This window comes from Pseudomonas sp. NPDC089547 (assembly GCF_050280665.1).
In the GTDB taxonomy this organism is placed as follows: Bacteria; Pseudomonadota; Gammaproteobacteria; order Pseudomonadales; family Pseudomonadaceae; genus Aquipseudomonas.
Genome location: NZ_JBNNVS010000019.1, coordinates 1 through 57,187 on the forward strand (window position 1 = coordinate 1; position 57,187 = coordinate 57,187).

General features: G+C 63.8%; 47 protein-coding genes and 1 pseudogene (1 of these 48 cut by a window edge). 32 read left to right on the top strand and 16 right to left on the bottom strand.

Going from position 1 to position 57,187, the window contains the following annotated elements; all coding sequences use genetic code 11:
* Window positions 1-510: 510 nt before the first annotated feature.
* Together ACQKPZ_RS14950 and ACQKPZ_RS14955 are read right to left on the bottom strand one after the other, a co-directional pair.
* Window positions 511-2,004 carry a CoA-acylating methylmalonate-semialdehyde dehydrogenase gene (locus ACQKPZ_RS14950; RefSeq protein WP_427539321.1) on the bottom strand — a complete coding sequence of 498 codons (1,494 nt, stop codon included), beginning with the start codon at window positions 2,002-2,004 and terminating at the stop codon, window positions 511-513.
* Window positions 2,005-2,077: 73 nt separating this feature from the next.
* Window positions 2,078-3,424 carry an aspartate aminotransferase family protein gene (locus ACQKPZ_RS14955; RefSeq protein ID WP_427539324.1) on the bottom strand — a complete coding sequence of 449 codons (1,347 nt, stop codon included), beginning with the start codon at window positions 3,422-3,424 and terminating at the stop codon, window positions 2,078-2,080.
* A gap of 118 nt (window positions 3,425-3,542) precedes the next feature.
* Between ACQKPZ_RS14955 and ACQKPZ_RS14960 the strand changes: the two genes are divergently transcribed.
* The 5 genes from ACQKPZ_RS14960 to ACQKPZ_RS14980 all read left to right on the top strand — a co-directional run bounded on the left by ACQKPZ_RS14960 (window position 3,543) and on the right by ACQKPZ_RS14980 (window position 7,898).
* On the top strand, window positions 3,543-4,460 hold the full coding sequence (locus ACQKPZ_RS14960) for a LysR family transcriptional regulator (RefSeq protein WP_391130821.1): 918 nt from the start codon (window positions 3,543-3,545) through the stop codon (window positions 4,458-4,460).
* 90 nt (window positions 4,461-4,550) lie between these two features.
* Window positions 4,551-5,213: a TetR/AcrR family transcriptional regulator gene (locus ACQKPZ_RS14965; protein ID WP_043198725.1), complete on the top strand. Its 663-nt coding sequence runs from the start codon at window positions 4,551-4,553 to the stop codon at window positions 5,211-5,213.
* 9 nt (window positions 5,214-5,222) lie between these two features.
* On the top strand, window positions 5,223-5,807 hold the full coding sequence (locus ACQKPZ_RS14970; protein WP_012270359.1) for an IMPACT family protein: 585 nt from the start codon (window positions 5,223-5,225) through the stop codon (window positions 5,805-5,807).
* Window positions 5,808-6,177: 370 nt separating this feature from the next.
* On the top strand, window positions 6,178-6,864 hold the full coding sequence (locus tag ACQKPZ_RS14975) for an SDR family oxidoreductase (RefSeq protein ID WP_427539327.1): 687 nt from the start codon (window positions 6,178-6,180) through the stop codon (window positions 6,862-6,864).
* An 86-nt stretch (window positions 6,865-6,950) separates the two neighbouring features.
* Entirely contained in the window at window positions 6,951-7,898 is a 948-nt protein-coding gene (locus ACQKPZ_RS14980; RefSeq protein ID WP_427539330.1) for an adenosine deaminase, read from the top strand.
* Window positions 7,899-7,917: 19 nt separating this feature from the next.
* Here the strand turns inward: ACQKPZ_RS14980 and ACQKPZ_RS14985 are convergent, their stop codons facing one another.
* Window positions 7,918-8,631, bottom strand: coding sequence for a transcriptional regulator (locus tag ACQKPZ_RS14985; RefSeq protein WP_391130836.1), 714 nt, complete (start codon window positions 8,629-8,631; stop codon window positions 7,918-7,920).
* Window positions 8,632-9,087: 456 nt separating this feature from the next.
* On the opposite strand from ACQKPZ_RS14985, the gene ACQKPZ_RS14990 reads away from it, so the two are divergent.
* Window positions 9,088-9,285 (top strand): hypothetical protein, encoded by a 198-nt coding sequence (locus ACQKPZ_RS14990; protein WP_080640992.1) that lies wholly within the window; start codon window positions 9,088-9,090, stop codon window positions 9,283-9,285.
* On the opposite strand, the gene ACQKPZ_RS14995 is transcribed toward ACQKPZ_RS14990, so the two are convergent.
* Together ACQKPZ_RS14995 and ACQKPZ_RS15000 are read right to left on the bottom strand one after the other, a co-directional pair.
* The gene (locus tag ACQKPZ_RS14995; protein WP_391130840.1) at window positions 9,236-10,417 is read right to left on the bottom strand and encodes a multidrug effflux MFS transporter; all 1,182 of its coding nucleotides are present in this window, start codon (window positions 10,415-10,417) and stop codon (window positions 9,236-9,238) included. The two genes, ACQKPZ_RS14990 and ACQKPZ_RS14995, sit on opposite strands and share 50 nt — an antisense overlap.
* A gap of 91 nt (window positions 10,418-10,508) precedes the next feature.
* Window positions 10,509-10,706, bottom strand: a complete 198-nt coding sequence (locus ACQKPZ_RS15000) for a heavy-metal-associated domain-containing protein (protein WP_012270354.1) — start codon at window positions 10,704-10,706, stop codon at window positions 10,509-10,511.
* 144 nt (window positions 10,707-10,850) lie between these two features.
* On the opposite strand from ACQKPZ_RS15000, the gene ACQKPZ_RS15005 reads away from it, so the two are divergent.
* The 5 genes and pseudogenes from ACQKPZ_RS15005 (at window position 10,851) to ACQKPZ_RS15025 (ending at window position 16,206) form a co-directional block, all read left to right on the top strand.
* A complete protein-coding gene (locus ACQKPZ_RS15005; RefSeq protein WP_391130844.1) occupies window positions 10,851-11,237 on the top strand; it encodes a hypothetical protein in 387 nt (128 codons plus the stop codon).
* Between the two features lie 52 nt (window positions 11,238-11,289).
* Window positions 11,290-13,689: a heavy metal translocating P-type ATPase gene (locus ACQKPZ_RS15010; protein ID WP_427539333.1), complete on the top strand. Its 2,400-nt coding sequence runs from the start codon at window positions 11,290-11,292 to the stop codon at window positions 13,687-13,689.
* Window positions 13,686-14,096 carry a Cu(I)-responsive transcriptional regulator gene (gene cueR / locus ACQKPZ_RS15015; protein WP_391130849.1) on the top strand — a complete coding sequence of 137 codons (411 nt, stop codon included), beginning with the start codon at window positions 13,686-13,688 and terminating at the stop codon, window positions 14,094-14,096. The genes ACQKPZ_RS15010 and cueR overlap by 4 nt, the downstream gene beginning before the upstream one ends.
* Window positions 14,097-14,418: 322 nt before the next feature.
* Window positions 14,419-15,348: pseudogene (locus ACQKPZ_RS15020) on the top strand (cache domain-containing sensor histidine kinase); the annotation flags it as partial.
* A gap of 129 nt (window positions 15,349-15,477) precedes the next feature.
* Window positions 15,478-16,206, top strand: a complete 729-nt coding sequence (locus ACQKPZ_RS15025) for a methyl-accepting chemotaxis protein (RefSeq protein WP_400741417.1) — start codon at window positions 15,478-15,480, stop codon at window positions 16,204-16,206.
* 65 nt (window positions 16,207-16,271) lie between these two features.
* On the opposite strand, the gene ACQKPZ_RS15030 is transcribed toward ACQKPZ_RS15025, so the two are convergent.
* Together ACQKPZ_RS15030 and ACQKPZ_RS15035 are read right to left on the bottom strand one after the other, a co-directional pair.
* Window positions 16,272-17,051 carry an AraC family transcriptional regulator gene (locus ACQKPZ_RS15030; protein WP_427539336.1) on the bottom strand — a complete coding sequence of 260 codons (780 nt, stop codon included), beginning with the start codon at window positions 17,049-17,051 and terminating at the stop codon, window positions 16,272-16,274.
* Window positions 17,052-17,259: 208 nt separating this feature from the next.
* Window positions 17,260-18,537, bottom strand: coding sequence for an acetyl-CoA C-acetyltransferase (locus ACQKPZ_RS15035; RefSeq protein WP_427539339.1), 1,278 nt, complete (start codon window positions 18,535-18,537; stop codon window positions 17,260-17,262).
* A 118-nt stretch (window positions 18,538-18,655) separates the two neighbouring features.
* Here ACQKPZ_RS15035 and ACQKPZ_RS15040 point away from each other — a divergent pair, with 118 nt between their 5' ends.
* From ACQKPZ_RS15040 to ACQKPZ_RS15075, 8 genes are all read left to right on the top strand, one after another.
* Window positions 18,656-20,008 carry a 3-oxoacyl-ACP reductase gene (locus ACQKPZ_RS15040; protein WP_427539342.1) on the top strand — a complete coding sequence of 451 codons (1,353 nt, stop codon included), beginning with the start codon at window positions 18,656-18,658 and terminating at the stop codon, window positions 20,006-20,008.
* A gap of 2 nt (window positions 20,009-20,010) precedes the next feature.
* Window positions 20,011-20,862, top strand: coding sequence for a MaoC family dehydratase (locus ACQKPZ_RS15045; RefSeq protein WP_427539345.1), 852 nt, complete (start codon window positions 20,011-20,013; stop codon window positions 20,860-20,862).
* A gap of 192 nt (window positions 20,863-21,054) precedes the next feature.
* Complete coding sequence (locus tag ACQKPZ_RS15050) at window positions 21,055-21,360, top strand: MazG-like family protein (protein ID WP_427539348.1); 306 nt, start codon at window positions 21,055-21,057, stop codon at window positions 21,358-21,360.
* A complete protein-coding gene (locus ACQKPZ_RS15055; protein ID WP_427539351.1) occupies window positions 21,357-22,106 on the top strand; it encodes a methyltransferase in 750 nt (249 codons plus the stop codon). Before ACQKPZ_RS15050 ends, ACQKPZ_RS15055 begins: the two co-directional genes overlap by 4 nt.
* Before the next feature lie 22 nt (window positions 22,107-22,128).
* The gene (locus ACQKPZ_RS15060; protein WP_427539354.1) at window positions 22,129-22,764 is read left to right on the top strand and encodes a DUF4136 domain-containing protein; all 636 of its coding nucleotides are present in this window, start codon (window positions 22,129-22,131) and stop codon (window positions 22,762-22,764) included.
* 19 nt (window positions 22,765-22,783) lie between these two features.
* The gene (locus tag ACQKPZ_RS15065; protein WP_391130871.1) at window positions 22,784-23,353 is read left to right on the top strand and encodes a DUF4136 domain-containing protein; all 570 of its coding nucleotides are present in this window, start codon (window positions 22,784-22,786) and stop codon (window positions 23,351-23,353) included.
* 269 nt (window positions 23,354-23,622) lie between these two features.
* Window positions 23,623-24,093, top strand: coding sequence for an A24 family peptidase (locus tag ACQKPZ_RS15070; RefSeq protein ID WP_391130874.1), 471 nt, complete (start codon window positions 23,623-23,625; stop codon window positions 24,091-24,093).
* A gap of 119 nt (window positions 24,094-24,212) precedes the next feature.
* On the top strand, window positions 24,213-24,986 hold the full coding sequence (locus tag ACQKPZ_RS15075) for a response regulator (protein WP_427539357.1): 774 nt from the start codon (window positions 24,213-24,215) through the stop codon (window positions 24,984-24,986).
* 120 nt (window positions 24,987-25,106) lie between these two features.
* Here the strand turns inward: ACQKPZ_RS15075 and ACQKPZ_RS15080 are convergent, their stop codons facing one another.
* Window positions 25,107-26,762 (bottom strand): ShlB/FhaC/HecB family hemolysin secretion/activation protein, encoded by a 1,656-nt coding sequence (locus ACQKPZ_RS15080; RefSeq protein WP_427539360.1) that lies wholly within the window; start codon window positions 26,760-26,762, stop codon window positions 25,107-25,109.
* A gap of 92 nt (window positions 26,763-26,854) precedes the next feature.
* Window positions 26,855-29,197, bottom strand: a complete 2,343-nt coding sequence (gene pbpC, locus ACQKPZ_RS15085; RefSeq protein ID WP_427539363.1) for a peptidoglycan glycosyltransferase PbpC — start codon at window positions 29,195-29,197, stop codon at window positions 26,855-26,857.
* A gap of 77 nt (window positions 29,198-29,274) precedes the next feature.
* Between pbpC and ACQKPZ_RS15090 the strand changes: the two genes are divergently transcribed.
* The gene (locus tag ACQKPZ_RS15090; RefSeq protein WP_012270337.1) at window positions 29,275-29,568 is read left to right on the top strand and encodes a hypothetical protein; all 294 of its coding nucleotides are present in this window, start codon (window positions 29,275-29,277) and stop codon (window positions 29,566-29,568) included.
* 159 nt (window positions 29,569-29,727) lie between these two features.
* On the opposite strand, the gene ACQKPZ_RS15095 is transcribed toward ACQKPZ_RS15090, so the two are convergent.
* Entirely contained in the window at window positions 29,728-34,629 is a 4,902-nt protein-coding gene (locus ACQKPZ_RS15095; RefSeq protein WP_427539366.1) for an alpha-2-macroglobulin family protein, read from the bottom strand.
* Between the two features lie 236 nt (window positions 34,630-34,865).
* On the opposite strand from ACQKPZ_RS15095, the gene ACQKPZ_RS15100 reads away from it, so the two are divergent.
* Window positions 34,866-36,203 carry an MATE family efflux transporter gene (locus ACQKPZ_RS15100; RefSeq protein WP_427539369.1) on the top strand — a complete coding sequence of 446 codons (1,338 nt, stop codon included), beginning with the start codon at window positions 34,866-34,868 and terminating at the stop codon, window positions 36,201-36,203.
* Between the two features lie 90 nt (window positions 36,204-36,293).
* Here ACQKPZ_RS15100 and ACQKPZ_RS15105 read toward each other — a convergent pair whose 3' ends face one another.
* The 5 genes from ACQKPZ_RS15105 to ACQKPZ_RS15125 form a co-directional block, all read right to left on the bottom strand.
* On the bottom strand, window positions 36,294-36,749 hold the full coding sequence (locus tag ACQKPZ_RS15105) for an REP-associated tyrosine transposase (protein ID WP_427539372.1): 456 nt from the start codon (window positions 36,747-36,749) through the stop codon (window positions 36,294-36,296).
* Window positions 36,750-36,931: 182 nt separating this feature from the next.
* The gene (speA, locus tag ACQKPZ_RS15110; RefSeq protein WP_391130890.1) at window positions 36,932-38,845 is read right to left on the bottom strand and encodes an arginine decarboxylase; all 1,914 of its coding nucleotides are present in this window, start codon (window positions 38,843-38,845) and stop codon (window positions 36,932-36,934) included.
* A gap of 151 nt (window positions 38,846-38,996) precedes the next feature.
* Window positions 38,997-39,368, bottom strand: a complete 372-nt coding sequence (locus tag ACQKPZ_RS15115) for a translation initiation factor Sui1 (protein WP_391130893.1) — start codon at window positions 39,366-39,368, stop codon at window positions 38,997-38,999.
* A gap of 328 nt (window positions 39,369-39,696) precedes the next feature.
* Window positions 39,697-40,233 carry an NUDIX hydrolase gene (locus ACQKPZ_RS15120; RefSeq protein ID WP_427539375.1) on the bottom strand — a complete coding sequence of 179 codons (537 nt, stop codon included), beginning with the start codon at window positions 40,231-40,233 and terminating at the stop codon, window positions 39,697-39,699.
* Between the two features lie 2 nt (window positions 40,234-40,235).
* The gene (locus tag ACQKPZ_RS15125) at window positions 40,236-41,303 is read right to left on the bottom strand and encodes a DUF2333 family protein (protein WP_391130898.1); all 1,068 of its coding nucleotides are present in this window, start codon (window positions 41,301-41,303) and stop codon (window positions 40,236-40,238) included.
* Window positions 41,304-41,551: 248 nt separating this feature from the next.
* Here ACQKPZ_RS15125 and ACQKPZ_RS15130 point away from each other — a divergent pair, with 248 nt between their 5' ends.
* The 6 genes from ACQKPZ_RS15130 (at window position 41,552) to accC (ending at window position 49,620) form a co-directional block, all read left to right on the top strand.
* Window positions 41,552-42,910: a diguanylate cyclase gene (locus tag ACQKPZ_RS15130; protein WP_427539378.1), complete on the top strand. Its 1,359-nt coding sequence runs from the start codon at window positions 41,552-41,554 to the stop codon at window positions 42,908-42,910.
* A 1,349-nt stretch (window positions 42,911-44,259) separates the two neighbouring features.
* Entirely contained in the window at window positions 44,260-45,039 is a 780-nt protein-coding gene (locus tag ACQKPZ_RS15135; RefSeq protein WP_391131148.1) for a methyl-accepting chemotaxis protein, read from the top strand.
* Window positions 45,040-45,277: 238 nt separating this feature from the next.
* Window positions 45,278-47,050 (top strand): protein-disulfide reductase DsbD, encoded by a 1,773-nt coding sequence (locus ACQKPZ_RS15140; RefSeq protein WP_427539381.1) that lies wholly within the window; start codon window positions 45,278-45,280, stop codon window positions 47,048-47,050.
* 179 nt (window positions 47,051-47,229) lie between these two features.
* A complete protein-coding gene (gene aroQ / locus ACQKPZ_RS15145; protein ID WP_003255330.1) occupies window positions 47,230-47,685 on the top strand; it encodes a type II 3-dehydroquinate dehydratase in 456 nt (151 codons plus the stop codon).
* 97 nt (window positions 47,686-47,782) lie between these two features.
* A complete protein-coding gene (gene accB / locus ACQKPZ_RS15150; RefSeq protein ID WP_391130908.1) occupies window positions 47,783-48,247 on the top strand; it encodes an acetyl-CoA carboxylase biotin carboxyl carrier protein in 465 nt (154 codons plus the stop codon).
* 17 nt (window positions 48,248-48,264) lie between these two features.
* A complete protein-coding gene (gene accC, locus ACQKPZ_RS15155; RefSeq protein ID WP_427539384.1) occupies window positions 48,265-49,620 on the top strand; it encodes an acetyl-CoA carboxylase biotin carboxylase subunit in 1,356 nt (451 codons plus the stop codon).
* A 210-nt stretch (window positions 49,621-49,830) separates the two neighbouring features.
* On the opposite strand, the gene ACQKPZ_RS15160 is transcribed toward accC, so the two are convergent.
* The gene (locus ACQKPZ_RS15160; RefSeq protein ID WP_427539387.1) at window positions 49,831-51,684 is read right to left on the bottom strand and encodes a sigma-54-dependent Fis family transcriptional regulator; all 1,854 of its coding nucleotides are present in this window, start codon (window positions 51,682-51,684) and stop codon (window positions 49,831-49,833) included.
* Between the two features lie 284 nt (window positions 51,685-51,968).
* Between ACQKPZ_RS15160 and ACQKPZ_RS15165 the strand changes: the two genes are divergently transcribed.
* The 5 genes in view from ACQKPZ_RS15165 to ACQKPZ_RS15185 are tightly spaced (at most 52 nt apart) and all read left to right on the top strand, a layout consistent with a single transcriptional unit that may run on beyond the window.
* Entirely contained in the window at window positions 51,969-53,024 is a 1,056-nt protein-coding gene (locus ACQKPZ_RS15165) for an ATP-NAD kinase family protein (RefSeq protein ID WP_427539390.1), read from the top strand.
* Window positions 53,025-53,046: 22 nt separating this feature from the next.
* Window positions 53,047-54,024 carry a thiamine pyrophosphate-dependent dehydrogenase E1 component subunit alpha gene (locus tag ACQKPZ_RS15170; RefSeq protein ID WP_427539392.1) on the top strand — a complete coding sequence of 326 codons (978 nt, stop codon included), beginning with the start codon at window positions 53,047-53,049 and terminating at the stop codon, window positions 54,022-54,024.
* Window positions 54,025-54,057: 33 nt separating this feature from the next.
* A complete protein-coding gene (locus tag ACQKPZ_RS15175) occupies window positions 54,058-55,080 on the top strand; it encodes an alpha-ketoacid dehydrogenase subunit beta (RefSeq protein WP_427539395.1) in 1,023 nt (340 codons plus the stop codon).
* Entirely contained in the window at window positions 55,077-56,183 is a 1,107-nt protein-coding gene (locus ACQKPZ_RS15180; protein ID WP_427539398.1) for an acetoin dehydrogenase dihydrolipoyllysine-residue acetyltransferase subunit, read from the top strand. The genes ACQKPZ_RS15175 and ACQKPZ_RS15180 overlap by 4 nt, the downstream gene beginning before the upstream one ends.
* 52 nt (window positions 56,184-56,235) lie before the next feature.
* On the top strand, window positions 56,236-57,187 hold the 5' portion of the coding sequence (locus ACQKPZ_RS15185; protein ID WP_427539521.1) for a 2,3-butanediol dehydrogenase. The gene runs 113 nt beyond the window's last position; 952 of the gene's 1,065 nt are visible here — the first part of the coding sequence; the start codon lies at window positions 56,236-56,238; the stop codon falls past the right edge of the window.

Consider the following 57,187-nt stretch of genomic DNA (forward strand, 5'->3'; position numbering starts at 1 on the left):
TGACTATGTGATTTCTCGCATGGCCACTTGTGATGCTGATAATCTTTTTGACTATCAGCCCGTACTCACAAGCACCCACACGAATTGCTTGATTCGATTTGTTAAAGAGCGTTTGGTTAAGAGCTTTTCGTCTCAACCGAGGCGCGCATTCTACGCTTTCCTCAGAGCCTGTCAAGCGTTTATTTTGAAGTTTTTTTGCGAGAAACTCGTTTGACTTCAAACACTTGGCTCGCTGCGATCTCTCGTAGCGGGAGGCAAATCATACAGCGTTTAGAAGCGCTGTCAACCACCATCTTAACCGCTTGCGATCATTCGATCGTAGCCCTTTCAGCACTTTCCGAATCGCCTAACTCGTTGAATTTCAAGGAGTTTGTCGTTCCGTTGTCGCTGGAAGTGGGGCGCATTATAAGGGGATTCGAAAGCGCGTCAACCCTTAATTTCAAGAAACTTTAATATCGCTGAAAAACAAAGCGGGGAGGCCTACCGGCCTCCCCGCTTTAGTTACCCGCCTTAAAGGCTAGGGAATGCAAATTGCGATGCCTCATGGCTGGCCCGCTGCGGCCAGCGCTGGGTAATCGCCTTGCGACGGGTATAGAAGCGCACCCCGTCCGGGCCGTAAGCATGCAGGTCACCGAACAGCGAACGCTTCCAGCCACCAAAGCTGTGATAAGCCACCGGCACCGGCAGCGGTACGTTCACACCGACCATGCCCACTTCGATCTCGTCGCAGAACAGGCGAGCCGCCTCACCGTCACGGGTGAAAATGCAGGTACCGTTGCCATACTCGTGATCGTTGATCAGTTGCATGGCCTGCTCCAGGCTGTTCACGCGCACCACGCACAGCACCGGGCCAAAGATCTCTTCTTTATAGATGCGCATTTCCGGGGTCACCTTGTCGAACAGGGTGCCACCGACGAAGTAACCATCTTCATTACCGGCTACGCGGAAACCACGGCCATCCACCACCAGCTCGGCGCCAGCAGCAACACCGTCATCGATGTAACCCACTACCTTGTCGCGGGCAGCAGCAGTCACCAACGGGCCCATGTCCAGGCCGCACGAGGTGCCAGCACCAATCTTCAGCGCCTTGATCTGCGGCTCCAGCTTGGCAATCAGGGCATCGGCTACCTGGTCGCCCACGCAAACGGCCACCGAAATAGCCATGCAACGCTCGCCGCACGAACCGTAGGCGGCACCCATCAATGCGCTCACGGCGTTGTCCAGGTCAGCATCGGGCATCAGCACCGCGTGGTTCTTCGCACCACCCAAGGCCTGTACGCGCTTGCCGCGCTTGGTGCCTTCGGCATAGATGTACTCGGCGATCGGCGTCGAACCTACAAAGCTCAGCGCTTTTACTTCCGGCGCTTCGATCAGCGCATCCACCGCTTCCTTGTCGCCGTGCACTACGTTCAGGATGCCTTTCGGCAGGCCGGCTTCCAGCAGCAGCTGGGCAATGAACAGCGTAGAGCTTGGATCACGCTCGGAAGGCTTGAGGATAAAGGCGTTACCGCAAGCGATGGCCAGCGGGTACATCCACAGCGGCACCATGGCCGGGAAGTTGAACGGGGTGATACCAGCGACCACGCCCAGCGGCTGGAAGTCGGACCAGGCATCGATGTTCGGGCCGACGTTGCGGCTGTACTCGCCTTTCAACACTTCTGGCGCTGCACAGGCGAACTCGACGTTCTCGATGCCGCGTTTCAGTTCGCCGGCGGCGTCTTCCAGGGTCTTGCCATGCTCTTCGCTGATCATCTGCGAGATCTTGGCTTCGTTCTGCTCCAGCAGTTGCTTGAAGCGGAACATTACCTGGGCGCGCTTGGCCGGCGGGGTGTTGCGCCAGGCCGGGAAGGCTGCCTTGGCAGAATCGATTGCTTCCTGCACGGTCGCGCGGCTGGCCAGCTCGACCTTGCGTACCGCCTGGCCGGTGGACGGGTTGAAGACATCGGCGGTGCGCTCGCCCTTGGTAACCAGCTCGCCATGAATCAGGTGCTGAACAATGCTCATGCAAAACTCCAGATAAAGAAGGTAGAAGCAGGCGCGCTACATATGCACGCGCCTGGCATCAAAATCGGAAAGATCAGTCGATCAGGTTCAGGTTTTCGCCCACAGCATCAAACAAGCGATCCAGTTCCTGCGGCGTGGTGTTGAACGTTGGGCCGAACTGCAGGGTGTCGCCACCAAAGCGTACATAGAAGCCTGCTTTCCACAACTTCATCGCCACTTCGTATGGGCGGACGATGGCATCACCGTCACGGGCGGCGATCTGGATGGCGCCGGCCAGGCCGTAGTTACGAATATCGACAACGTTCTTGGTGCCCTTCACGCCGTGCAGCAGCTTCTCGAAGTGCGGCGCCAGCTCGGCGGCGGACTGCACCAGGTTTTCCTTCTGCAGCAAGTCCAGCGCGGCGATACCGGCGGCACAGGCGACCGGGTGGGCCGAGTAGGTATAGCCGTGCGGGAACTCCACCGCGTATTCCGGGGTCGGCTGGTTCATGAAGGTCTGGTAGATCTCGCTGCTGGCAATTACCGCGCCCATCGGGATAGCGCCGTTGGTTACCTGCTTGGCGATGCACATCAGGTCCGGCGTAACACCGAAGGCTTCAGCGCCGGTCATCGCCCCCATGCGGCCGAAGCCGGTAATCACTTCGTCGAAGATCAGCAGGATGTTGTGCTGGGTGCAGATTTCACGCAGGCGCTTCAGGTAACCCTTCGGCGGCGGCAGTACCCCGGCCGAACCGGCCAACGGCTCGACGATGACTGCCGCGATGTTGGAGGCATCGTGCAGCTCGATCAGCTTGAGCATTTCGTCTGCCAGGGCAACACCGCCCTCTTCCGGCATGCCCTTGGAGAAGGCGTTCACCGGCAGCACGGTGTGAGGCAGGTGATCGACATCCAGCAACTGACCGAACAGCTTGCGGTTACCGTTGACGCCACCCAGGCTGGTACCCGCAATGTTCACACCATGGTAGCCACGGGCACGGCCGATGATCTTGGTCTTGGTGGCCTGACCTTTCAGGCGCCAGTAGGCACGTACCATTTTCAGCGCGGTGTCGGCGCACTCGGAACCCGAGTTGGTATAGAAGACGTGGTTCAAGTCACCCGGCGTCAGCTCGGTGATTTTTTCCGCCAGCTGGAACGACAGCGGGTGGCCGAACTGGAATGCAGGGGAATAATCCAGGGTACCCAGCTGGCGGGTCACCGCTTCGGTGATTTCCTTGCGGGTATGCCCGGCACCGCAGGTCCACAAGCCAGACAAGGCATCGAAAATCTTGCGCCCCTGGTCGTCGACCAGGTAGTTGCCTTCTGCCGCCACGATCAAACGTGGGTCGCGGTGGAAATTGCGGTTGGCGGTGTAGGGCATCCAGTGCGCATCCAGCTTGAGCTGGCTGGCGATACCGGCTGTAGCGGTTTCGGGCATGTTCATCGGCGGTTCCTCGGAAGACGATTAGGCAACGATGGATCTTGTTGCAGCTAAATTGGCACGCGGATAAAGTCTGAAAAAGCCTACATTTCTAATCTTCAGACAGGCCACGACTAAACTAATGAGCCGACGCCCCGATCCACTCGCCCAAGTCAGCGACTTCGACATCCGCTTGCTGAAGATCTACCGCAGCGTTGTCGAGTGCGGCGGCTTCTCGGCCGCCGAAAACGTACTGGGCATTGGCCGCTCGGCCATCAGCCAGCAGATGAACGACCTCGAACAACGCCTTGGCCTGCGCCTGTGCCAGCGCGGCCGCGCCGGGTTTTCGCTGACCGAGGAAGGCCGCGAGGTCTACCATTCAGCCCTGCAACTGCTCAGCGCCCTGGAAAGCTTCCGCACCGAAGTCAACGGCCTGCACCAGCATTTGCGCGGCGAGCTGAACATTGGCCTGACCGACAACCTGGTCACTCTGCCGCACATGCGCATTACCCATGCCCTTGCCGAACTCAAGGACCGCGGCCCCGACGTGCGCATCCAGATCCGCATGATCGCCCCCAGCCAGGTTGAACACGGTGTGCTCGACGGCAGCCTGCATGTGGGCGTGGTACCCCAGACCAGCCCGCTGTCTGGCCTTGAATACCAGCCGTTGTACAGCGAACGTTCGCTGCTGTATTGCGCCGTTGGCCATCCGCTGTTCTATGCCGATGACCTACAGATCGATGACGACCGCCTCAACAGCCAGGAAGCCATCACCCCAACCTTCCGCCTGCCGGCCGAGGTTCAAGCCCATTACCAGGCGCTGAACTGCACGGCCAGTGCTTCGGACCGCGAAGGCATGGCGTTCCTGATCCTCACCGGGCGCTACATCGGCTACCTGCCAGACCATTACGCCATGTTCTGGGTGCAGCAAGGCCGCTTGCGTGCCCTCAAGCCTCAACAGCGCTTCTATGACTTGAGCCTCAGCTGGGTAACACGCAAAGGCCGGCGGCCTAACCTGGTGCTGGAAAGCTTCCTCGAGAGCCTGGCAGCGACACGTTGATGTCAGTCTCTGCCGCAAATGCTTGTCACTTCGGCGCAGGCAGGTAATCTTGTCCGACAGCCGCAGCCACTGACCCGTACGGAATCGTCCATGACCCTAGAAGTCCCTGCGCACCGCCTCTCCGCCTCGGGCAAGCCCGCAGGCCGCATTCGCCAGAAGAACGAACAGGCCATTATCCAGGCCGCCGAGGACGAATTCGCCCGCCATGGTTTCAAGGGCACCAGCATGAATACCATCGCCCTCAAGGCGGAGTTGCCCAAGGCCAACCTGCATTATTACTTCACCAACAAGCTGGGCCTGTACATTGCCGTGCTCAGCAACATCATCGAGTTGTGGGACAGCACCTTCAACGCCTTGAGCGTCGAGGACGACCCGGGGGAAGCCCTGAGCCAGTACATCCGCACCAAGATGGAGTTCTCGCGGCGCAACCCGCAGGCCTCGCGCATTTTCGCCATGGAAGTGATCAGCGGTGGCACCTGCCTGACCGAGTACTTCAGTGCCGACTATCGTGAATGGTTCCGCGGCCGGGCCGCCGTGTTTCAGGCCTGGATCGACGCCGGCAAGATGGACCCGGTCGACCCGGTGCACCTGATCTTCCTGCTCTGGGGCAGTACACAGCATTACGCTGACTTCGCCACCCAGATCTGCCAGGTCACCGGCCGCAGCCGCCTGACCAAACAAGACATGGAAGACGCAAGCAACAACCTTATCCACATCATTCTGAAGGGCTGCGGCATCAAGCCGGCTGTGTGACCGTCATTTATGCCTTCTACCCTGCTTGACCTCTGCGAATACCGCGAGGAAATCCGCAAAAGCCGCTTCATCACCCTTGCCGGGCCGATCAGCAGTGCCGCCGAAGCGATGAGCTTCATCGAACGCCACAGCGACCTGGCCGCCACCCACAATTGCTGGGCCTGGAAGCTCGGCGCGCAGTACCGCAGCAGCGATGACGGCGAACCCGGCGGCACTGCCGGGCGGCCGATTCTGGCAGCCATCGAAGCGCAGGATTGCGACCAGGTGGTGGTGCTGGTGATTCGTTGGTATGGCGGTATCCAACTGGGTACCGGCGGCCTGGCCAGGGCCTATGGCGGCGGTGCCAACAAGTGCCTGCAGCAGGCGCCCAAGCGGCTGCTGGTGCAGCGTAGCGAATTCACCTGCAGTTGCAGCTTCAGCGAACTGGCACTGGTAAAACTGCGCCTGGCAGAGGTTGACGGCCTGGTGCTGGATGAACAGTTCACGGCCAATGGCGTCGACCTGCTGATTGCGCTCGGCGACGCCCACCTGGCACCGCTACAGCAGCAACTGGCCGACCTGAGCCGCGGGCGCATCCTGCTCGAAGCACGCTGAACATTGCCCACAACAACTGTGGGCCCGCCTGTGGATAAGCTTGGGGCAGTCCCTTGCAGGCTGCGTCTTTAAAGGCCCGCAGAGCTTTGATCATATTTTGATCACTATTTGATGACAGCCGCAAACTGCTGAAAGCTCAAGAGTTATCCCCAACACCAAGCCAGCCGGGCCTGCCCGCATCGCCCTCGGCTTGCACACAATAACTGTGGAACAGCCTGTGGATAACCCGTGCGCCAACAGGCGACGCGCCCGTCCAGGCAAGGCCCCGGCGCAGTTGATCGTTTTTTAGACAGTTAAAGCCGAGGCAGTGGCTGCCGCTGTGGATTATTCTCAATACCCTTCTTTATCACCGACCACGGAGCGCGTTCACATGGCTAACGCAAAAACCGCACTTATCATTGGCGCTTCTCGCGGGCTTGGCCTGGGCCTGGTGCAACGCCTGCACGAAGACGGCTGGGACATCACTGCTACTGTCCGCAACCCACAGCAGCCCGGTGCGTTGGCGGACGTACCCGGCGTGCGCATCGAGCAGCTGGAAATGAACAACACCGCCCAGCTCGATGGCCTGAAGCATCGCCTGCAAGGCCAGGTGTTCGACCTGGTGTTCGTCAACGCCGGTGTCATGGGCCCCCTGCCGCAAGACCTGGAGGCGGTAAGCAACAACGACATCGGCGACCTGTTCATGACCAACGCCGTTGCACCGATCCGCGTGGCCCGTCGCCTGGCAGGCCAGGTACGTGAAGGCAGCGGCGTGCTGGCCTTCATGAGCTCGATCCTGGGCAGCGTGACCATCCCCGACGGCGGTGAAATCTGCCTGTACAAAGCCAGCAAAGCCGCGCTGAACTCGATGATCAACAGCTTCGTCGTCGAACTGCAGCGCCCCGACCTGTGCGTACTGGCCATGCACCCGGGCTGGGTCAAAACCGACATGGGCGGCGAAAACGCCGAAATCGACGTGCTCACCAGCACCCGCGGCATGCTCGACCAGATCAACGCACAAAGCGGCAACGGCGGCCTGCGCTTCATCAACTACAAGGGTGAACCCTTGGTCTGGTGATTCACCGGGTCGCAGCCTGGTCGGGCGCAATGCCCGGCCAGGCCCTGTAGAATGGCGGCAACCGTACCTGATTGAGATACCCCTATATGTATGACTGGTTGAACGCCCTGCCCAAGGCCGAACTGCACCTGCACCTGGAAGGCTCGCTGGAGCCCGAGTTGCTGTTCGCCCTGGCCGAGCGCAACAAGGTCGCCCTGCCCTGGGGCGATGTGGAGACCCTGCGCAGTGCCTATGCCTTCAACAACCTGCAAGAGTTCCTCGACCTGTATTACCAGGGCGCCGACGTGCTGCGCACCGAGCAGGACTTCTACGACCTGACCTGGGCCTACCTGCAACGCTGCAAGGCGCAGAACGTGATTCACACCGAACCGTTCTTCGACCCGCAAACCCACACCGACCGCGGCATCCCTTTCGAAGTGGTGCTCAATGGCATCAATCAGGCGCTGAAGGATGGCCGCGAGCAACTGGGTATCAGCAGTGGCCTGATCCTCAGCTTCCTGCGCCACCTCAGTGAAGAGGAAGCGCAAAAAACCCTCGACCAGGCTTTGCCGTTCCGCGATGCGTTCATCGCCGTTGGCCTGGACAGCTCGGAAATGGGCCACCCACCGAGCAAGTTCCAGCGCGTGTTCGACCGTGCCCGCAGCGAAGGCTTCGTGGCCGTTGCCCATGCCGGTGAAGAAGGCCCGCCCGAGTACATCTGGGAAGCGCTGGACCTGCTGCACATCAAGCGTATCGACCATGGCGTGCGCGCCATCGAGGACGAGCGCCTGATGCAACGCATCATCGAGGAACAGATCCCGCTCACGGTGTGCCCGCTGTCCAACACCAAGCTCTGCGTGTTCGACCACATGAGCCAGCACAACATCCTCGACATGCTCGAGCGCGGCGTGAAAGTCACAGTCAACTCGGACGACCCGGCCTACTTCGGCGGCTACGTCACGGAAAACTTCCACGCCCTGCACACCCACCTGGGCATGACGCAAGACCAGGCGCGACGCCTGGCGCAGAACAGCCTGGATGCCCGGCTGGTCTGATTGAACGACGGCGTTGCGTTCACCCGACCTGCAACGTCGCCACGCGGGCAATGCGATTGATCTGCTGGATACCCAGCGCCGAGATATGCAATGCCCGCGTGTCCTCTGCCTCACGCATCCAGCCAGATTGCAGGAACAGCCTGAACAAGGCCTGGCCCAGCACGCCCCCCAGGTGCGGCGCCTGGTCGTTCCACTCGGTGCAGCGGCAAATCACACAGCCGCGTTGCTGGTCTGGCGCCAGGGCATCGATGTAAACCCCGACAAGCGCCAACTGCGCTCGCCCCTCATCACTCACCATCAGTTGCCTGCCGCTGCCCTCCAGCCAACCGGCCACTATCATGCGGTGATACAACTCACCGGCCATCTCACCGCCCAGGTGGTCACCGCAGCGGCGCGCCCTGCGCATCGACATGGGCAACGGTGACGCAGGCGCCTTGGCCCGCTCGCCCCTGGTGCTTTCCAGCTGCACGCTGGCCAGGGCCTCGACCGCCGCCCCTACCTGCGGGGTCGCCAGCCGGAAGTAGCGTTTGCGGCCCCGTGCTTCATGCCTGAGCAAACCGGCCGACGACAGCAGCGAAAGATGAGCGCAGGCTGAAGAAGAGGTCAGGCCGGTCATAATCGCGAGTTCATTGGCCAGCCGTGGCGTACCGTCAATCAATGCCCATAACATGGCACTGCGTTTGGGGTCGGCCATCAGGCTGGCAATCTGGCTGATACTGCTGGCTGCGTTCATGTCCCTGTAACTCCCTGCAAGTTCACGGTGTGGATGCGATGGCCAACCCTGGCAGGGAAGCCCCTCTCGCTGGCACTGGCCTGGTTCGCCAGTATAAGCCGCTACAAACGCCACTCAGACGACCACGCGACGCAGCCTTTGCCACAAAAACCACTGGGTATGCCTACCCATGGCAAGCAGTGAACAGGTGCCGAAAAGTGGCGCGAGTCCCGGTCATTCAGCGCGCCGATCGCGCTGACCAGCGTTCTGAAATATCTTGATGAAAAAAGGCTTGCTGCAATTTCAGATACGGCCCACAGCCGTCTTCCGCAAATAGCGCGAGATAAAGCGAAGGTTCCGCAGCCTTGCGGGCGCTACGCCCTTCGACCGTCAGTCAGGACACTGTGCCAGCTCATGGCAGGAGGGGAACGCAGCGCTACACTTGAGCGGCTCTCCCCCCTCTGGAGGTATGCCGCGATGAAAATTGTCGTCAGTGCATCGAGCCGCAACCCTGCCTGCCCCTGGCAGGTCCAGCTCGATCAACACGTGGTCAGTTTCCGCAGCGAGGCCGAGGCGCGGGCCTTTGTCGCCACGCTGGAAACCCGCCTGCAGGCACCTCACCCGCTTATGCGGGACGCTTGGCCTGCAAGCGCCGGGTCAGCAGCGCGACACTGACCGCCAGTGCCCCGCACAGGCTGATCACCAGCGCCATCGGCACCGCACTGCCATCATGCAGCAGCCCGACCAACGCCGCCGCGCCTGCGGCAACGCTGAACTGCACGCAGCCCATCAATGCCGAGGCGCTGCCGGCCCGTGCACCCTGCCCGCTCATGGCGCATGCAGAGGCGTTGGGAATGATGCAGCCAAGGCTGGCAATGCAGACGAACAGCGGCACCAGCAATGGCCACAACTGCGTTGGCCGCAGCGCCGCCACGCCCAGCAGCACCAGGCCCGCAGCCAGATACAGCCACACCGCACGCGCCAGCAGGAAAGCCGGCCCACGTTTGGCCAGCAAGCGGGCATTCACCTGTGCCACCAGGATGAAGCCCGCAGCATTGCTACCGAAGAACCAGCCGTAATGCTCGGCCGGTACGTCATAAAGCTTGATGAACACGAAAGGCGAACCGGCGATGTAGGCAAACATACCGGCGATGGCGATACCACCGGTCAAGGCATGGCCCAGGAACACCCGGTCAGCCAGCAGGCGCAGATACTGGCGCAGCGCACCGGACAGCGGCTGACGCGGTATGTGCGCAGGCAGGCTTTCCGGCAGGCCCAGGCTGACCGCCAGCAGGCAGCCTGCACTGAACAGGCTCAGTACCAGGAAGATCGACTGCCACCCGGCAAGGTTGACCAGCACCCCACCCAGCATCGGTGCCAGGATCGGCGCCAGGCCCATCACCAGCATCAGTTGCGAAAACACCTTGGCCGACGCCACCGGGTCGCACTTGTCGCTGACGATGGCACGCGACAGCACCATGCCGGCACAACCGCCCAATGCCTGGACGAAGCGCGCCAACACCAGGGTGTCGAGGTTAGGGGCGTAGGCACAGGCCAGTGACGCCAGGGTGAACAGGGTCACCCCGAACATCAGCGGTTTGCGGCGCCCAAAGCGGTCAGCAACCGGCCCGTAGGCCAACTGGCCGATGGACAGGCCCAGGAAGTAGGCGGCCAAGGTGGCCTGCACGTGTTTTTCATCGGTAGCGAACGCCTGTGCCATGGCCGGGAAGGCGGGCAGGTAGAAGTCGATCGCCAGGGGCCCGAACGCACTGAGTGCGCCCAGGATGAGCACCATTCGCAGGTTCATCAGGAATCCATAGCAGGCTAAGCAAGTGGGTGATTCTACCTGCTGTGGACCCCTTCAGTATGAAAACATTTGCAACAAACCAGGTAAGTCTTCAGGCAAGTTCGGCCTGGTAACCTTCATCCCGAATGGCCGTAAGAATTTGCTCCTGGGCCAACTCACTCTGCACGCGCACCTGTTTAGCCGCCAGGTCGATCTCGACCTTGGCCGCAGCATCCTGCTCCTGCACTGCCCGGGTCACGGCTTTCACGCAATGGCCACAGGTCATGCCTTGTACATTGAACACTTGCATGGGGGACTCTCCTTCAGGTTTTCAACAAGTCTCAAGCTTGCCATCGGGGCAAGGTCAAGCACTGCCAACAACAGCCGGGCTGGAAATCCGCGACGGCGTCGGCCAAGCTTCGCGTTTGACGATCAGGCAAGCAGGAGACTTTTCATGTTCAGGGCAGCATTGGGCGTCGTCGGGCTATTGAGCGCGCTGGCTGCGGTGCCACCGGCCAGCGCCGAGGGCAACTCGGACTACAGCGTACTGATCATTTCCAGGGAACGCCTGGAGGTGGCCACCAGTTGCGAAATTGGCGTCTACCTCAACGACCAGCTCTCCGGGCGCGTGTTCCAGGAGCAATCCACCTCGTTCAACCTGCCACCCGGCCCGGTGGATGTGCGCCTGCGCCTGCTACCAGGGCAGATGCCAGGCTGTGCAGCGGGCATCGAAGACCAACGCAGTACACGTTTGAACCTGCAGGCGGGCCAGATCAACAAATACCGCATCGCCATGGGGCAATATGGGCTGGAGTTGAAGCGAGCCGGCCTGGGCTATTGACCTTACCTGTGTGGCAAGGTTGATGCTGGAGGCCTGTCCAAGGAGGAGAGCCATGCCCGCATCCACCAATTACGACCTGCCGATCTCCGGCATGACCTGCGCCAGCTGTGCCGGCCGAGTCGAGCGCGCCTTGCGCAAGGTCACTGGCGCTGAACACGTCAGCGTCAACCTCGCCACCGAACAGGCCCGGGTCCAGGCCCCGGCCAACAGCCTGCCCGCCCTGGTCGACGCCGTGCGCGAAGCCGGCTACGGCGTGCCCACCCGCACCGTCGAACTGCAGATTGGCGGCATGACCTGCGCCAGTTGCGTCGGCCGCGTAGAGCGCGCCCTGGGCAAGCTGCCCGGGGTCGAGCAGGTCAGCGTCAACCTGGCCAGCGAACGCGCGCACCTCGAAGTGCTCGCGGCCCTCGACAACAATCTGCTGATCGGCGCCGTTGAAAAAGCCGGCTACAGCGCCAGCTTACCGCAAGCGGCCAACGACAACCAAAGCGCTGCCCAACGCCGCCTGCGCAATGAGCGCTTGGCAGTCGGTGCAGCCTTGCTGCTGGCCCTCCCGCTGGTCTTGCCAATGCTGGTGCAACCGTTCGGCCTGCACTGGATGTTGCCGGCATGGGCACAGTTCCTGCTGGCCACGCCGGTGCAGTTCATTCTCGGCGCCCGCTTTTATGTAGCGGCCTGGAAGGCCGTGCGCGCCGGGGCCGGCAACATGGACCTGCTGGTGGCCCTGGGCACCAGCGCCGGGTATGGCCTGAGCCTGTACCAGTGGGCACAGGCCCCCGCCGGCATGGCCCCGCACCTGTACTTCGAAGCCTCCGCAGTGGTCATTGCCTTGGTATTGCTGGGCAAGTACCTGGAAAGCCGTGCCAAGCGCCAGACCGCCAGTGCCATCCGCGCCCTCGAAGCCCTGCGCCCGGAACGGGCCTTGCGTGTGGTCGATGGCCGGGAGGAAGACGTGGCCATCGCCCAGTTGCGCCTGGGTGACCTGGTACTGGTCAAGCCCGGCGAGCGCTTCCCGGTCGATGGTATGGTCGAAGACGGCAGCAGCCATGCCGATGAGGCCCTGATCAGCGGCGAGAGCCTGCCGGTGCCCAAGCAACCCGGCGACAACGTAACCGGGGGCGCCATCAATGGCGAAGGCCGGTTGCTGGTACGCACGCAGGCGCTGGGCACCGAAACCGTGCTGGCCCGAATCATCCGCCTGGTCGAAGACGCCCAGGCAGCCAAGGCGCCGATCCAGAAGCTGGTCGACCGGGTCAGCCAGGTGTTCGTCCCGGCCGTGCTGGTACTTGCCCTGATCACCCTGATCGGCTGGTGGCTGGCCGGCGCACCGCTGGAAACCGCGCTGATCAACGCCGTCGCGGTGCTGGTCATCGCCTGCCCCTGCGCCCTCGGCCTGGCAACGCCTGCGGCAATCATGGCCGGCACCGGGGTTGCCGCCCGTCACGGCATCCTGATCAAGGACGCCGAGGCACTGGAGCGTGCCCATGCGGTGAACCGTGTGGTCTTCGACAAGACCGGTACCCTTACCTCTGGCAGCCCCCGGGTGGTCCACAGCCAGGCGCAAGCAGGCAGCAGCGCCGACCTGCACCGCCTGGCCGGTGCCTTGCAGCGTGGCAGTGAGCACCCACTGGCCAAGGCGGTGCTGGATGCCTGCGCCGAACAAGGGCTGGATGTGCCGAGCGTTACCGACAGCCAGTCGCTGACCGGGCGTGGCATCGCCGGGCGCGTGGAGGGCCGCGAGCTAGCGCTGGGCAACCGCCGCCTGCTCGACGAAAGCGCCCTGCAACCCGGTGACCTGGCTGCCAAGGCCCAAGCCTGGGAAGCCGAGGGGCGCACGCTGTCGTGGCTGATCGAACGCGGCGCGCAACCGCGTGTGCTGGGCCTGTTCGCCTTTGGTGACAGCCTCAAGCCCGGTGCCGCGCAAGCCATCGATACCCTGCATGCACAGCACATCAGTAGCCACCTGCTGACCGGCGACAACCGCGGCAGCGCCAAAGTGGTTGCCGATGCCCTGGGCATCGACGATGTGCACGCCGAAGTGCTGCCCGCCGACAAGGCCGCTACCGTGGCCGCGCTCAAGCAGGATGGCGTGGTCGCCATGGTCGGCGATGGCATCAACGATGCCCCGGCACTGGCCGCCGCCGACATCGGCATTGCCATGGGTGGCGGTACCGACGTGGCCATGCAGGCCGCCGGTATCACCCTGATGCGCGGGGACCCGCGCCTGGTACCGGCAGCCCTGGAGATCAGCCGCAAGACCTATGCGAAGATTCGCCAGAACCTGTTCTGGGCGTTCATCTACAACCTGATTGGTATCCCGCTGGCCGCGCTGGGTTACCTCAACCCGGTACTGGCTGGCGCCGCCATGGCCCTGTCCAGCGTCAGCGTGGTCAGCAACGCGCTGTGGCTCAAAGCGTGGAAACCCACCAGCAGCAACCAGGAGACGCCATGAATATCGGCCAGGCCGCCCGCCGCAGCGGGCTCAGCACCAAGATGATCCGCTACTACGAATCCATCGGCCTGCTAAAGCCTGCCACACGCAGTGACAGCGGCTACCGCCTGTACCAGGCCGAAGACTTGCACAGCCTGGCCTTCATCAAGCGGTCCCGCGACTTGGGCTTTTCCCTCGAAGAGGTCGGCAAGCTGCTGACCCTGTGGCAAGACCGCCAACGAGCCAGCGCCGATGTAAAGGCGCTGGCCCTGCAGCACATCGATGAGCTGAACCGGCGTATCGAGGAATTGGTGAGCCTGCGCGATACCCTTGGCGAGCTGGTTTCGCATTGCCAGGGAGACGACCGCCCGGACTGCCCGATCCTCAAGGACCTGGCCAACGGTGCTGCTGGCAGCTGCTGTCACTGAGCTGTCAGCGGGGTTTGGTATGCCATATACGTCCAAACGCGACCGAATAGTCACCAAGTACGACTTTATCCAATAAATACGGGCGTTTTCCTACATAAAACCCGGATGCTGCCGATGCAGTTGCTACCTGCCTCGTGTGTCGACAATAAAAATTCCGGGAGCGTCGATGAGCATCAAACAGAAACTGACCTGGGCATTCGCGGTCATCGCCGGCTTGCCCATCGTCCTTGTGGCCACCCTGGTGGTCCTCAACCTGCGTGGTGAAGCCCGCGACGGATTCCTCGATGGCAGCAGCCGGGAAATCCGCCAGGTCAGCAACGCGATGAACATCTTCTTCCAGGGTATCAACCAGAACGTCGAGTACCTGGCTGCGCAACCCATGGTCGCCGCCACAGGCAGCAACCTGAACAAGTTCACCAGCGCCAACCCGTCCTACGAACTGGGCGAGCAGGACAAGCAACTGCTGGACTTCTTCACCCGCCTGGCAGACTCGCACCCCAACTACGCCTACGTGTCCTACGGGGTCAGTGACGGCGGCTACGTCGGCTGGCCGGCCGGGCAAAAGTTCGTCAACTACGACCCGCGTCCACGCCCTTGGTACCAGCTGGCCATGGCCAACCCGGGCAAGACCGTGCGCACCGGCGCCTACTACTGGGCCGCCGACGACGCGGTGCTGGTCAGCACCGTGCGCGCCGTGGCCAACCAGCTGGGCAACCCCGGTGGTGTGGTCAACATTGACGTGTCGCTCAAGGGCCTGACTGAAATCGTCAAGCAGATCAAGCTGGGCGAAAGCGGCTACCTGATGCTGGTGGAAAGCAACGGCAACGTGATGGTCGACCCACGCGACGCCGGCCACAACTTCAAGCAACTGGCGAGCTTTGGCGACGGCTATGCCGAGTTGGCCAAGGCCGGTAAAGGCCTGGTCGAGGTCGAGCTCAATGGCGTGCGCTACATGGCCAACGTCTACCCCGACGAGCAACTGGGCTGGACCTTCATCGGCCTGATCGAACAAAGCGAAGTGATGCAGACCACTACCCGGCTGACCTGGCTGATCGGCGCCATCGCCGTGGTGCTGGCCGCGTTGTTCGCCGTGGTCGGAGCAGCCTTCGCCAAGCTGATCGTGCGCCCGATCAACAGCGTTACCAACGGCCTGGAAGACATTGCCCAAGGCGAAGGTGACCTGACCCGCAACCTGGAAATCCGTGGCCGCGACGAAACCGCGCAACTGGCCAGCTGGTTCAACCAGTTCCTGGGGGCCATTCGTAGCCTGATTCAGCACATCGGTGCGGCCGCCGGCAAGATCCTCAGCACCTCCACCAGTTCGACCCGTGTCTCCAGCGATATGGCCGAGGCCGCAGGCCGCCAGCGCGAAGCCGTGGACATGGTGTCCACTGCCTTCCACGAAATGGTCGCCACCGCCAACGAAGTGGCTCGCTCATGCAGCCAGGCGGCGCAGTCGGCCGACAGCGGCCAGCAGCAGGCCCGTGAAGGCCAGCAGCAGATCGATGCTGCGGTAAACAGCGTCGATCGCCTGAGCCAGGAAATCGAACAGTCGGCGCAGTCGATCCAGCAACTGGAGCGCGACAGTAACGCTATCCAGTCGATCCTCGGCACCATCCGCTCGATTGCCGAGCAAACCAACTTGCTGGCACTGAACGCCGCCATCGAAGCCGCCCGAGCGGGTGAGCAGGGCCGCGGCTTTGCCGTGGTGGCAGACGAAGTGCGGGCACTGGCCAAGCGCACAGCCGACTCCACCGCAGAAATCGACGGCCTGCTGGGCAACCTGGCCAGCCGCACGGCAGAAGTGGCGGAGCAGATGCATGCCAGCCTGGAAGTGTCGCAGCAATCGGTGAGCCGCATTGGCCTGGCCCGCGACAGCTTCGGGCAGATCCGGGAGTCGGTGGACGTGATCCGCGACATGAACACGCAGATCGCCACGGCAGCCGAGGAACAGCACCAGGTGGCCGAGGACATCAACCGGCACATCAGCCAGATCCACGGGGACGCGCAACTGGTGGCCGAGCTGGCCCAGGCGGCCCGCCAGGACTCCGAGAGCCTGGCAGGGCTGTCCAACGAGCTGGATGCGCTGGTCCGCAGGTTCCGTACCTGATGTGTTGCCTGTTCCGGCCTCTTCGCGGATAAACCCGCGAAGAGGCCGGCACAGGTAACCGTTCACTAAAGCTTCAACTCCCCCGGAGTCGCCCCAAACAACTGCTTGAACGCTGCAATGTAAGCCGAGGTGGAGTCATACCCACACCCCAGCGCCGCCTCGGTCACACTCTCCCCCGCCTCCAGCAACGCCAGCGACGACAGCAACCGCATGCGCTGGCGCCAGTTACGAAAGCTCAACCCGGTCTCGCGCTGGAACAGCCGCATCAGCGTCTTCTCCGAACACCCCAGCTCCCGCGCCCACTGCTGCAACGTCTGCGCCTGGTCCGGTGAGGCGATCAAGCCGTTGCACAGCGCCAGTAACCCTGGGTGGCGTGGCAACGGTAGCGAAAACCCGACTTCAGGCAAGGTCCGCAACTGGTCAAGCAGCACTGCCACCAGGCGCGCCTCGGCGCTGTCACCCTCGGGGTAATCCGCCGGGAACAGGCAGAACTGCTTGATCAGCTCGCGCGCCAGCGGCGTCACTTCCAGCACCCGGCACTGCGCCGGCGCCCACGGGCAGGCATCGCGGCGTACGTACAGGCTGCGCATCTCGGCCTGCATCGATGTCACCACTTCGTGCTCGGCATCGGCAGGAATCCACACGCCCCACTGGGGCGGAGCAAAGTAGCTGCCGTCACGGGTGTAAATGCCAAGTACGCCACTGATGGCGTAGGAAAACTGCACCCAGTCGTGCTGGTGGCGAGTGGTCCACGACCCCGCGCCAAGGCTTTCGGCACGGGCATAGAGGGGCCTGGGCAGGTAGTCCAGCGCAGGAATGGCGCGGGGGTGTCCGATGATCGGCATGGCGGCTTCTTGTAGTTCTGAGCAGACAAGCCTAACAGCTCACTTATAGTCAAGTCAGGCGCAGTCCCGATGTGGGAGACTCTTATTCAAAATCTGAAAGCCTGCGCGAACCCTGTGGGAGCGGGCTTGCCCGCGAACACCGGCAAAGCCGGTGCCATCCACTGCGTTGCCTGTTTCGCGGGCGCGCCCGCTCCCACAGGAAGTCCGGTCATCGCTCAACAATGACCGTGACCCCCTGCCCACCCGCCGCACAAATCGAAATCAACCCACGCCCCTTCCCCGCCGTGGCCAACAGCTTCGCCAGGTTGGCCAATATCCGCCCCCCGGTCGCCGCAAACGGGTGCCCGGCCGCCAGCGAGCTGCCTTTAACATTCAGCTTGCTGCGGTCAATCGCACCAAGCGGCGCCTCCAGCCCCAACCGCTCCCGACAGTAATCGGCATCTTCCCAGGCCCTGAGCGTGCATAGCACCTGGGCAGCGAAGGCTTCGTGAATCTCGTAGTAGCCGAAGTCCTGCAACGTCAGGCCGTTGCGCGCCAGCAAGCGCGGCACGGCATACACCGGCGCCATCAACAGCCCTTCCCGACCCGTGACGAAATCCACGGCAGCGGTTTCGCCATCGACCAGGTAAGCCAGCACCTTAAGCCCCTGCTGCGCAGCCCATTGCTCAGTACCCAGCAATACCACTGAGGCCCCGTCAGTCAGCGGCGTGGAATTACCCGCAGTCAGCGTGCCTTGGCCACTGCGGTCGAAAGCGGGCTTTAGCCTGGCCAACTGCTCAAGGGTGAGGTCCGGGCGCAGGTTGTTATCCCGTGCCAGCGACAGAAACGGTGTCAGCAGGTCATCGTGCCAACCCTCGGCATACGCGGCGGCCAGCTTCTGGTGGCTGAGCAGCGCCAGCTCGTCCTGCTCTGCGCGACCAATGCGCCAGGCCTGGGCCATGCGCTCGCAATGCTCGCCCATCGACAACCCCGTGCGGGGTTCGCCATTGCGTGGCAGCTCGGGTTTAAGGTGGTGAGGCCGCAGCTTGAGGAAAGGCTTGAGCCGCTCGCCCAGGCTTTTGCCTCGGCTGGCCTGCAGCAGGATGTGCCGCAGGCCTTCGTTGACTGCAATCGGCGCATCGGAGGTGGTATCCACCCCGCCGGCAATACCGCTGTCGATCTGCCCCAAGGCAATCTTGTTGGCCACCAGCAGCGCCGCCTCAAGCCCCGTGCCACAGGCTTGCTGAATGTCGTAGGCCGGCGTCTGCGGCGACAGGCGCGAACCCAGCACACATTCGCGGGTCAGGTTCATGTCCCGCGAGTGCTTCAGCACCGCACCCGCTACCACCTCACCCAGCCGCAGCCCATGCAGGCGGTAGCGTTCAATCAGCCCTTCGAGGGCGACGGTGAGCATCGCCTGGTTGCTGGCCGTGGCGTAGGCGCCATTGGAGCGGGCAAAGGGGATGCGGTTGCCGCCCAGGATCGCGACCCGGCGAAGTGAACGCATGTGCTTGTTCCTCCTGAAACATTTTGATCCGTACAGCCTAGGTGTTTTTACCGCATTCGAACGACCTTGCCACAAAGTTGGTCCACACTTTCAAGCTTGCCTTTGCGGAGACCCACTCATGAGCGATCGCTACCTCGGTTTTGCCAACTCCAACCTCGGCCGCCGCCTCGTGGATGCCCTTGGCCTGCCACGCCCGGCGCCACTGGAGCGCTGGCAGGCCGGCCGCCTGCGCCCGGTGGAGGGGGCACTGGTACTGGGTGGCGGGCCACTGGCAAGCCAGGTGGAAGCCATCGCCCCACGCCTGACCGACGAGGTTTACAGCTTCAATGCCGACAACCTGCAGGCCGATGCCTGGGTGGCCGGCCTGGGGCCGAAAATTCAGGCCGTGGTGTTCGATGCCGGTCATTTGTCCGACAGTGATTCACTGAAGCAGTTGCGCGAATTTTTCCAGCCGTTGCTGCGTAGCCTGGCGCCCTGTGCCCACGTGGTGGTGCTGGGCCGTGCGCCGGAAAACCTCGAAAACCCGCTGGCCAGCGTTGCCCAGCGGGCCCTTGAAGGCTTCAGCCGCTCGCTGGCCAAAGAGCTGCGCAATGGCGCAACGGCCCAGCTGCTGTATGTGGCTCCCGGTGCCGAAAACCAGCTGGAGGGCGCCCTGCGCTTCTTCCTTTCGCCCAAAAGCGCGTTCATCTCTGGCCAGGTACTGCGCCTGGAAGCCTGCACCCAGCAGGTGGAGGACTGGACCCGCCCGCTGGCCGGCCGCCGCGCACTGATCACCGGGGCAGCGCGGGGCATCGGCGCTGCCATTGCCGAAACCCTGGCACGGGACGGCGCCGATGTGCTGCTGCTCGATGTACCGCAAGCCAGCCAGGACCTCGACGCCCTTGCGGCACGCCTGGGTGGCAAGGCATTGCCACTGGATATCTGCGCCAGCGACGCGGCAACGCAACTGCTCGCGGCCCTGCCCGACGGCATCGACATCGTGGTGCACAACGCCGGCATTACCCGCGACAAGACCTTGGCCAACATGACCCCGGAATACTGGGACGCGGTCATGGCGGTCAACCTCAAGGCGCCGCAAGTACTGACCCAGGCGCTGTATGACAACGGCGCACTGGGCGAAAACGCACGCATCACCCTGCTGGCCTCGGTCAGTGGCATCGCCGGCAACCGTGGTCAGGCCAACTATGCCGCAAGCAAGGCTGGGCTGATCGGCCTGGCCCAGGCCTGGGCACCCCGCCTCGCCGAGCGCGGTGGCAGCATCAACGCAGTGGCCCCCGGCTTTATCGAAACTCACATGACAGCCGCCATGCCCATGGGCCTGCGCGAGGCCGGGCGGCGCCTGAGCTCGCTGGGCCAGGGAGGGCGCCCACAGGACGTCGCCGAAGCCATCGCCTGGCTCAGTCAACCTGGCTCCGGCGCGGTGAACGGCCAGGTGCTGCGGGTGTGCGGCCAAGCATTGATGGGGGCCTGAGCATGAGCCGACACTGGCACGACCTGCACAGCCCGGCTTCGCGCGCCAGCCTGTACCTGCGTGCAGCCAGCAAGCGCGCGATCAGCGGTGACCGCCTGCCGGACGATGGCCTGCGCTGCTTCATCCGGGTCCAGCCGGGCAACCTGAGCGCCTATCGCAAGCTCTGCCACTTTCCCGACGATGGCCGCCTGCCGGGCACTTACCCCCATGTCATGGCGTTCACGTTGCAGTTGCAGTTGATGACCGCCCCGGGCTTCCCGTTTCCGCTGCTGGGCCTGGTGCATCTGTACAACCGCATCGAAGTTCTGCGCCCGCTTGGCGGTATCGAAGGGCTGCGTTTCTCGGTGTATGCACACAACCTGCAACCCCATGCCAAGGGCGGCACCTTCGACCTGGTCACCGAAGCCGAGGATGGCATCGGCCTGCTCTGGCGTGAAACCAGCCGCATGCTGGTGCGCGGGCTGAAGCTGGAAGGCGAAGCAGCAGCGCCGGCCGACGGTGAGCCTGCGCCGTTGCAGGAGGCCACCCGCTGGTACGCCGACAGTGACATCGGCCGGCGTTATGCCAAGGTGTGCGGGGACTACAACCCTATTCACCTGAGTGCCGCCAGTGCGCGGCTGTTCGGCTTCCCCACGGCCATTGCCCACGGCATGTGGAGCAAGGCCATGGCGCTGGCGGCACTGCGTGGGCACCTGCCGCACAGCGGCTATGCCTTTGAAGTGGACTTCCGCAAACCGGTGCGATTGCCGTCGGAGGTGGTGCTCAGTGCCAGTGAGACGGGGCCTGCCGGGGCGCTGCGGCTCGATGGGCACGGTGACATACTGCATATGTCAGGAGAGTGGGGTCCCCTGTAGGAGCGGCCTTGTGTCGCGATCGGGCCGCAAAGCGGCCCCAGCAATTTCAGCGGCGACGCTGAAACCCGGGGGCCGCTGCGCGCCCCGATCGCGACACAAGGCCGCTCCTACAGGGCCCGTGGAAGCCCTAGTGTTATGCGCTTGCTTTGCATCGGGCCTGGGCAGAAGCTATGCAGCATTAGGAGACCCCCGATGAACCTGCAAGAACTCACCCAACGCCTGCACCAGATCCGCGACAACAACGACTGGCGCGGCTTCCACAGCCCGAAGAACCTGGCCATGGCCGCCAGCGTCGAAATGGCCGAGCTGGTGGAAATTTTCCAATGGCTGAGCGAAGACGAATCGCGCCAGCTGCCTGACGACAAACTGGCCCACGCAGGCCAGGAAGTCGGTGATGTAGTGCTTTACCTGTTGCTGCTGTGCAGCGAGCTGGGCCTGGACATGGACCAGGTGGTGCGGGCCAAGCTGGCCGACAGCGAGAGGCGCTTCGCCCGATGAACGACCGTCACTTCGATGAACTGGCCACCCGCTTTGCAGAGAAGATCTACGGCGGCGCCAAAGGGGCGATCCGCCTGGCCGTGCTACAGGCCGACCTGGCCGAGGCATTGCCCGACCGCCCCCTGCGCATCCTCGATATCGGTGCCGGGTTGGGCCACATGGCATTGTGGCTGGCCCAGCGTGGCCATCACCTGACCCTGGCCGAGCCCGCCGCCCCCATGCTTGATGGCGCCCGGGCACGTTTCGCCGAGGCCGGCCAGGCCGCCACGTTCATCCAGGCCCCCTGGCAAGACCTGCTTGGCCAGCTCACCGAACCCTACGACCTGGTGCTGTGCCACGCCGTGCTCGAATGGCTGGCAGAGCCCGAAAGCATCCTGCCCGTGCTGCACCAGCTCACAGCGCCCGGCGGGTGGCTGTCACTGGCCTTCTACAACCGCGACGCACTGGTCTATCGCAACCTGCTCAAGGGCCATTTCCGCAAGTTGCGCAGCAACCGGCTGGAAGGTGAAAAACAGAGCCTGACCCCACAGAAACCGCTTGATCCACGCGAACTCAAGGCGCACCTTGACCCTATATGGCAGGTTGAAAGCGAGAGCGGTGTGCGGGTGTTCCACGACTACATGCCCAAAGAGTTCCAGGGCAAGGCCGAGCTGCTCGACCTGCTGGAAATGGAACTGGCCTACCGCCGTCACCCAAGCTTCGCCGGGCTTGGCCGCTACCTGCACTGGGTGTGCCGCCCCCGCTAACCCGCCCCGCCGGGAGGAATACATGCCGTACCGTCTGTTGTGCCTGGCCCTGCTGCCGCTTGCCTTGGCTGGCTGCCAGGGCAGCAACCCCTATGTAGCCAGCAGCCGCCCGTTGCCGCCGGCCCCCGCCCAGGCGGCCAACACCTTCGACAGCAGTGCCTACCCGGCACCCGCCCGGGATTACGGGCACTACCGCAGCTGGAGCTGGCGTAACGGCCAACTGCCCAGCGGCTCGGCCAATGCCGACCCGGCGCAACTGGCCGATGCCGTCAGCGGCGCACTCGACCAGCATGGCCTGCGCCCTGCCCGAGGGGCATCCGGCGACCTGCTGGTAAGCGCCGACATGCGCCTGGAAAAGCGCTTGCGCCAGGTGCGTGACTACGACAGCTACGACCCCTACTACGGCCCTTACCCCTACGGCGGCGTCGGCTATGGCGGTTATCGCCATGGCTACGGGGGTTACGCCAGCGTGCCCATCGTGCGCACCTATGAGGTGGAGGTGATGGTGGTGCGCATCGACCTGTACGACGCCCGCAGCGGCCAGCCGGTGTGGAGCGCCAGCGCCGAAAGCGGCAGCGACAAGGACTCGCCGCGTGAACGCGAAAGCGCCTTGCGCGATTCTGTGCACAAGGCGCTGAGCGGCTATCCTCCCAGTTAACGCTTAACGGAGAACCATCATGTTGCGCCGTCTCGTTTTACTGTCATTCGCGTTATTGCTCGCCGCCTGCTCCAGCAATAACGTCCAGCAGGATTTCGATGCCAGCCGCGATTTTGCTGCCTACCGCAGTTGGGCGTGGCAAGAGCCGGGCCTGCAGTACCGCCCGGACGACCCACGCATAAAAAGCGACCTCACCGAACAGCGCATCCGCCAGGCGGTCGCGGACCAGCTCGACCAACGCGGCCTGCGCCCTGTGCAGCCTGGCGCGCGGCCTGACCTGGGCGTGCGCGCGTACCTGATCGTCGAGCAGCGCCAGCAACAGATCACCACCAACTACGGCGGTGGTTGGGGGGGCTATTGGGGCGGTTACTGGGGTGGGCCGATGTACAACGAAACCCGCAGTGTCGACTACAAGGTCGCCACCATTCAGGTGGACATGTTCGACGGGCGTGATGGCAAGCTGGTATGGCGCGGCAGTGCCGAGCAAATCATGAACAACTACCCGCCAAGCCCGGAAGAACGCAACAGCGCCATTCACAACACCGTGACCAAGGTGCTGGCCAACTACCCGCCGGGTAGCAAGAAGTAAAGCTTAAACTTGATATCGCTACGCGCCGCGGTCCCCTGTGGGAGCGGGCTTGCCCGCGAAGCAGACGCCGCGGTGGATGGCACGGGCTTCGCCCGTGTTCGCGGGCACGCCCGCTCCCACATGAATGGTGTCAGGAACGACAAAATCGATTTCGACTACGCCTTTTTCCCCTTCCCGACCACTCGTCCGCCGGTTCCCGTCTATCTTCACTTAAGGAAACCTGACTGACCGGGTAGATGTGTTCAACATTTGGGAAAGGCGACCTGCCAATGCAAAGCATTGTTCTCCTGCTGTGGCTTGCCTTGTGCTCCGAACAGGATGTGCGTCAACGCCAGATATCCAACCTGCTGACCTTGGGCGTGGCAACTGGCGCGCTGGTCTGGCTGTTCGCCACCGGCCACAGCTGGATCGGGGCCGATGCCAGCGATGCTGGCTGGGCACTGGCCATCGTCATGCTGCTCACGTTGCCTGGCTACATGCTTGGCCGTTTCGGTGCCGACGATGTCAAGCTGATGGGCGCCCTGGCCCTGGCCACCAGCCCGCAATACGTGCTCGGCACCTTCATCGGCGCCGGCGTCAGCGTGCTGGTGTGGCTCCTTACCCGCCGGCGCCTGTGGACCCTGCTCAACCCTAAAGTGAAGAAGCGCTTGCAGGCCCTGACCGAAGAAATGGGGGACAAACAGGCATTCGTACCCTACGTGTTATCAGGTTTTCTTCTAACTGCGGTATGGATCCAATAGTCACTCCTGTGGTCCGATAGCTTGTACACGCCTTGTACATAATCGCAAAGTAGGACTATTTTTAAGCTGCCAGAGCGTCTGGCCCGGGAGCAGGGCCGCATACGAACAGGGAGTTGATCGTGTCCATACCGTTCAGTGAAGTGAAGATTTTGGTAGTCGATGACCAAGCAGTCATCGTCGAGCAACTGTGTGAATTTCTCGAGTCCCAGGGTTACCACGCCCTGCCGGCCCACTCCACCGACGAAGCCATTGAGCGCTACCTGGCCGACGAGGCCATTGGCCTGATCATCTGCGACCTGCACATGCCCGAACGCGATGGTATCGAGCTGGTCCGGGCACTGAAGGAAGTCCCTGGGCAACGCATGTTCGAAGCCATCATGCTGACGGGCCGTGCAGACAAGCAGGATGTGATCCGCGCCCTGCGTGAGGGCTTTGCCGATTACTACCAGAAGCCCATGAACCTCGAAGAACTGCTGGAGGGCGTGCGCCGTCAGGAAGAAGCCCTGCAGGAGCGCCAGCGCAACTTCCGCGACCTGGGCGGGCTGAACCAGCGCTTGCAGGAGCTGGCCGAGTCGGTGGACGAACTGTACCAGGACCTGGAAAAAGCCCGCGGTCAAGGTACTCACCGACGCGCTACCGATGTGGAAGAGGGCGAGAGCGAGCTACCCGCGGCGTTCGAGAAGCTGTCGCCACGGCAGCTGGAAGTGGCGCGACTGGTGAGCAAGGGCAAGACCAATTACCAGATTGCCTGTGAACTGGGCATTACCGAAAATACGGTCAAATTGTATGTGTCGCAGGTGTTGCGTTTGACCCACATGCACAACCGTACCCAGCTGGCATTGGCGCTGACGCCCAGCTCGTCGCCGGTGCATCTGAGGTTTACTACCCATTGAGGGGGTGACTTCGAGATCTTGGGGCTGCTGTGCAGCCCATCGCGACACAAGGCCGCTCCTACAAGGGACCGCGTAGCCTATAGGAGCGGCCTTGCGTCGCGAAAGGGGCGCAAACGCCCCCTACAGTTGAAAACCCACACTCAGGGTCAGCCGGGGGCCACGGTCCAGGCTATCCAACGCCACATCCGCCAAAGGCTTCGCCACCTCCAGTCCAACGTTGAACAAGCGCTCATCCCCCAACCGCACACCCAGTGCCACCGAAGACAGATGGGCATCGTTCACCGGACCCCGGTTGTGCCAGGCCTGTGCCATATCCACTGCCGCATAGGGCTGCACCAGCGCCAGCCCATAGCCTCGCAGGCTGTAGTTCAACTCATAAGCCACTCCCCACCCCTTGTCCCCATCCGCTTGGTCCCGCGGATAACCACGCCCATAGCTCTGCCCGCCAAAACCCACCCGTTCGCTGTCGGGTAGCCGGTCATCACTCCAGTACAGCGCGCCCGACACCACGCCCTGCAAACGCGCTGACAGCAGGTCACTTTGCAGCCCCGACAACCTGAACCGCAGAAAGTCCATGTCGTAGTCGGCATCGCTGCGTGCGCCCAGGTAATCCAGCCCTTGATAGACCCCGGCACTGACAATGCGCAGGCGCCCAGCCTGCGCTTTGCGCCAGTCGCCTTCAAATGACAGTGCACGCACAGTGGTGTCGTAGTCCGCTGACGAAGGCTGCCTCTGTTCGACGTGTTCACTGACTGCATACAGATGCCCTTGCACGGCCAGCCATTCATCCGGCCTGACAATCACCGGCTGAAGCAAGCCCACCGCATAGCGCTCGCTATCGCGCTCACGGGTGATATCGCGGCCATCGTCCAGGCGAATGCGCGTGCCTGGCTCACTGCGGTAGCGCGAAGCCGACAGCAGCAGTTGGCTGCCGGCAGCGTCCAGGTGCTGGCTGTAGTCCAGCCGCAGGTAATGCACCTGGTCATCACCCGGGGGCAGCAACAGGCTGGCCTTGAACTGTTCGGCAAAGCGGGTCTGGGCGTTGCTGGTGGCCGTCAGCAGCGCCTGCGCATCGTCACGGTTGGAGTCCGCCACGGTAACAGCGGCGCTGAACGGCTTGCGCCGCGCATGCAAGGTCAGGTGGGCTGCACCGTCAGCGGTTTGCGCCATCGCCAGCTCAGCCTCTGTCGACACGCCTGGCAGGCGTTCGGCGAGCCCCAGGTAGCGCTCCAGCGTTTCGCGGGTCAGCGGACGCTCGGCTTGCACCCGCGCCAGCAACTGATGCAGGTAGTCGCTGGCCGGGCCGATATCGCCCTCCACACGATAATCCCGGATGTAGCCTTCGACCAGCACCACGTTGACCCGGCCCTCGGCCACATCCTGAGGTGGCAGGTAGGCGTAGGACAGCAGGTAACCTTCCTGCCGGTAGCGCTGGGTCAGGCGCTGGGTGTACTGCTGCAACTCGCCCAGCGTGGTCTTGCGCCCGATCAGTGGCTGATAATGCTCGCGCAGGTCACTCAGGGGAAACACCGTGCCGCCCTCGAAGCGCACTTTATGCACGACCATGGGGGTGTCCGCAGGCGCCCAGTCGAGGCTGCTGCCATCCGGCCCCACCCGCGTCAGGCTGGGGCTGACGGGGCGGTAGTGGTTGATCGGCAGGTTGGCCTCGGGCAGGCGCCGTTCGTACTCATGGCTGTCGAGAAAACCCGGCAACAGCTCGGCTCGGGCCACAAGCGCCCAAGGCAGCAATAACAGGGGCACGGCCAGAAGACGCATAGGGCGCTCCATGTTCCCTTGGTTTGCGGGGCGCCAGCCGGTCACTCCCGTTACGTGCAAGCGTAGGTGCTGGCCCCGCTGCCGTCGAACGCCTACTCGCTGACCTGGAACGCCACCCGCGCCGTCTCGCCGCTTTCATCCAGCGCACTGAGTTCGGCTTGCCCGGCCAGCGGCAACCGCACCAGCAGGCTGCCCTGCCCTTGGGTTTCGCCCAAAGGCTGGCCATTGAGGAACCACCAGCGCCGCCCGCCACCGCCCAAGGCCGACACATAGAGCTGCAACGGTTCGCTGCTGGTAGCCGGGCGGCGCAGGTTGTCGCCAGGGCGTACGCCAACAATCGACAGCGGCGGCGCGCTGGCGGGCACCTGCGGTGGGCAAGACGGGTCAATCGCCGGCAGGCGCGCGGAACGCTGCTCCACGCGGGGCAGCCAAGGTTCCAGCGGGGCCGGCCATAACGCGATGTCGCGGGTTCTGGCGCCTGGGCAACTGCCATCCACACGCAGCCCCTGCTCGTTGACCCACACACGTTCGCGCAGACCAAGGCCCAGCGGCTGGTCGGCGGCTTGCAGGGTTGGCGGCGTAGTGCCATCCAGGGTCCAGGCGAAACGCTGACGCCGGCAGTTGGGGTCCTGCTTGCTCATCGGCTGGCCCAGCGGCCAGCAGATCGCTGCCACTCCCACATTTGCCGGCACACGCGCCACCGGTACGCTGATGCCGCGCTGGCTATCACGGTTGCTCAGCAGGTCGTGTACCTGCAACATCAAAGGTGCCGCCGAGGCCAGGCCGAACTGGCCGGGTACCGGTGTGCCATCGGGGCGGCCGATCCACACGCCAATCAGGTAGCGCGGGCCCACGCCAATCGACCAGGCATCGCGAAAGCCATAGCTGGTGCCGGTCTTCCAGGCCAGTTGCGGTCGTTGCACCAGCTCTGCATGCGGGTCGCGGTCGGGGCGCGCCTGGCCACTGAGAATGCGCCGGATGATCCACGCTGCGCCCGGCGACAGTAGACGATGTTCGACCAGCGGGTCCTGCGGTTGCAAGCGCACCTGCGCACTGTTGCCACCCCGCGCCAACGCCGCGTAGCCACCCACCAGATCTTCCAGACGGCTACCGGCGCCGCCAAGGATCAACGACAGGTTGGGCTCGGCCAAAGGCGGCAAGACCAATGGTATGCCCGCCATGCGCAGTTGCGCCGCAAAGCGTTTCGGGCCATAGGCCTCGAGCAGTTGCACGGCTGGCAGGTTGAGTGACAGGGCCAGCGCAGAGCTGGCCGACACCGGCCCACTGAAACCCATGGAGAAGTTACCGGGGCGGTAATCGCCATAGCGCCGCGGCACATCCTGCAGCAACGATTCGGAATGGATCAGGCCATCGTCCAGCGCCATGCCGTAGAGGAACGGCTTGAGGGTGGAGCCCGGCGAACGTAGCGAGCGCACCATGTCGACATGCCCGAAGCGGCGTTCATCGGCCAGATCGATCGAGCCGAGGTAGGCACGCACCGCCATGGTCTGCGCCTCGACCACCAGGATGGCAGCCGACGTGCGCTCCGGCAGCCGCGCACGCCAGCCCAGCAACAAGTCTTCCAGGCGCCGCTGCAGGGCAGCATCCAGCGTGGTACGGATCAGCGGTGGGCTGTCGGCACTGTTCAGCCGGCGCGCCAGCAAGGGCGCAAGGGCGGGCTCCTGACGAGGCGCCAGCACCAGCGGCTCCTCGGCAGCCTCACGGATTTGCTGGGCAGGCCACACCTGGTATTCGGCCAGGCGTAGCAGCACCTTGTCGCGGGCACGCTGGGCACGCTCGGGGTGGCGATCCGGGCGCAGCCGGCTGGGGGCCTGTGGCAGCACCGCCAGCAGCGCGGCTTCGGCCGGGGTCAGGTGCAGGGGCGACTTGCCCAGGTACGCCCAGCTGGCTGCCGCCACACCTTGCAAGGTGCCGCCGAAGGGCGCGCGGTCCAGGTAGATTTGCAGGATTTCGCGCTTGGACAAATGCCATTCCAGCTGCGCCGTCCGCCACAACTGGCGCAATTTGCCAGGCAAGGTGCGGTCGTGTGGATCGAGCAGCCGTGCCACTTGCATCGACAACGTGCTGCCACCCGACACCACGCGCCCACCCCGCAGGTTCAGCCAGGCCGCGCGGGCCAGGGCTAACGGGTTGACCCCTGGGTGGTGGTAGAACCAGCGGTCCTCGTAGGTCAGCAAGGCTTGCAGGTACAACGGCGACACTTCGTCCGGGCTGACCGGGTAGCGCCACACACCCTCGGCATCGGCAAAGCGCCACAAGGGCGTGCCGTCTTCGGCCAGCACGACCCGGGCCAGATCGTCGCCCGGCAGGGGCAACGGCCACAGGCGGTCGGCAAGCCACAGCAGGCCGCACAACACCAGCAGGCCAATCAGCGTGGCGCGCAATAGCCTGCCAGCACGCGCTAAGCTTGGCATCGGGAACCGACCTGGCCAGGTGATGGCCAAAGGCTTGGGAACGGCAACCTCGCCGAATCGTTCATCAGGAAGCAACTATGCATGTAGAAGGTTTTTTCGAGTGGCTGGGCCAGGCACTGGGGTCGTTGATCCGCTTCATCGTCGACGCATTGAGCGGGTTGTTCAACCTGCTGGCCAATGCCGGCGGCAATTTCATCGACGGCCTGGCGCGCACCTTGGGCATGGACACCTCGCTGCTCAGCATCCTGGCCCTGATCATCGGCCTGATGCTGCTGTACTCGGCCATCCGCGCGTTCATGCGCGCCTCGATCATCCTCGGGATCATCTGGCTGGTGCTGGGGTTGTGGGTGATGAGCTGGGTGATTCACTGAATTTTGCAGCAGCCTTGCGCGGTCTGGTGTAGGAGCGGCCTTGTGTCGCGATCGGGCCGCAAAGCGGCCCCAGCAATTCAAGCGGCGGCGCTGAGAACCTGGGGCCGCTTTGCGGCCCGATCGCGACACAAGGCCGCTCCTACATCAGACCGCGCCGCTTTAGCGGGCTTTTACGGTCATCTCCCCTTGCCCATCCCCCACGGCCTGCAGGTTCGGCCGGTACATCGACTCGACCTGCGGCGGCGGCACGCGGTAGGTGCCCGGGGTCACTGCCCGTGCCAGGTACAACAGGTGCGTGGTGCCGTAGCCGTCGAGCTTGAGCGCAGCAACATAACGGTCATCACGGTACTCCTGATGCACCACGCTGGCGTTCTGCATCGACTCGCGCCATTCCTTCACCGCACTGCTGGCGTTGTCCAGGCTGGCAGCACTCTGCGCCAGGTTCTGGTTTTCCAGCTCCAGGCCTGCCGGCAGCAAGTCCACCACCAACGCATCCGGCACGCGGTCTTCGGCCTTGAGCGCCAGGTGCACCAGCACCAGGTCGCCACTGCGCAGGTTGTGCACATCCAGCGGCTGGCCGTTCATGCCCAGGTATTCTCGGCGAATCTGCATGCCGTTGCCGCCGGCAGCAGGTGCCTGGCGAGGGTAACCGGACAAGGTCAGCTGCTGGTACAGCGTGTCGCTGCCTTCGTTCTGCACACTCAGCGGCGAGGCCAGTAGCGGCCCTTCCAGCTTCATGCCGGCCTCGGCATTGTTGAACTCGCGCACCTCGCCAGCACTGTCCAGGCGTGCCTGCCACTTGCCTTCCGGCTTGCCCAGCAGCCCACGGCCGGCTAGGAACAGCGCGTTGCGCTCCTGAGTCGACAGCCAGCGGTTGGCTGCCAGTTCGTCCGACAAGGCGAACAGACGCTGGTCGACCTGGCTGCTGGCCAGGTTGCTTTCCTGCAACAGTGCCAGGATCAGCGCCTGGTCACGCAGGGCGCTGCCGTAGTCAGCCATCCAGCCTTTGCCACGGCTGATGCCCAGGCCGGCCTGCAAGGCCTGATCGGCACGCGGCTTGTCGCCCATCTTGTCCAGCGCCACCGCCAGTTGCACCAACGGCAGGCCAGAGCGAGCATCGGCGCGGCGCTCGAACAGCCCACGCAAGGCACCCAATGGCGCCTGCTGGCTGCGCGACAGCACCAGCGCCGCGTAGGCCTGCACGGCAAAGCGGGTGTGGTCGGCGTTTTCGCTGTAATCCACTTCGATCAGGTTGCGCTCCTGCAGGTAGCGCAGCAGGCGCTCACTGGCCTTCTTCAGCGCTTCGGCCGGTACGCCATAACCCTGGTCTCGGGCACGCTGCAGGAAGTCGGTGACATAGGCGGTCAGCCAGTACTCTTCTTCACTGTCCGAGCTCCACAGGCCAAAGCTGCCGTTGTAGCGCTGCATGCCTAGCAGGTGCTCGATGCCCATCTCTATCTTGCGCTTGCGCACGTCTGCCGGTTCGCCCTTGATACCCAGGCGCTTGAGGCTGTCGGCATCGGCGTACAGCGAGGGGTACAGACCGCTGGTGGTCTGCTCAAGGCACCCGTAGGGGTAGGCTTGCAGGGCGCGAATCTGCTCGGCCAGGTTCAGCGGTGGCCGGCTCGACAAGGCCAGGCTGGCTTCCAGCCCCGCAGGCTCGAATGCCGCCAGGTCTGCTTCGGGCAGTGTCCATGGCTGGTCTTTCAGGGCCACGCGGTAGTGCTTGAGCATCGCCGGGTAGGCAGGGCGCACGCCCAACGTCCACTCCCGCTCGAACGCGGTGGTCGGCTCGTCTGGCAGTTGCAGGCCCGTGACCCGCACATGCACCTTGCCTTGCCCCAAGCCGCCCTGGGCCTGCACCGGGATCATCAGCGTCGAGCGCTGGCCTTCGGCCAGGGCCACACTCTGCACGGCACTGGCCGCAAGGCTCAGTTGCCCTTGGGTGGTAATTTCAACGTTCAGTTGCTGAGCGCGGCCCGACAGGTTGGCCAGGTCCAGCGCCAGGCTGGTGCGGTCGCCGCCGGCCAGGAAGCGCGGCGCCGACAGTTCGGCAATCAGCGGTGCGGCAACCACGGTCTTGCCTTCGGCCATGCCGAAGTGTTCTTCGGTCCAGGCCTGGGCCATCAGCCGCAGCTCGCCGTTGAAGTCCGGGATCTCGACCGTAGCTTCGCCCTCACCCTTGTCGTCCAGGGTTACCGGCAGGCTCTGCTGGGCGACGATGGTCACCGTGGTATTGGGGCGCTTGCCCCCCTTGGCCAGGGCCGCGTCACCACCAAACGCCAGGCTGGCCAGGCGGCCCTGCCCGGCTTCGATCAGTTGGCCATAGATGTCCAGCTGGTCGGCGCCGTAGGCCTTGCGACCGAACAGGCTGGCGAACGGGTCGGGGGTTTTGAAATCGGTGATGTTGAGGATGCCAACGTCAACTGCCGACAACAGCACATGCACTTGCTTCGGCACGCTGCCATCAGCGTTGGCGGCCTTCACCTTCACGGTCAGCGGCTGTTTCGGGCGCATCTTGTCCGGTGCCTGCAGGCTCACTGCCAACTTGCGCTCAGCGCGGTCCAGCGGCAGGTGCAGCACGCCGACCGAACGCTTGGGCGTGGCGTTGGCCTTGCGTTCACCCGGGCGGATCACCAGCGCGCTGATGTACAGGTCGTGGCGGGCCCAGGCCTTGTCCAGTTGCACATCGAACGTCTTGCCTTCGGCAGGCACGTCGATTTCCTGCCACCACAGCGGACCGTCGCTGGACTCGACCATCAAGTAGCCGCTACCTGCAGCAGGCGCAGTGACGGTGACCTTGGCGGTAGCGCCGTCGGCGTAGGACGGTTTGTCCAGTGCGAGCTTGACCTGGTCCGGGCGCACGGCGCCGCCTTCGGCGTTGTCCTGGGCACGGTAGCCGGCCCAGAAGCGCTCGCTGGACACCAGGCCGGTCTGCGGGTCTTCCACCTCGACGCGGTACGGGCCCCACTCCACCTGGAAGCTCAGTTTGGCGGTGGAACCCGCCTTGACGCTGACCGTCTCTTCGCTCTGGGTCAGGAACTTCTCGTTGTAGGCGTAGCTCCAGCCGTCGCTCTGCGAGTAGTTCCAGTAGTAATCGCGACGTTCGCGGATCAACCGCACCTTGAGGTCGTTGGCCGCCAGCTTGTTGCCGTCGCGGTCGGCTACCAGGAATTCGAATTCCACCGGCCCGTCACTGTCGGTTTCCTCACCATCAAACAGGCCACGCAGGCCCGGCAAGCGCTCGGCTGGCCAGATCGGCTGCTCCAGGCGCCGGGTGATCGGCCGGCCGCCAGACTCCTGCAAGCTGGCCTGCACGGTCAGTTGCAGCGGGGAGCGGGCTTCAGCCCAGTGGCTCTCGATATCGATCACCGCCTTGCCCGCCTGATCGAGGGTGACCTCGTCCAGTTCCAGGTCCTGGTTCAACTCGGTTTCGGTAACCGAGCCGAACTGATAGCCGGGTAGCGCAGGCACCGCCTCGCGCAGGGGGCGCACATAGGCCTGGCCACTCAGGCGATTTCCGGCAGCCGGGGCGCCATAAAGGTAACGGCCATTGACCTGAATGCGCGCATCCTCATCGGGTGACAGCGGCGTGCTGCTGCCCTTCAGCTCCAGCGCCAGGCGCTCGGGCAGGAAGTCTTCGACAAGGAATTCATAGACCTGCTTGCGCCCGCCGCCCAGGTCGAGCAGCAGTTGCCAACGGCCAGTCGGGGCTTCGGTGGCCAGCTGCAATTGGTACTGGTACAGGCCATTGCCATCGGCTTCCCAGACGAACTTGCGGCTGACCTGCTCATCCGGGCGGCGCACTTCCACGCTCACCGGCTGGGCTTTGACGGGTTTGCCGTCCTGGTCGCGCAGCAGGCCGTTGAGCAGCACGGTTTCGCCCGGGCGGTACAGGTCGCGCGGGCCGAAGATGAAGAATTGCAGCGGGTTGGCCTGGGGCCCGGTGATATCGAACTCCGCGAGGTCGAGCGCGGCGGTGTTCAGGCGCAGCAGGGTGGTGTGCACGCCTTGGGTGGCGATCAGGGTATCGGCCTTGGGCGTGATCGGCAGTTGGGCGTGGCCTTTGCCGTCGGTGGTGGCCTGGGCCAGCAACTTGCCCTTCTCGTCATGGATTTCCAGGTTGACGCCATTCATCGCCTTGCCGCCTTCCAGGGCCTGGGCAAACACGTCGAGGCGGTCACGGTAGCGGTGCGCAGACACGCCAATGTCACTGAGGGTGAACAGGGTCGCTGGCTGCGAGTAATCGTAGGTGCCCGAGGCACGCATCACTGCCAGGTACACGCCAGGGTCCTGGAGCGGCTTGATGCCAGCAATGGGCAGCAGCACGGTCTCGCGCGTGTTGCGGGCGGGGTTGAGGTCGAAGCGGCCGCTATAGACCAGCTCGGCCATGTCCAGGGTTTCCTTGGACTGGTAGTAGTACAGGCTGCTGTTGCGCCCCCAGCTGGCCAGGAAGGTCGAGAGCATTTCCGGCTTCACCCGGAAGAACTCGACATCGACCTTGTCGACGTTCAGGGCAATCACCGGCAGGCCTTCGGCCAGGCGCGTGGGCAGCAGCGAGCCGCGGCTGGCAAAGCCGATGGTCGGCTGCATGTCGCGGGTTTCCAGGCGGGTGATCGACTCGCTGTCGAGCTGCTTGCCGTTGACCGCCAGCAGGCCTTTGTCAACGGTCAGCACCAGCTTGCGCTGCGGCTCCAGGTGGCGCAGGCGCAGCTCCATCTGGTTGTCGGAGAGTTCCCAGGCGCCGTCGAGCTTGCCTTTGACGGTGTCGACCAGGTGCACCTTGGTGGCGAAGTCCTGTTTGGCATCCAGCGGTGCAGAGAAGCTGATCGACAGCGTGGCCGCACCGTCGAGCTGCACTTCCGAAACGTCCAGTACCGTAAGTTCGCGGCCCTCGTAGCGCTTGGCAAGCACGGCCGGGTCCTCGCGCTTGGGCGCGGGAGCTTCAGCGGCCGCGGTGGCAACAGGTTTCTCCGCCGGCACCGGTTTTTCCGGCGTGGAAGAGTCACAGGCACTGAGCAAGGCCAGCGCGCAGGCCAGCAACAATCCTTTGTTGAACATGGAGTAGGAACTCTTTGGCAGCGTGTACGTGAGGGCAGCAACTATAGCTGGCTGAGACCATGTTCGCGCGATTTGGTTGCCTGGCCGTTACACTGTGGCCATTCAGAATAGCCGGGGGCGCTTTGCGCCCCTTTCGCGACACAAGGCCGTTCCTACACGGACCGCGTTTCCCCTGTAGGAGCGGCCTTGTGTCGCGAAAGGGCTGCGAAGCAGCCCCAGATTCCCCAGGACACCCAATGACTGCACTGAACGCCGACTGGCGCCACCGCCCCACCCACCACAAGGTCTGGGCGCTGGCCGCGCCGATGATCCTGTCCAACATCTCCGTGCCCCTGGTGGCGCTGGTTGACAGCACAGTCATCGGCCACCTCCCCCACGCTCACCAACTGGGCGCTGTGGCCGTGGGTGCCACACTGTTCACCTTCATGGTCGGCCTGATGGGCTTCCTGCGCATGGGCTCCACCGGCTTCGCCGCCCAGGCTGCCGGCCGTGGCGATGGTGCTGCGCTGCGCCAGGTGCTGGTGCAAGGGCTGTTGCTGGCGGTGAGCTTTGCCCTGCTCATCGGCCTGCTGGCCCTGCCGTTCAGCCAGCTTGCACTGCATGCGATGCAACCCAGCGCCGCCCTCCAGCAAGCCACTGAAGACTTCTTCCATACCCGCCTGCTCGGCCTGCCGGCGGCGTTGGCCAGCTATGCCCTGGTGGGGTGGTTCCTTGGCACACAGAATGCCCGGGCGCCGCTGGCGATCCTGCTGACCACCAACTTGCTGAACATCGCCTTGAACCTGTGGTTCGTGCTGGGCCTGGACTGGGGCGTGCTCGGTTCGGCACGGGCGTCGGTGATTGCCGAATGGAGTGCCGCCCTGCTCGGCCTGGCCCTGACCCGCCCGGCCCTGCGTGCTTACCCAGGGCAGATCGTGTGGGCGGCGCTCAAGCGCTGGCAGGCCTGGCGCCCGCTGCTGTCGGTAAACCGCGACATCTTCCTGCGCAGCCTGGCGCTGCAACTGGTGTTCCTGCTGATTACCGTGCAAGGCGCGCGCCTGGGCGAAGCCACCGTGGCGGCCAACGCCCTGCTGCTCAATGGCCTGCTGCTGACCGCCTATGCGCTGGATGGCTTGGCGCATGCAGTCGAAGCCCTGTGCGGCCACGCCATTGGCGCCCGTGACCGAGATACCCTGCGCCGTTCGCTGGTGGTGGCCTGTGGCTGGTCACTGATCACCAGTGTGGGATTCGCCGGGTTGTTCCTGCTGGGTGGGCACCTGTTTATCGACATGCAGACCGACATCGACAGTGTGCGGGCGGCGGCTTATCCGTACTTGCCGTATCTGGCGTTGCTACCGGTGATTGCGGTGTGGAGTTACTTGCTGGACGGGTTGTTCATTGGTGCGACGCGGGCACGAGAGATGCGCAATGCGATGCTGCTTTCGGTGTTGATTGCGCTGCCGGTGGCGGTGGCCATGAACGGGTTGGGCAACCATGGGTTGTGGTTGGCTTTCCTGGGGTTCATGGGCTTGCGGGCGGTGACATTGGGGTGGGTGGGGTGGCGGTTGCAGCAGAGCGGTGAGTGGATTCGGTAATGCCGGGTACCGCGGGTCGGTCTGGAATCGCGATCCCGTGTAGGAGCGGCCTTGTGTCGCGAAATGAGGGCGAAGCCCTCACCTTCGGTCTCACACCCACACACAATCCCAATGGGGATAATCACCAGCCCGCCGCACCAGGCCAGCCCGAATGGGGTTGGCTATGATGTAGCGGGCAGCAACCCTGACATCCTCGTCCTTGCGCAACGCCCGGTCATAAAAACCAGGCTGCCAGATGTGCTCACGCTCGGCACCTTTACGGTAAAGCGCACAGCTGCTTCGTGACTTGAAGGCGCACATGAGTCTATCCAGACTCGTTGGCCCCAGCTCGATCAACCAATGCAGGTGGTCTGGCATCAGAACCCAAGCCAATGAGCGGCAATTGCCTTCCTGATCACTCAGACGCAATTGATGGATGGCCGCTCGTGCAAACCAGAGGTTCTGGAACAGGGGCAAGCGCTGACGGGTAATAGTGGTTAGCAGGTAAAGCCTGCCTGGCTCTGAATAGCGCCCTTGGCGCAAGCGGTGATTGCCGTGACGATCCATGTCGACTTCCTTTGAACATTGCATTCGCAGGATAGGTGTCGTGACGAGAGGTGGCATGGGCTGATCATTACCGCGTATGACGCGGTGAGGGCTGCGCCCTCAGATCGCGACACAAGGCCGCTCCTACAAGGGATCGCGTACGGCAGATAGTACGCGGTTACCTGTAGGAGCGGCCCCGTCAATTACGACGACAAGTACGAAGACCGGGTCAAGCCCAAACGCAACGCGTCCAGGAACTGGGTGCGCTCGCGCGCGGTGATCTTGGCGCTGGCCACTTTGTCGCGGTAGTGGGTCATCAACTCCTCCGGCGACAGGTGCACGTAGCGCAGCATGTCTTCGATGGTGTCGTGGGTCTCGATACCGGCGTGGTACACGCTGCCATCGGCGTTCTGGTAGATGTTCACCGAGTCGGTGTCACCGAACAGGTTGTGCATGTCACCAAGGATTTCCTGGTAGGCACCAACCAGGAACACGCCCAGCAGGTAGTCCTCGCCTTCCTTCACCGCGTGCACCGGCATGCTGGTTTCGATGCTCTGTTCGTCGACGTACTGGTTGATCTTGCCGTCAGAGTCGCAGGTCAGGTCCTGCAGTACCGCACGACGCATCGGCTCTTCGTCCAGGCGGTGCAGCGGGATGATCGGCAGTACCTGGCCGATGGCCCAGGTGTCCGGCAGGCTCTGGAACACCGAGAAGTTGCAGATGTACTTGTCGGCCAGCTTGTCGTTCAGTTCGTCCAGCACCTGGCGGTGCGAACGCTGGCGGGCTTTGAGCGAGTTGTGCAGGCGACGGCACACGGCAAAGTAGCACTGCTCGGCCAGGGCTTTCTCGCCCAGGGTGATCTTGCCATCGGCATACTGCGCGGCCACATCACCCATGTAGTGGGTGGCGCGCCAGTAAGTCTCGGTGACCATCTCGATGTCGGTCGGGCCCAGCAGGTCGACCAGCCACTGCACGGTCTCGGGCAGGGCTTCCTTGTTTTCGATGGTCGGCACGTCGTCGTTGTGCTTCTCGACGTCGGTAACCTGGATCACCAACATGGCGTGGTGCGCAGTCAGCGAGCGGCCACTTTCGGAGAAGATGTGCGGGTGCGGCAGGCCCTGCGCGTCGCAGAACTCCTTGAGCATGCCCACCACCACGCCAGCGTAGTCGTCCATGTCGTAGTTGATGGAACTGGCATTGCGCGAGTGGGTACCGTCGTAGTCGACACCCAGGCCACCGCCCACGTCAATGTGGTCGACCGGCAGGCCAAGTGCACGCAACTCGCCGTAGTAACGGATGGCTTCCTTGAAACCATGCTGGTAATCGGCCAGGTTGGCGATCTGCGACCCCATGTGGAAGTGCAGCAGCCGGATGCCCTGATCCAGGCCGGCATCGCGGAAGCGCTGCACCACCGAGATCAACTGGGCAGCAGACAAGCCGAACTTGGACTTCTCGCCACCGGTATCGGCCCACTTGCTGGAGGCCAACGACGACAGGCGCACGCGCAGGCCCACCTGCGGTTTCACCTTGAGTTCGGCGGCCTCCTCGATCACCAGGGCCACTTCCGACTCTTTCTCGATGACGATGAACACGTTGTGGCCCAGCTTCTGGCCCATCAACGCCAGGCGGATGAACTCACGGTCCTTGTAGCCGTTGCAGACAATGGTGCCGCCCTTTGGCGCCAGCGCCAGCACCGCCAGCAGCTCTGGCTTGGAGCCGGCTTCCAGGCCGATGGAGACGTTCTGCGTGGCGATGATGTTTTCCACCACGGCTTCTTGCTGGTTGACCTTGATCGGGTACAGCGCGGTGTACTGGCTCTGGTACTCCAGGCGCGCGATATTGGCGTCGAACGCGCCGGTCAGCTGGCGTACGCGGTCCTGCAGAATGTCGGGAAAGCGGACCAGCAATGGCAGCGACAGGCCGCTCTGGCGCAGTTCGTCTACCTGTTCAAACAGGTCGATCGGCGCGCTGTCGGGGCCGTTCGGGCGCACTTCGACGCGCCCGGCTTCATTGATGGCGAAATAACCAGCGCCCCAATGGCGGATGCCATAAACACTGCGGCTGTCGGCCACGGTCCATTGGCTACCATCGTCTTTGCGTGTGCGTCGTACGGACATTCAAGTCCCCTATAGATAAGTCGAAAACACTGCCCCGCAGGCAGCGGAGCGAGTGTAAAAGCTGAAAATGACGATTCATCCGTGCTCAGGCATAGACCCTGGCCACGGGAACGAGTTTAGAAAGCGCTGGGCAAAAAATCGCGTGGTGGCCTCAGCCGCCGGACTTTTTCGCCTTGAAACCCTGTTTGGTCAGCTCGCCGATCAACAGCTCGACATGGTCGCCCTGGATCTCGATAACCCCGTCTTTCAGGGCGCCGCCGGTACCACAGCGGCGCTTGAGGGCCGCCGCCAGGTCCTTGAGCTGGTCGGGCGGCAGCGGCACGCCGCTGACGGTGGTCACGGTCTTGCCGCCACGGCCTTTGCTCTCACGGCGCACACGGGCAATGCCGTCGCCTTCGGGGATAATTTGCTGCTTGCAGATGCAGGCATCCACCGGCTGACCACAGTCGGGGCAGTGCCGACCGGCGTCGGTGGAGTACACGAGACCGCCAAGGGCGGAAAAGGAAGAAGCTTTCTTGGCCACTTTTGTTCCTCTGTGCTGAGGACAAAAACTGGTCGTGCCTTGGGGTTGAGGCCGACCGCGAAGCCCCACTCTGGCAGGGGCGGCGCTACTGCCGCAAGAAATGCGACAGCCCGAAAAGGGCGCGCAGTTTAACGATAAATGGGGCGGTTGCTAAGTACTGGATTGCGGCATTTTACGAATGTTTTGCGACTACTCGCGCTTGGGGGCTGCTGCGCAGCCCGATCGCGACACAAGGCCGCTCCTACAACAGAACGCGTCCCTTCGGCTTGCACGGTCCTCTGTAGGAGCGGCCTTGTGTCGCGAAAGGACCGCAACGCGGTCCCCTGCGTCATCCCAGGCTAGCTTTATAGCGCTGCAACGCCGCCAACGAGTCCGGGCAATAGGGTTTGGCCAGGCTTTCCTCTTCGGCCAACCCAAGGCTGACAAAGCGAGCCTCAATCACCTCTTCCGGCTGCAAGCGCAACGGCGCATCCGACACCGCCGAATACACCGCACACCACAACCGGTTATCGGGCTGGTCAAAGTAGAACCGCTCATGAAACCGCAGTTCCACACCCTCAATGCCCAACTCCTCGGCCAGTTCACGCGCCGCCGACTCGGCATAGCCTTCCCCGGCCGTGACCATGCCACCCGCCGCCACATCCCAGTACCCCGGGTACAGCGCCTTGCTCAAGGTTCGCCGGTGCACACACAACTCACCGGCGCTATTGAACAGCAGGATGAACGTGCAACGCCCGATCAACCCGCGCTCGCGCAGTTCGGCGCGGGGCAATGCCCCCAGCACCTGGTCGGCCTCGTCCACCCAGCAGACCAGTTCGCGGTCAGAAGCCGCCCGGTGGGCGGCCTCGTTTGGGCCGATAGCCATCATCAACCCTGCGACAGCAGCTGACGCAGGTCGATGACCGCAGCGTTGGCTCGGGAAATGTAGTTGGCCATGACCAGCGAGTGGTTGGCCCACATGCCAAAGCCACTGCCGTTGAGCACCATCGGGCTCCACAGCGGCTCTTGCGAGGCCTCCAGCTCACGGATGATCTGGCGCACGCTGACCGTGGCGTTCTTCTTCGCCAGCACGTCGGCAAAGTCCACCTCGATGGCACGCAGCAAGTGCGAGAGCGCCCAGGCCTGGCCACGGGCTTCGTAGAACACGTTGTCGATCTGCAGCCATGGGGTTTCCACCAGCTCTTCATCCACCTGCGGCGCCTGGCCGGCAACCACCGACTCGGTCTTCAGCGTGGAGTTCAGCTTGACCCGGCCAACACTGGCCGACAGGCGCTGCGACAGCGAGCCCAGGCGGGTGGCAACATCACCCAGCCAGTTGTTCAGGTTGTCGGCACGGGTGTAGAAGATCGCGCCCTTGTCGCCAGCAGCCAGACGGGTCTGGTAGCGGCTCAGCGACTTGATGCCCTCTTCGAACTCCGACTCGCTCGATGGCAGGATCCAGCTCTTGTTGTCGAAGTTGAAGCGCGGCTCCGCCTTGGCCAGGTCGGCGTCTTCGGTGGACTGCGACTGCGAACGGGCGAAGTCCTTGCGCAGGGCACGGGACAGGTCGCGCACCTGCACCAGCACGCCGTACTCCCAGCTCGGCATGTTGTCCATCCACAGCCCTGGCGGGAAGCGGTCATTGGAAATGTAGCCGCCTGGCTTGTTCAGCAAGGTACCGGCCACGGTCTTGAGGGTTTCGATGGTGGTGTAGCCCACCACCATCTGCTGGCCACCGCGCTCAGCAGCAGCCTGGGCATTCTGCTGCACCGGGAACAGCGCAGGCTCCTGGCTCCAGTACCAGCCCAGGCCGATGCACACCAGCAGGTACAACCCGATCAGGGTCCCCAGGGCGCGGCTCCACAGGCCGCCAAGGTAGCTACGGGCAGCAGCGCCGCGGCCATCGACACGCTCGCGGGGCTCGGCTTTGGCCTCGCGGTTTTTCCAGTCCAGCATGGCTTTGTCCTTAATCAGTCACGACGGTTCAGGGGCTTTGACCACAGGCCTGCGCCAGGGTGCCACGGCAAGCCCGCGTGGCAGCACTATAAAGCAGACACTACCGTACGCATAAGCGACCATTCAGTCAGCAACTGAATATTCGTTCTGGCCGCTTTGTTGATGCAGGGCACTCACGCCTTTGAAAAGAGCTGCTAGCATAGAGCCATCATTGCCCCTGCATATCCCAACCTATAAGTAGCCAGGACATGAGCCAAGCAGTCGAGCCGAGCCCGCAGTGCCCCGCCCAGCAGGCGACGCGTAGCGGCCTGCGCAAGGATGACCCGCTCGACCAGGTGCTGCTGCCGCCCCTGCGTAAACCGGTGTACATCCTGCTGCAGGACCACGGGCGTGCCCAGCGCCTGGCCCAGCAACTGGAATTCTTCGGCCTGGTGGTGCAAGCCCTGCCCAGCGCTGCGGCGTTCTGCGCCTCGATCAGCGAATACCCACCTTCGGCCATCGTCATGGACGTCGACTTCACCGGTGCTGGCCAAGGCCTGCGGCTGGCTGCCCAGGTGCAGCTAGGGCTGGCACAGCCTATTCCGCTGCTGTTCTTCAGCCACCATGACGCCGACACCCCAACCCGCCTGGCCGCCGTGCGCGCCGGTGGCCAGGACTTCCTCACCGGCAGCCTGGAGGCTTCCAGCCTGCTGGAAAAGGTGGAACTGCTGACCAACGCCACTGCACAAGACCCGCTACGCGTGCTGATCATCGACGACTCGCGCACGCAGGCCCTGCATACCGAGCGTGTGCTCGCCAGCGCCGGCATGGTCACCCGCAGCCTGACCGACCCGATCCGCACCATGGCCGAGCTTGCCGACTTCCAGCCCGACCTGATCATCCTTGACCTGTACATGCCGGCCTGCACCGGCCCGGAACTGGCCAAGGTCATCCGCCACAGCGACCGCTATGTGAGCGTGCCGATCATCTACCTGTCTGCCGAGGACGACCTGGACAAGCAGCTGGATGCCATGAGCGAAGGCGGGGATGACTTCCTGACCAAGCCGTTTCGCTCACGCCACCTGATCACCACCGTGCGCAACCGCGCCGCCCGCGCCCGCCACCTCAAGGCGCGCATGGTACGCGACAGCCTGACCGGGCTATACAACCACACACACATCCTGCAACTGCTGGAAGACTGCAGCTTCCGCGCACGCCGTGAGCAGCAGCCGTTGAGCTTTGCCATGCTCGACATCGACCACTTCAAGAAGATCAACGACCGCCACGGCCACCCCATGGGCGACCGGGTAATCAAGAGCCTGGCGCTGTTCCTCAAGCAGCGCTTGCGCAAGACCGATTTTATCGGCCGTTATGGCGGTGAGGAGTTCGCCATTGTCATGCCCAACACGGCCCTGGATGCGGCGCACAAGGTACTGGACGAGATTCGCCGGCGTTTTGCCGAGATTCTTTACCCGGCGCAGCCGCGGGATTTGCAGTGCACCTTCAGTGCCGGGGTGGTGCAGCTGGATGAGGGGCTGGATGCGCTGACCATGGCCAGTGCAGCGGACGAGGCGCTGTACCGGGCCAAGCATGCGGGGCGTAATTGCGTGGTGCGCGTAGAACCCTGAGTTTTCTGTCGCCTGGACGAGCCCGCGAAGAGGCCAGCACAGCTCTTCACCAATACAGGCACTGTGCCACTTTTTTTCTGGCGCCAACCCATCGGCGTCATCACCCGGTCACAAAATCGCAATAACTTCAGGCGCCTACCTCTCCCCTGCGCAGGAAGTTCGCAGCTATGCGCCTGAAGTGGCTGACCAATTTCAACACCCTGTTGCTGGTGACCGTGTGCCTCGCCCTGGGCGCCACCTTATGGTGGTCGCAGCGGGCGCTGGAGCGCCCCTACCAGATGATGGAACACTACCTGGGCCTGTCCCAGCAGTTCCAGAACCAGGCAGCACGCAACATCCAGGCTTACCTCGGCAGCGGTGACGCACTTCGCCATGCAGCCGCCATGGAGGGCAACCAGCAACTGCGGGCCGCCTTGCCCGAATGGCCTGCTGAGATGGCCGACAAACTGCGCCCCAGCCTGGACAGCCTGCAGGCTTTTACGGCCAATGAACTGCTGGCAGCCGGCAAACTGGCCGGCGATCCACAAGCCCTGCTGTTGCAGGCCGAGCGGGAACTGGGGGCCAACTTCGAGCAACTGGCCGGCTACGCCCGCGACAGCGGTAGCGCCGATGCCAACCGCTACCTGTTGCCATTGCTCGACGCCACTGTGCACCTGAGCCGCCTTTCGCTGGCCCGGGACAAACTGGTCAGCAGCGGCCGCCCGGAGCTGGCCGACGAGGTGGAACGCGAACTGCAACTGATCCGCGCCCAGGCCCAGGCCATCGACGCGTTGCCCCTGCTTGGCGTAACCCGCGCCGCCGAATCCGGTGCAGACGACTTCGCCGCGATGATGGGCCTTGAAACCCAGGCCAATGCCCAGCAAGAGGACATCGCGGTTGGCCTCAAACGTGAACTGCAAAGCCTGCTAAGCCGCTACCCGGCTGAATTGCAGCGCACCCGCGAACAGATCGAACGCCGCGGCGCCCTGGCCGCCAGCACCAATCAACGCCTGGAGGCCGTGCAGCTAGCCATCGCAGCGCTGGAGCCCGAAGTACGTGGCCAGCACGGGAAAATTGCCGCCGAGGTGCGCATCATCCAGGGTTTGATGATTGGCTTGATCCTGCTGATCGCCTTGTTGATCGACACCTTGCAACGCCGCCTGACGCGCACCCTCACCGGCCTGGCACCAGCCCTGTCGCGCTGGGCCGAGGGTGACTTCGGCCAGCCAATCGACCTGGGCAAGACCAACCGCGAACTGCACGACATCCAGGAATCGCTCAACCGCCTGCGCCAATACCTGGTGGAACTGGTCGGCACCATCCGCCACAACGCCGAGCAGGTGGCCGGCAGCAGCCATGCCCTGGCCGGCATGAGCGCCGCCCTGCACGACGGCGCCGAACGCCAGGCGGGCGACACCGGGCAGATCCGCGATGCCCTGGGTGAACTTGAAGCAACCATCCAGCAAGTGGCAGGTGATGCCAGCGCCGCCGCCGATGCCAGCCGCGATGCCGGGCGTGCGGTGGAACAGGGCCAGGCGGTGATCGGCCAAAGCTTGTCGGGCTTGCGAGAGCTGGTCGATGAAGTGCAGGGCAACGCCCGCATGATCGAACAACTGGCGGAAGAGTCGGCGACCATTGGGGGGGTGCTGACAGTGATCCGCTCGATTGCCGAGCAGACCAACCTGCTGGCGCTCAACGCTGCGATCGAAGCGGCCCGTGCGGGCGAGATGGGCCGGGGGTTTGCCGTGGTTGCCGATGAAGTGCGTTCGCTGGCGCAACGCACCACGGGGGCTACTGGCGAGATTCAGGCACTGATCGACCGCTTGCAGCAGGCGGCGAGGAGCTCGGTGACCGGGATGCGAGCGCAGCTTGAACATGCCGAAGCCACCGCCAGCCAGGCCCAGGCGGCGGATGGGGCGCTGGACGAGATTGTCAGTGCCATCCGCACCATTTCCGATACGGCGGTGCGGATTGCCGATGTCACGGCGCAGCAGAGTGGCGCGGTGAGTGAAATCCGCGACCACAGCGAGCGGATTCATGAGCTGGGCGAAGACAACCTGCTGCGCATTGGCGAGGGGCGTGAGCAAGGGGAGCAATTGCTGAGCCTGGGGGGCGAGTTGAACCGCGCGGTGCGTGCGTTCAGGGTTTGATCGGGCCTGTAAAACCCAAGGTATGCGCTGTCCCTGTAGGAGCGGCCTTGTGTCGCGAAAGGGGTGCGAAGCGCCCCCGGGGTCTGTGCATCACAGCTGACATTGCCGGGGCCGCGTTGCGGCCCTTTCGCGACACAAGGCCGCTCCCACAAGGCCGGCGCACGCGTTCATGATGACTGAGGCCAACCCACAACAGTTCCGTTATCATGGCCTGCACGTTCCACCTCGCGAGTCCGCCATGCACCGCCTGTTTTTCCTGCTGTTCCTGCTGCTGGCCAGCCCTGCATTCGCCACGGGCCTGCTCGACAACCGCCCCAGTGCCACCCTCGGCGCCGCTTCGCTGGCCAACAATGCCGACTTCCTGCCGGTGCACGAGGCCTTCAAGCTCAACCTGGTCCAGGCCGATGCACAAACCATCAGGCTGCGCTTCGTCGCCACCGAGGGCTACTACCTCTACCGACACCGCTTCCAGTTCCACACAGAGCCTGCCGACATCACCCTGGGTACGCCCAACATCCCCAAGGGCGAGGCCAAACACGACGAGTTCTTCGGCGACGTCGAGGTTTATCACGGCGTAGTCGACATCGAACTGCCGCGCACCGACCCGCGCGCCTTCACCCTGCTGGTCGGCTACCAAGGCTGTGCCGACAAGGGCCTGTGCTACCCACCGGAAACCGCGCGGCTGAGCATCGATGGCGAAGGCGGCGCAAACGCCCCCGCCACCGCCGAACACGGCTGGAACTGGAAATCGCTACTGCTGTTTTTCCTCGCCGGGGTCGGCCTGACGTTCACGCCCTGCGTACTGCCAATGCTGCCGATCTTGTCTGGCGTGGTGCTTCGTGGCCAGGTCGGCGGCCTGCGCGGGCTGTCGTTGTCGCTGGCGTACGTGCTGCCAATGGCTGCCAGCTTCGCGGCGCTTGGCGCGCTGATGGGCCTGTTCGGCGCCGGCCTGAACCTGCAGGCACGCCTGCAATCGGCCTGGGTGCTGGTACCCTTCGCACTGTTCTTCGTGGCGTTTGCCCTGGCCATGTTCGGGCTGTTCGAACTGAAGCTGCCACAGGCCCTGAGCAACCGCCTGGATAACGTCGCCAGCCGCACCAAAGGCGGGTCACTGCTGGGCGCGGCCGTGCTGGGCGTGCTGTCCAGCCTGCTGGTTTCGCCGTGCGTGTCGGCGCCCCTGGCCGGTGCCCTGCTGTACATCAGCGCCAGCGGTGATGCTTTGGGGGGTGCCCTCAAGCTGTTTGCCCTGGGCCTCGGCATGGGCGCGCCATTGCTGCTGGTAGCCACCGGTGGCGCAGCCTGGCTGCCAAAGAGTGGCCCCTGGATGAATACCGTGAAGAACGCCATCGGCGTGCTGCTGCTGGGGCTGGCCATCGGTTTGCTCAGCCGCGTGCTGCCGGGGCCCGTGACCTTGCTGCTGGTCGGCTTCCTCGCCGCTGGCGTGGCGCTGTTCCTCGGTGCGCTGGAGTTCGTCGTCAAGAGCCCACGCCAGCGCCTCGCCCAACTGCTGGGGCTGGCCTTGCTGGTGTACGCCCTGGCTTGCTGGTACGGCGCCCTGAGCGGCCAGGGCGACCCGCTGCGCCCGCTGCCGGTTGCAGCGTTGGCGGCAAGCGGCAACACCCCCGCGGCAAAGGCTGACGCCTGGCAAACCATCACCACTCCCGCTGCACTGGACGCAGCCCTGGCCAAGGCCAAGGCGGCTGGCCAGCCGGTGTTGCTGGACTGGTACGCCGACTGGTGCATCAGCTGCAAGGTGATCGAACACGAGGTACTCAACGCGCCACAGGTACAGCCGCAACTGGCAGCCTTCACGCTGCTGCGCTTCGACATCACCGAGAGCAATGCCGAGCAACGCACGCTGCTGGACCGTTACCAGCTGTTCGGCCCCCCGGCCCTGCTGTTCTTTTCCGCGAACGGCAGCGAAATGACCGCCGATCGGGTGATTGGCGAGATAAACGCCGGTGAATTTGCGCAAATTCTGACACGCGTGCGCGGCAAAGTCGGTCTATAACTTCCCGCGTGCCGGGAAAAATCCTGAAACGAGTGACCAGATTTAATTATTTGGTCACATACTTCGCGCGAATCTCGGACATCGTGCTGGCTACTGCCGGGAACTGGACACCTGCCGTCGCTTTGCGGCACACTCGCCGCGCTGTGTCGAATTGCCCTACAAATCCAAGGAATCCGCAGATGGCAACGCTACTGGTGCTCCACGGCCCCAACCTCAACCTGCTCGGTACCCGCGAGCCAGGCCACTACGGCGCCGTGACCCTGGCCCAGATCAACCAGGACCTGGAGCAACGTGCCCGCGCCGCAGGCCACCATTTGCAATACCTGCAGAGCAATGCCGAATACGAACTGATCGACCGCATTCACGCCGCACGCAACGAGGGTGTGGACTTCATCCTGATCAATCCGGCTGCTTTCACCCACACAAGCGTCGCATTACGTGACGCATTGCTTGCGGTGAGCATCCCATTCATCGAAGTGCACCTGTCCAACGTGCACAAACGCGAACCGTTCCGTCACCACTCCTACTTTTCCGATGTTGCCGTAGGAGTGATCTGCGGCCTGGGCGCCAGCGGTTATCGCCTGGCCCTGGAATCCGCACTGGAACAACTGGCTGCCAACGCACAGCCCAAATGATGAAACCCTGGCCTCAGTGGGCCAGGGTTCGATAGAAACGTATCGATACGTTTTTTGTATTTCGCCCCCTGACCGAACCTTTGGGAGTTGATGATTAATGGATATCCGTAAAGTCAAGAAACTGATCGAGCTGCTGGAAGAGTCTGGCATCGACGAACTGGAGATCAAGGAAGGCGAAGAGTCGGTCCGTATCAGCCGTCACAGCAAGACCCCAGCTGCCCAACAGTTCTACGCACCTGCACCGATGGCTGCCGCACCTGTTGCTGCTCCGGTCGCTGCTGCCGCTGCACCGGCTGCCGAAGCCGCCGCTGCTGCCCCAGCCCTGAAAGGCACCGTGATCCGTTCGCCGATGGTAGGTACCTTCTACCGCAAGCCTTCGCCGACCTCGCCAAACTTCGCTGAAGTTGGCCAGTCCGTGAAGAAAGGCGACACCCTGTGCATCGTCGAAGCCATGAAGATGATGAACCACATCGAAGCCGATGTTGGCGGTGTCATCGACGCCATCTTGGTAGAAGACGGCCAGCCGGTTGAGTTCGACCAGCCGCTGTTCACCGTCGTTTGATTCGCGGAGAGCCAACGATGTCTGGGAAGCTGGAAAAAGTCCTGATCGCCAACCGCGGGGAAATTGCCCTGCGGATCCTGCGTGCCTGCAAAGAGCTGGGCATCAAGACCGTCGCCGTGCACTCCACGGCCGACCGCGAACTGATGCACCTGGGCCTGGCAGACGAGTCGGTCTGCATTGGTCCTGCTTCGTCCAAAGATTCGTACCTGCACATCCCGGCGATCATCGCCGCGGCTGAAGTGACAGGCGCTACCGCCATTCACCCAGGCTACGGCTTCCTCGCGGAAAACGCCGATTTCGCCGAGCAGGTGGAAAAGTCCGGTTTTGCCTTCATCGGCCCGAAAGCCGACACCATTCGCCTGATGGGCGACAAGGTTTCGGCCAAGGACGCGATGATCAAGTCGGGCGTACCGACCGTGCCGGGCTCTGACGGCCCACTGCCGGAAGACGAAGAAGTCGCCCTGGCGATTGCCCGTGACGTCGGCTACCCGGTGATCATCAAGGCCGCCGGTGGCGGTGGTGGTCGCGGCATGCGCGTGGTGCACAAGGAAGAGGACCTGATTGCCTCGGCCAAGCTCACCCGTACCGAAGCCGGTGCTGCCTTCGGCAACCCGATGGTGTACCTGGAGAAGTTCCTGACCAACCCACGCCACGTGGAAGTGCAGGTACTGTCCGACGGCCAGGGCAACGCCATCCACCTGGGTGACCGTGACTGCTCGCTGCAGCGTCGTCACCAGAAGGTACTGGAAGAAGCACCAGCCCCGGGCATCGACGAGAAAGCCCGCCAGGAAGTGTTCAAGCGTTGCGTCGATGCGTGCATCGAGATCGGCTACCGCGGTGCCGGTACCTTCGAGTTCCTGTACGAAAACGGCCGCTTCTACTTCATCGAAATGAACACCCGCGTGCAGGTTGAGCACCCGGTGTCGGAGATGGTGACCGGTATCGACATCGTCAAGGAGATGCTGAGCATCGCCGCTGGCAACAAGCTGTCGTTCCGCCAGGAAGACGTGGTGATTCGTGGCCACTCGCTGGAATGCCGTATCAACGCCGAAGACCCGAAGAAGTTCATCCCGAGCCCAGGCAAGGTGAAGCACTTCCACGCCCCGGGCGGTAACGGCGTACGTGTTGATTCGCACCTGTACAGCGGTTATTCGGTTCCGCCGAACTACGACTCGTTGATCGGCAAGCTGATCACTTATGGCAAGGACCGCGACGAAGCCATGGCGCGCATGCGCAATGCCCTGGACGAGATCGTCGTCGACGGCATCAAGACCAACATCCCGCTGCACCGCGACCTGGTGCGTGATGAAGGTTTCTGCAAAGGCGGCGTCAACATTCACTACCTCGAACACAAGCTGGCCCACGAGCATTGATCGAGTAGTGTGATGTACCAGAACCCCGGCCATGTGCCGGGGTTTTTTATGGCTTTGCCAAAGCCCACACAGCTTCCTGCAGGAGCGGCCTTGTGTCGCGAAAGGGCCGCGAAGCGGCCCCGGCAATATCTGCGGCGAAGCTGAAATCGTGGGGCCGCTGCGCGCCCCTTTCGCGACACAAGGCCGCTCCTACAAGGCGTTCGGCGAGGCTTATCCTTTCATCCGCGGCATCTCGATGCGGTGCTGATGCACCCGCCGATACAAGGTCGCCCGCGAAATACCCAGCGCCCGCGCTGCATCCGCCGGCTTCCAGCGGTGGCGAATCAGCGCATCCAGCAACAGCTGCCGCGCCGGGCACGACACCGCGCTTTCAGCTGTGCCAACTACCTCACCGCGTACCTCCTGCGGCAAGTCCTGCACCCTCACCTGCCCGCCCTCACTCACCGCACAGGCATAGCGCAACACCTGCCGCAGCTGGCGCAGATTCCCCGGCCAGCGGTAAACCAGCAATGCTTGCAGCGCATCATCAGCCAGCATCACCTCGACAGCACACGCAACGGCCTCTTCGGCCAGTAACTGGTGAATCAGCCCCAACCGATCCTCACGCTCACGCAGCGGCGGCAACTCGAACCGGGCATTGGCCAGGCGGAAATACAGGTCTTCACGAAAACGCCCATCTTCCACCATCGCCGCCAGGTCGCGGTGGGTGGCGCAGATAACCTGGATATCTACCCGCTCACGCCGCGCCGCACCCAATGGCGCCACTTCACCCTCGGCCAGCACGCGCAACAGGCGCGTTTGCAGGTTCAGCGGCATGTCGCCGATCTCGTCGAGGAACAGCGTGCCACCATCGGCCTGCTGCAACAGCCCCTGCATGCCTTTGCTGGAAGCCCCGGTAAAGGCCCCGGCCACGTAGCCGAACAGCTCGCTCTCGATCAGGCTCTCCGGGATAGCCGCACAATTCAGCGTGACAAACGGGCCGTCACGCCGTTGGCTCTGCCGGTGCAACTGGCGGGCGAACACTTCCTTGCCCGCCCCGGTCTCACCCTGCACCAGCACCGCCAGGTTGCAGTCCTTGACGCGCGTGGCCAACCGCAGGTGCTGCTCGATACGCGCATCCTGAGCCTGGTGCACGGCCTGCGTGCGCTGGCGCTGCTGCGGCGCGCTTACCCGGCCATACAACCCGCCCAAGCCAGGCAGGCGCTGGGCGGACGCAGTGTTCACGCGGCGCAACTGGCCCATGTCGAACAGTTCACCAATGTGCTCGGGCAACCGCCCCAGGCGCTCCACCAACCGTTGCCGCGCCAGGCTGTTGATGGCCTGCAGGCGGCCATCGGCATCCCAGGCCAGCAGGTAGTCAGGCTGGCTTTCCACATAGCCCGGCGTGCCGTGGGCGCGCATCACCCAGTGGCCCTGGGCGCTGTGCATGAAGAAGGCGTTTTCGATTTCACGGGCAGTCTGCTCGACCAGCTGGCGGATCAGGTGCTGGCTGCGGCGGTCATCCGGGGACTGCAACGCCGAAACATCCACCACGCCCAGCAACTCGCCCTGTGGGTCGAATACTGGCGCCGCAGTACAGGTCAGGCCGATGAAGGCAGCGCGAAAGTGATCGCGCTTGTGCACCGTGACCGGCGCCTTGCTGGTCAGCACCGCCGCCACGCCGCAGGTGCCCTCTTCGCCCTCCGACCAGCAAGTACCCAGGTACAACCCGGCCTTGCGGCAGTCGTTGCGTATGGCCGACTCGACCCGGTAATCGATGGTGCGCCCCAGGGCATCGGTCAGCAGCACGCAGTAGTCGGCGCCGCGTACGCGCTCGTGCAGGCGTGCCACGGCATCGCTGGCGATGCGCAGGAACAGTTCGGCGCGTTCTCGGCATTCGTTGAGCAGGCTTTGGGAAAGGATGCGCGGCCCCTGCTGGGACCCGGGGTCGAGGCGGTACAGCTCCATGGAGCGGCGCCATGAATCGAGGATCAGCGGTGGCACCGGCGCCTGTGGCAGGCGGTCGGCATTCTTCAGCACCCGGCTGACGCAGTCGACATGGGCTCGGGAGTTCGCGGCAAGCATTCAGGCCCTCCGGTTCTCGTTGCTGTTTTTATCGTTGTCCGGCCATTAAGCGCTTCCGGGCATGCCCCGACAAGCACTGCGTGATTACCGGCTGGCTTGAGACGCTGCGTCTCAGCGTCTCGCCCAGGTTAGCCCAGCGCTGGCACCCCGCGTCTCGCTCGCACTGCCAATGGCATCTGCCGTGGAACGCAGCAGCTGCTCTGCCAAAGGCTTTTCAGCCAGTCACAAGAAAGCTGGCACCGCGCTTGCTCCTGCTCTGGCAAACAAAAAATACGAGGTGCGCCATGCCGCTACCCGCCCCGATTGTCGGGATCATTGCCAACCCTGCCTCTGGCCGCGACCTACGCCGCCTCACCGCCAATGCCGGGCTCTATTCGAGCACCGACAAGGCCTCGGCAATCCAGCGCCTGCTGGCGGCCTTCGGCGGCACCGGTATCGGCCAGGTGCTGCTGCCAAGCGACATGACCGGCATCGCCGCCGCCGTGCTCAAGGCCAGCCAGGGCCCGGTCGCCACCGACCAGCACTGGCCGGCCATCGAAATACTCGACCTGCCGCTGACCCAGACCGTTGCCGATACCCGCCTGGCCACTCGACACATGGTCGAGCGCGGCGTGGCGATGATCGCCGTGCTGGGTGGCGACGGCACCCACAAGGCGGTCGCTGCCGAGGCCGGTGACGTGCCGCTGCTAACCCTGTCTACCGGCACCAACAATGCCTTCCCCGAACTGCGCGAGGCCACCAGCGCGGGCCTGGCGGGCGGCCTGCTTGCAAGCGGCCGAGTACCGGCCAGCATCGGCCTGCGCCGCAACAAGCGCCTGCTGGTGAAAGTGCCAGAACAACAGCTTGCCGAATGGGCCTTGGTGGAGGTGGCTGTATCGCCCCAGCGCTTCATCGGTGCCCGTGCACTCAGCCGCAGCGAAGACCTGTGTGAGGTCTTTGCCTGTTTCGCCGAGCCCCATGCCATTGGCCTTTCAGCCCTGTGTGGCCTGTGGCACCCGGTGTCGCGCCAGGACCCGCATGGCGCCTGGGTACGCCTGAACCCCGGTGCCGAGCAGGCGCTGCTGGCGCCACTGGCGCCCGGCGTGCTGCAAGCCTGCGGCATCACCGCCAGCGGCCCGCTGACGCCCGGCGTGGCCCACCGCCTGAGCCTGGCCAGCGGCACCCTGGCCCTGGATGGCGAACGCGAGATCGAGTTCGCCGAGCACGACACACCCACCATCACCCTCGACCACCAAGGCCCGCTAAGCGTGGATGTCGAGGCCGTACTGGCGCACGCCGCCCGCCATCACCTGCTGGCCGTACCGCGCGGCCACCGGCTGCACCCTGCATACCCGCGTTGAGACAACCCTGGAGAACAACAAGATGTCCAATCAACTCAGCACCGAACAACTGCTGCATGCCTATGAAGTGATGCGCACCATCCGTGCATTCGAAGAACGCCTGCACGTGGAGTTCGCCACTGGCGAGATCCCCGGCTTCGTCCACCTGTATGCCGGCGAAGAGGCCTCCGCGGCCGGGGTCATGGCCCACCTGCGCGACAGCGACTGCATCGCCTCCACCCACCGCGGCCATGGCCACTGCATCGCCAAGGGCGTAGACGTGTACGGCATGATGGCCGAGATCTACGGCAAGAAGACCGGCGTGTGCGGCGGCAAGGGCGGCTCGATGCACATTGCCGACCTGGAAAAAGGCATGCTCGGCGCCAACGGCATTGTCGGTGCCGGCGCGCCGCTGGTGGCCGGGGCGGCGCTGGCGGCCAAGATCAAGGGCAATGACGATGTGTCAGTGGCCTTCTTCGGCGATGGCGCCTCCAACGAAGGCGCGGTGTTCGAGGCCATGAACATGGCCTCGATCATGAATCTGCCCTGCATCTTCGTGGCCGAGAACAACGGCTACGCCGAGGCCACCGCCTCCAACTGGTCTGTGGCCTGCGACCATATTGCCGACCGCGCAGCCGGCTTCGGCATGCCTGGGGTCACCATCGACGGCTTCGACTTCTTTGCCGTGTACGAGGCCGCTGGCGCTGCCATCGAACGTGCGCGTGCCGGGCAAGGGCCCTCGCTGATCGAGGTCAAGCTCAGCCGCTACTACGGCCACTTCGAAGGTGACGCACAAACCTACCGCGCGCCCGATGAAGTGAAGAACCTGCGCGAAACCCGCGACTGCCTGATGCAGTTCCGCAACAAGACCACCCGTGCCGGCCTGCTCAGTGCCGAGCAACTGGACGCCATCGACGCCCGCATCGAGGACCTGATCGAAGACGCCGTGCGCCGCGCCAAGTCCGATCCCAAGCCACAGCCCGCCGACCTGCTCACCGACGTGTACGTCAGCTACCCCTGAGCCGCGGATTACAAGAACAACAGGAGAACCACCATGGCAAGAAAGATCAGCTACCAGCAGGCCATCAACGAAGCCCTGGCCCAGGAAATGCGCCGCGACAACACGGTGTTCATCCTTGGTGAAGACGTGGCCGGTGGTGCCGGCGCGCCCGGCGAGGATGACGCCTGGGGTGGTGTGCTGGGCGTGACCAAAGGCCTGTACCACCAGTTCCCGGGCCGCGTGCTCGACGCGCCACTCTCGGAGATCGGCTACGTCGGCGCCGCCGTCGGTGCCGCCACCCAGGGCCTGCGCCCGGTGTGCGAACTGATGTTCGTCGACTTCGCCGGCTGCTGCCTGGACCAGATCCTCAACCAGGCCGCCAAATTCCGCTACATGTTCGGCGGCAAGGCGGTCACCCCGCTGGTGATGCGCACCATGTACGGCGCCGGCCTGCGCGCTGCCGCCCAGCACTCGCAGATGCTCACCTCGCTGTGGACGCACATTCCCGGCCTGAAGGTGGTCTGCCCGTCCTCGCCCTACGATGCCAAAGGCCTGCTGATCCAGGCGATCCGTGACAACGACCCGGTGATCTTCTGCGAGCACAAGCTGCTGTACAGCATGCAGGGCGAGGTGCCGGAAGAGGTTTACAGCGTGCCGTTTGGCGAGGCCAACTTCCTGCGCGATGGCGACGACGTGACACTGGTTACCTATGGCCGCATGGTGCATGTGGCCCTGGAGGCCGCCAACAACCTTGCCCGCCAGGGTATCGACTGCGAGGTACTGGACCTGCGCACCACCAGCCCGCTGGATGAAGACAGCATTCTGGAGAGCGTGGAAAAAACCGGCCGACTGGTGGTGATCGACGAAGCCAACCCGCGTTGCTCCATGGCCACCGACATCAGCGCGCTGGTGGCGCAGAAGGCCTTCGGTGCGCTCAAGGGCCCCATCGAAATGGTCACTGCCCCGCACACCCCGGTGCCGTTCTCCGACGCCCTGGAGGACCTGTACATCCCGGACGCGGCGAAGATCGAAGCGGCCGTGCGCAAGGTGATCGAAGCCGCAAGGAGCGCCGCATGAGCCAGATCCATACGCTGACCATGCCCAAGTGGGGCCTGTCGATGACCGAGGGCCGGGTAGACACCTGGCTCAAGCAGGAAGGTGACGAGATCAACAAGGGCGACGAGGTGCTAGACGTCGAGACCGACAAGATCAGCAGTAGCGTCGAAGCCCCTTTCAGTGGTGTGCTACGCCGCCAGGTGGCCAGGCCGGATGAAACCCTGCCGGTCGGCGCGTTGCTGGCCGTAGTGGTGGAAGGCGAAGCCGAGGAATCCGAGATTGATGCGGTGGTACAGCGCTTCCAGGCCGAGTTCGTTGCCGAAGGCGGCGCCGATCAGGCACAGGGACCGGCCCCGCAGAAGGCTGAAGTGGGCGGGCGCCTGCTGCGCTGGTTCGAACTGGGCGAAGGCGGCACACCACTGGTACTGGTGCACGGTTTTGCTGGAGACCTCAACAACTGGTTGTTCAACCACCCTGCATTGGCCGCAGAGCGCCGCGTGATCGCCCTCGACTTGCCAGGGCACGGCGAATCGGCCAAGGCCCTGCAACGGGGTGACCTGGATGAGTTGAGCGAAACCGTGCTGGCCCTGCTCGACCATCTGGACATTGCCAAGGCGCACCTGGCCGGCCACTCCATGGGCGGCGCTGTCAGCCTGAACGTGGCGCGCCTGGCGCCCGAGCGGGTGGCTAGCCTGAGCTTGATCGCCAGTGCCGGCCTGGGGGAGGCGATCAATGGGCAATACCTGCAAGGCTTCGTCGCTGCCGCCAACCGCAATGCCCTCAAACCGCAAATGGTGCAGCTGTTCGCCGACCCGGCACTGGTCACCCGGCAGATGCTGGAGGACATGCTCAAGTTCAAGCGCCTGGAGGGTGTAGATGACGCCTTGCGTCAACTGGCATGCGCCATTGCCGAAGGTGAGCGTCAGCGCCACGACCTGCGCGGGGTGCTGGGGCAGCACCCGGCACTGGTGGTGTGGGGCGGCAAGGACGCGATCATCCCGGCCACCCATGTCGAAGGCCTGGAGGCTGAAGTGCTGGTGCTACCGGAGGCCGGGCACATGGTGCAGATGGAGGCGGCCGAACAGGTCAATCAGCAACTGCTCGCGTTCCTGCGCAAGCACTAAGCCCTTTGCGTGAGCCTGGAGAACAACAATGAATGACCTGAGCCACACTCACATGCGCGCCGCCGTCTGGCATGGTCGCAACGATATTCGCGTCGAACAGGTACCCCTGCCAGCCGACCCGCCACCGGGCTGGGTGCAAATCAAGGTGGACTGGTGCGGCATCTGCGGCTCCGACCTGCACGAATACGTCGCCGGCCCGGTTTTCATCCCGGTCGAGGCCCCTCACCCGCTGACCGGCATTCAGGGCCAGTGCATCCTCGGCCACGAATTCTGCGGTCAGATTGCCAAGTTGGGTGAAGGCGTGGAGGGTTTCGGGGTGGGTGACCCGGTAGCGGCGGACGCCTGCCAGCATTGCGGTACGTGTTATTACTGCACCCATGGCCTGTACAACATCTGCGAGCGCCTGGCGTTCACCGGCCTGATGAACAACGGCGCGTTTGCCGAGTTGGTCAACGTACCTGCCAACCTGCTGTACCGCTTGCCGCAAGGCTTCCCGCCCGAAGCCGGGGCCTTGATCGAACCGCTGGCAGTGGGTATGCATGCGGTGAAAAAGGCCGGCAGCCTGCTTGGCCAAACCGTTGTGGTGGTGGGGGCTGGCACCATCGGCCTGTGCACCATCATGTGCGCCAAGGCTGCAGGGGCGGCGCAAGTGATTGCGCTGGAGATGTCCTCGGCGCGCAAGGCCAAGGCCAAAGAGGTAGGCGCCAACGTGGTGCTGGACCCCAGCCAGTGCGACGCCCTGGCCGAGATCCGCGCACTGACTGCCGGGCTGGGAGCGGATGTGAGCTTTGAGTGCATCGGCAACAAGCACACGGCCAAGCTGGCCATCGACACCATTCGCAAGGCGGGCAAGTGCGTGCTGGTGGGTATTTTCGAAGAGCCCAGCGAGTTCAACTTCTTCGAACTGGTATCCACGGAAAAGCAGGTGCTGGGGGCGTTGGCGTACAACGGCGAGTTTGCCGATGTGATTGCCTTTATTGCGGATGGCCGGCTGGATATTCGCC

Coding starts and splice junctions, on each gene's coding strand:
- ACQKPZ_RS14950 (WP_427539321.1), bottom strand. CDS start 2,004: ATGAGCATTGTTCAGCACCTGATTCATGGCGAGCTGGTTACCAAGGGC.
- ACQKPZ_RS14955 (WP_427539324.1), bottom strand. CDS start 3,424: ATGAACATGCCCGAAACCGCTACAGCCGGTATCGCCAGCCAGCTCAAG.
- ACQKPZ_RS14960 (WP_391130821.1), top strand. CDS start 3,543: ATGAGCCGACGCCCCGATCCACTCGCCCAAGTCAGCGACTTCGACATC.
- ACQKPZ_RS14965 (WP_043198725.1), top strand. CDS start 4,551: ATGACCCTAGAAGTCCCTGCGCACCGCCTCTCCGCCTCGGGCAAGCCC.
- ACQKPZ_RS14970 (WP_012270359.1), top strand. CDS start 5,223: ATGCCTTCTACCCTGCTTGACCTCTGCGAATACCGCGAGGAAATCCGC.
- ACQKPZ_RS14975 (WP_427539327.1), top strand. CDS start 6,178: ATGGCTAACGCAAAAACCGCACTTATCATTGGCGCTTCTCGCGGGCTT.
- ACQKPZ_RS14980 (WP_427539330.1), top strand. CDS start 6,951: ATGTATGACTGGTTGAACGCCCTGCCCAAGGCCGAACTGCACCTGCAC.
- ACQKPZ_RS14985 (WP_391130836.1), bottom strand. CDS start 8,631: ATGAACGCAGCCAGCAGTATCAGCCAGATTGCCAGCCTGATGGCCGAC.
- ACQKPZ_RS14990 (WP_080640992.1), top strand. CDS start 9,088: ATGAAAATTGTCGTCAGTGCATCGAGCCGCAACCCTGCCTGCCCCTGG.
- ACQKPZ_RS14995 (WP_391130840.1), bottom strand. CDS start 10,417: ATGAACCTGCGAATGGTGCTCATCCTGGGCGCACTCAGTGCGTTCGGG.
- ACQKPZ_RS15000 (WP_012270354.1), bottom strand. CDS start 10,706: ATGCAAGTGTTCAATGTACAAGGCATGACCTGTGGCCATTGCGTGAAA.
- ACQKPZ_RS15005 (WP_391130844.1), top strand. CDS start 10,851: ATGTTCAGGGCAGCATTGGGCGTCGTCGGGCTATTGAGCGCGCTGGCT.
- ACQKPZ_RS15010 (WP_427539333.1), top strand. CDS start 11,290: ATGCCCGCATCCACCAATTACGACCTGCCGATCTCCGGCATGACCTGC.
- cueR (WP_391130849.1), top strand. CDS start 13,686: ATGAATATCGGCCAGGCCGCCCGCCGCAGCGGGCTCAGCACCAAGATG.
- ACQKPZ_RS15025 (WP_400741417.1), top strand. CDS start 15,478: ATGGTGTCCACTGCCTTCCACGAAATGGTCGCCACCGCCAACGAAGTG.
- ACQKPZ_RS15030 (WP_427539336.1), bottom strand. CDS start 17,051: ATGCCGATCATCGGACACCCCCGCGCCATTCCTGCGCTGGACTACCTG.
- ACQKPZ_RS15035 (WP_427539339.1), bottom strand. CDS start 18,537: ATGCGTTCACTTCGCCGGGTCGCGATCCTGGGCGGCAACCGCATCCCC.
- ACQKPZ_RS15040 (WP_427539342.1), top strand. CDS start 18,656: ATGAGCGATCGCTACCTCGGTTTTGCCAACTCCAACCTCGGCCGCCGC.
- ACQKPZ_RS15045 (WP_427539345.1), top strand. CDS start 20,011: ATGAGCCGACACTGGCACGACCTGCACAGCCCGGCTTCGCGCGCCAGC.
- ACQKPZ_RS15050 (WP_427539348.1), top strand. CDS start 21,055: ATGAACCTGCAAGAACTCACCCAACGCCTGCACCAGATCCGCGACAAC.
- ACQKPZ_RS15055 (WP_427539351.1), top strand. CDS start 21,357: ATGAACGACCGTCACTTCGATGAACTGGCCACCCGCTTTGCAGAGAAG.
- ACQKPZ_RS15060 (WP_427539354.1), top strand. CDS start 22,129: ATGCCGTACCGTCTGTTGTGCCTGGCCCTGCTGCCGCTTGCCTTGGCT.
- ACQKPZ_RS15065 (WP_391130871.1), top strand. CDS start 22,784: ATGTTGCGCCGTCTCGTTTTACTGTCATTCGCGTTATTGCTCGCCGCC.
- ACQKPZ_RS15070 (WP_391130874.1), top strand. CDS start 23,623: ATGCAAAGCATTGTTCTCCTGCTGTGGCTTGCCTTGTGCTCCGAACAG.
- ACQKPZ_RS15080 (WP_427539360.1), bottom strand. CDS start 26,762: ATGCGTCTTCTGGCCGTGCCCCTGTTATTGCTGCCTTGGGCGCTTGTG.
- pbpC (WP_427539363.1), bottom strand. CDS start 29,197: ATGCCAAGCTTAGCGCGTGCTGGCAGGCTATTGCGCGCCACGCTGATT.
- ACQKPZ_RS15090 (WP_012270337.1), top strand. CDS start 29,275: ATGCATGTAGAAGGTTTTTTCGAGTGGCTGGGCCAGGCACTGGGGTCG.
- ACQKPZ_RS15095 (WP_427539366.1), bottom strand. CDS start 34,629: ATGTTCAACAAAGGATTGTTGCTGGCCTGCGCGCTGGCCTTGCTCAGT.
- ACQKPZ_RS15100 (WP_427539369.1), top strand. CDS start 34,866: ATGACTGCACTGAACGCCGACTGGCGCCACCGCCCCACCCACCACAAG.
- ACQKPZ_RS15105 (WP_427539372.1), bottom strand. CDS start 36,749: ATGGATCGTCACGGCAATCACCGCTTGCGCCAAGGGCGCTATTCAGAG.
- speA (WP_391130890.1), bottom strand. CDS start 38,845: ATGTCCGTACGACGCACACGCAAAGACGATGGTAGCCAATGGACCGTG.
- ACQKPZ_RS15120 (WP_427539375.1), bottom strand. CDS start 40,233: ATGGCTATCGGCCCAAACGAGGCCGCCCACCGGGCGGCTTCTGACCGC.
- ACQKPZ_RS15125 (WP_391130898.1), bottom strand. CDS start 41,303: ATGCTGGACTGGAAAAACCGCGAGGCCAAAGCCGAGCCCCGCGAGCGT.
- ACQKPZ_RS15130 (WP_427539378.1), top strand. CDS start 41,552: ATGAGCCAAGCAGTCGAGCCGAGCCCGCAGTGCCCCGCCCAGCAGGCG.
- ACQKPZ_RS15135 (WP_391131148.1), top strand. CDS start 44,260: ATGAGCGCCGCCCTGCACGACGGCGCCGAACGCCAGGCGGGCGACACC.
- ACQKPZ_RS15140 (WP_427539381.1), top strand. CDS start 45,278: ATGCACCGCCTGTTTTTCCTGCTGTTCCTGCTGCTGGCCAGCCCTGCA.
- aroQ (WP_003255330.1), top strand. CDS start 47,230: ATGGCAACGCTACTGGTGCTCCACGGCCCCAACCTCAACCTGCTCGGT.
- accB (WP_391130908.1), top strand. CDS start 47,783: ATGGATATCCGTAAAGTCAAGAAACTGATCGAGCTGCTGGAAGAGTCT.
- accC (WP_427539384.1), top strand. CDS start 48,265: ATGTCTGGGAAGCTGGAAAAAGTCCTGATCGCCAACCGCGGGGAAATT.
- ACQKPZ_RS15160 (WP_427539387.1), bottom strand. CDS start 51,684: ATGCTTGCCGCGAACTCCCGAGCCCATGTCGACTGCGTCAGCCGGGTG.
- ACQKPZ_RS15165 (WP_427539390.1), top strand. CDS start 51,969: ATGCCGCTACCCGCCCCGATTGTCGGGATCATTGCCAACCCTGCCTCT.
- ACQKPZ_RS15170 (WP_427539392.1), top strand. CDS start 53,047: ATGTCCAATCAACTCAGCACCGAACAACTGCTGCATGCCTATGAAGTG.
- ACQKPZ_RS15175 (WP_427539395.1), top strand. CDS start 54,058: ATGGCAAGAAAGATCAGCTACCAGCAGGCCATCAACGAAGCCCTGGCC.
- ACQKPZ_RS15180 (WP_427539398.1), top strand. CDS start 55,077: ATGAGCCAGATCCATACGCTGACCATGCCCAAGTGGGGCCTGTCGATG.